This window comes from Mesorhizobium sp. P2_H9 (assembly GCF_056403215.1).
Window position 1 is genome coordinate 1 of the sequence record NZ_JBFUFX010000014.1, and the last position, 56,472, is coordinate 56,472.

Sequence of the window (56,472 nt, forward strand, 5' to 3'; positions counted from 1 at the left end):
GCCTTGCCGGCGCCGACATGATCATCGGCGTTGACCTCAACAACGACAAGAAAGCCTGGGGCGAAAAGTTCGGCATGACGCATTTCGTCAACCCGAAGGAGATCGACGGCGATGTCGTGCCGCACCTCGTCCACATGACCAAGCGCGGCGCCGACCAGATCGGCGGCGCCGACTACACATTCGACTGCACCGGCAGCACCAAGGTGATGCGCCAGGCGCTGGAGGCATCACATCGCGGCTGGGGCAAGTCGGTGGTCATCGGCGTTGCCGGCGCCGGCCAGGAGATCTCGACACGGCCGTTCCAGTTGGTCACCGGCCGCACCTGGATGGGCACTGCCTTCGGTGGGGCGCGCGGCCGCACCGACGTGCCAAAAATCGTCGACTGGTACATGCACGGCAAGATCGAGATCGACCCGATGATCACCCACACGCTGAAGCTCGAGGACATCAACAAGGGCTTTGATCTCATGCATGAGGGCAAGTCGATCCGAAGCGTGGTGGTTTACTGAGGAGAAAAGAGCCGCCGAGCGAAGGGCCAGCGACTGAAGTTGCACGGGTTCAACAAGGGAGGAAGAAAATGCCTGAGAAATTGCATCCGAAAATCGACAATGGACTGCCCAAGGAGAGCGCCAGCTTTGCCGGCGGCACGCTGGTCTGTGCCTGCACCAGCAAGCCGGTGAAGGTGAAGGTCAAGGGCCAGATCGCCCACAACCATGCCTGCGGCTGCACCAAATGCTGGAAGCCGGCAGGCGCGGTGTTCTCGGTCGTGGCCGTCGCCGGCACCGGCGACGTCACCGTCACCGAAAATGGCGACAAGCTCAAAGTGGTCGATCCCGGCGCGCTGATCCTTCGCCACGCCTGCACCGGCTGCGGCGTCCACATGCACGGACCGGTCGAGCGCGACCATCCGTTCAAGGGCCTCACCTTCATCCACCCCGAGCGCTTCCAGGAAGACGGCTGGTCACCGCCTGGCTTCACCGCTTTCGTCTCCTCGATCATCGAATCCGGTGTCGACCCAAAGCGCATGGACGGCATTCGTGCGCAGTTGAAGTCAATTGGCATCGAGCCCTATGACTGCCTCAATCCCGGCCTGATGGACTACATCGCGACATGGACGGCGAAGAAGTCCGGCGCCTTGCCGGCCTGAAGATCTGAAAAGAAGCGTTCATGGGGCCGGAGAACGATCCGGCCCCATATTCATTGGAAGCAAGATGCCCGCACCATCAATTCTCGTCGATGCAGACGCCTGCCCGGTCAAGGCCGAGGTCGAAAAGGTCGCCGAGCGCCATGGCGTCGTCGTCACCTACGTCTCCAATGGCGGCCTGCGCCCGTCGCGCGATCCGATGATCCGCAACGTCGTGGTGTCCAAGGGAGCCGACGCCGCCGACGACTGGATCGTCGAGAATGCGAAACCCAACGATATCGTGGTGACAGCCGACATCCCGCTCGCCGCCCGCTCGGTGGCACTCGGCGCCCATGTGCTCGGTCCCACAGGCCGTCCCTTCACCTCGGAAACGATCGGCATGGCGGTGGCGATGCGCGACCTCAAGCAGCATCTGCGCGAGACCGGCGAAAGCAAGGGCTACAATGCCAGCTTTGCGCCGCAGGATCGTTCGCGCTTTCTCGGCGAACTCGACCGTATCTTGCGGCGGGCGCTGAAATCCGCCACACCGGGATAGAAACGGCACTCGAGGCCGCGCCATGGCGACAGACATCCCAATCACGAACCCGCTGCACCGGCACAAGCAATTCCTGGTGTCGGCCTGCGTCGGCATCCCGGCGCTGGTTATCGCGCTGATCTCGGGGGTACCACTTGCCTATTCGATTTCGATCGGCGCCAATGTGTTCTTCGCCGTCTTCATCGCGCTCGTCATCGCCAAGATGCCGCTGCTTTCCGGCCGCTATCTCAGCAAGAACGCACGTGAGATCGACCTGCCCGTGCTGGGCATCTTTGCCATCACCCTTGGCGTTGTCGCCATTGCCGTCGTCTTGCTGTTCCTGCTGATCAACCACAAAGACCGCGACCCCACCGAGCTCGGCTTCGCCATGCTGTCGATCCCGCTCGGCTGGTTCACCATCCATGCCATGGCCGCACTTCACTATGCGCATGTCTACTGGATGGACGGCGACGCGATCGATTCCGAAACCAAGAAGAAGATTCCAGTCGGCGGCCTCGAGTTTCCCGGCAGCAAACGGCCGGAGGGCTGGGATTTCCTCTACTTCGCCACGGTCATCGGCATGACCGCGCAGACCGCCGACACTGCTATAACCACCTCGCATATGCGCCGCGTCGTGCTTGTCCACTCGATCCTGTCGTTCTTCTTCAACACGGTCATCGTCGCTGCCGTGGTCAACCTCGCCGTCAGTCTCGGCAGTTCGTAATAAATCCGTGCCCGTAATAAATCCGTGATCAGGTGAAACATCGCTATGGCTGGCGACGTATTGGGAGGAGAACGTTGATCGCAGAGGCCGCGCCGAAATCGCGCGGCCGGGAGGCAGAGAAAAAAGATGGAAACGGTTGCCAGGAGCCAATCCGCTACCGAAGCAGACGCCGCCCCGCCCAGGGATGAAACGTTGATCTACCGGCAGTCGCGCTGGACGCGGCTGACGCACTGGCTGTGGGCGATCTCGCTGTTCTTCATGCTGCTTTCCGGCCTGCAGATCTTCAATGCCCGCCCGCAGCTCTACATCGGCAAGCAGTCGGGCTTCGAATACAACAACACCGTCTTCGCCATCGGCGCCGAAAACACCACCACAGGCACGCGCGGCTACACCGAAATCTTCGGGCACCGCTTCGACACCACAGGCGTGCTCGGCTGGTCGGGACCGGCTGGCCAGGAGACTGCGCGCGGCTTTCCGTCCTGGGCGACGATACCGTCCTACTACGACCTCGGCACCGCCCGCGTGGTGCATTTCTTCTTTGCATGGATACTCACCACGACGCTCATCGTCTGGCTGGTCGCCAGCGCGATCAACGGTCATCTGCGCCGCGATCTCGCGCCGCGCCTGGACGATCTCAAGCGGTTGCCGCAGGACATCATCGACCACGCCAAGCTGAGGTTCCACCATACGCGCGAATACAACACGCTGCAGAAAATGGCCTATGGCGGCGTCCTGTTCGTGCTCTTGCCGCTGATGATCATCACCGGCCTTGCCATGTCGCCAAGCATGAATTCGGTGCTCCCATTCCTCAACGAATTGCTGGGCGGCCGGCAGACGGCGCGCACCATCCATTTCACGGTGATGCTGCTGCTCATCGGCTTCTTCGTCATCCACATCCTGATGATCCTCGCCGCCGGGCCGATCAACGAATTGCGCTCCATCATCACCGGCTGGTACCGCACCGATCCTCCCTCGCATGACGACAAACCCGCCGAGAGGAGCGCCTGACATGGCAAAGTTCCAGATCAGCCGCAGAAAGTTCCTGACCTCGGCCAGCCTTGGCGTGTCCGGCATCATGCTGTCGGGCTGCGATGCCTTCGACAGCCAACTCGGCATGGGCGACGGCCTGCGCAGTTTCCTCGAAAACGCCAACGGCCTGACCTATCGCGCACAACGGTTGCTCGCCGGCCGCGATGCGCTGGCGCCGGAATTCGCCGAGGCCGACATCCGCCAGCCGCAGCGGCCGAACGGCGTCACCGCGCCGGACGACGATGTCTACAAGGGCCTGCTCGCCAACAATTTCGCCGATTGGCGACTGGAGGTGACCGGCCTGGTCGAAAAGCCGCTGTCGCTCAGCCGCGAGCAGCTTCAGAACATGCCGAGCCGCACGCAGATCACTCGTCACGACTGCGTCGAAGGCTGGAGCTGCATCGCCAAATGGACCGGCACGCCGCTGTCGCTGGTGCTCGACCAGGCGGTGGTCAAGCCGCAGGCGCGCTACGTCATGTTCCATTGCCTCGACACGATCGACCGCAGCCTGTCCGGTGACGTCAAATATTACGGCACGATCGACCTGATCGATGCCCGCCATCCGCAGACGATCCTTGCCTATGGGTTGAACGGCAAGCCGCTGCCGGTCGAGAACGGCGCGCCGCTGCGTGTGCGTGTCGAACGCCAGCTCGGCTACAAGATGCCGAAATACCTCTACAAAATCGAACTGGTCGACGGTTTCGCCAATGTCGGCGGCGGCCGCGGCGGCTATTGGGAAGACAATGGCTATGACTGGTACGGCGGGATTTGATAAAATGGATCCGTATAGGGTCCGTCGAGATTTAGGTCAGGCCGAGTCGAAGATGGTGGCTTCCGAGAACCGGAGCGCAGCGTACTTGAAGTACGTGAGCACCGGAAGCGCAGGAAGCCGCCATCTGCAGGCCGGCATCACCTGAATATCGATGGACCCTAGGCGACCTTGTCGAGCAGCGGTTTCAGCGCCGAGTGGATCTCCGGCGAAGCGTGCTTGATCAGCGTCAGCAGCGCGCGCTCGTTCTCGTACAATGGCCGATCGCTGCCGATGCGCTCGGCCAGCCATTTCGCCTCGCTGGCGTCGATCGTTTCGGCACGGCGGGCAAGCGCCTCTGTAGCCCTGTTCTTCGATTCCCACTCGGCCTCGATATTATCAGGCGACCGGTAGGCTTCCATGATCCCGGCGAGCCCGCCTGACACCATGCGGCCGAAGAAGCCGCCGATCTCCGGATCGGCCTGCTCGAAAAAGGCGTCACGGCGCAGCGCCACCTCGCGCGTCGGCGCTTCGTAGCCGGCCGAACACATGACGAAATTGGCGATCGCCTTGACGAACAGGTCGTTCCAGGACGGATCGTTGCTGGCCGCCGCGGTCTGCTCGTTGATCTTGAATAGCACCTCGGCCTCGGCGCGGGTGATGGCGATGTTGCCGTCGCCGCCATGGGCGTAGAGGATGCGGCGCAGCAATTCGACCTCGGTCTCGGCAATCAGCCCGGGAATCAGGCTGCCGCCAAGCATCAGCGGTCCCTTGCCGTCGATCACCGCATCGGAAACCTGTTGCAGCGCATAGGCGGAAAGCCGGCTCGGCGAGGATTTCGCTTGCTCCAGCACATGCACCAGCAGTTCGAGCTCTGTCCGGCTGTCGACCATGCCGTCGCGCGAGATCGCCCGGACCAGCCAGTCGGCATTATCCCCGGAAATATAGCCCGCCGGCTTTTCCTGATGGACGATATAGTCGCCAATGGCCTCGACAAAGAACACCGGCCATTCCTGGCACTTGTCCTTGGCCGTCGCATCGAGCGCAAACAGCGCTTCGGCTTCGCCGCGTGTCACCACGCCGTCGCCGAACACCTCGCGGCGCAGCATGACCACGTCCTCGGCCGTGATGCGGCCTTTCGAGGTCAGCCCCGCCACCGGTGCGGTCATGATGAGTTCGCCCATTTTCGGTCCCCGTCCGCTGCCGGCTGCTGCCGGTCGCCAAGCGTCATCTCCTACCCTTGTACCAGCAGTGTCTTGAAAAACCGGCAAACGGCGTGGTTAGCGAAGCCTTGTCGGCCAATGCATGTCGCCAACCGGTTTTGGGAGAACGACATGCATCAAAACAAAGATCCGAAGCGCGGTGCGCTTTAAATGTCGCTGGCAGGTGACAAGGTGTCGTTCACGGGCTATGGATGGCGAGTCGAGGACTTTTGCGAGTCCTACCTGTTTGCGGGAGAGAGCAGCGAAAGCTGCCGCCGAAGGGGAAATCGCCCGAAATCTCTCAGGCAAAAGAACCGTAGACGGGAAAGACACTCTGGAAAGTCGGGGCTTGCCCCCGCGCCGAAGGTGTAAGCGCTGCCGACAGAGTTACGGGGCGCGAGTCTCTCAGGCTTCAGACAGAGGGGCACGGACTGGTCGCCATCAGCGGCCGATTGCGTGCGACTCTGGAGATGACATGACGGGCGACCCAAAACACCTTCCCCTTGAGGATATTCACACCGCCGCCGGTGCGCGCTTTGGCGCCTTCGCCGGCTGGTCGATGCCACTGACCTATCCGGCCGGCGTGATGAAGGAGCATCTTCACACACGCGAGCATGCCGGCCTGTTCGACATCTCTCACATGAAGCTGTTCGAGATCAGTGGCCCGGGCGCTGTCGCCCTGCTCAACCGCGCCTGCCCTCTGGATGCCGGCGCGCTCGAAATCTCGCAGTCCAAACTGTCCTTTTTCCTCAATGAAGCCGGCGGCATTCTGGACGATTTGATCGTCACCAGGCTCGGCGACGAGCGCTTCATGGTGGTCGCCAATGCCGGCAACGCCGAAGCCGACGAAAAGCACCTGCGCGCGCTTGCCAAGGATTTCGAGGTCAAGGTCGACGCGCTCGACCGTGTCTTCCTGGCGATACAGGGTCCGGCAGCCTGGGCTGCCTTGTCCCGCGCGGGCATCGAGACCGGCTCGCTGCTGTTCATGCATGGCATCGAGCCGAAGAAAAACTGGTTCATGAGCCGCTCCGGCTATACCGGCGAAGATGGGTTCGAGATCGGCCTGCCGGAAGCGGACGCGCGGATCCTGGCTGCCAAGCTGCTCGAGGACGAACGCGTGCTGTGGATCGGCCTTGCCGCCCGCGATTCGCTTCGGCTTGAAGCCGGGCTCTGCCTGCACGGCCAGGACATCACGCCGGAGACCGACCCGGCCAGTGCGGCCCTGATGTGGGCAATCCCCAAGGATATCCGTGCCACTGGATCCTTCATTGGCGCTGATGTCTTACGCAAGACCGCACAAGGCCCGTGGTGGAAACGCGTGGGCTTGAAGCCTGAAGGCCGCCAGCCTGTGCGTGCCGGCTGTGCCCTGTTCGATGCCGACGGCAATGCCGCCGGCCATGTCACCTCCGGCGGATTCGGCCCGTCAGTTGGCCATCCCGTCGCCATGGGCTACGTCCCGACAGCTCTGGCCAAGCCGGGCACGAAACTGTTCGCCGACGTTCGCGGGACGAAAATCCCGATCGATATCAACCCCTTGCCCTTCACTCCTCATCGCTACCGCAAAGGATAATCCCGATGGCAAAAACCTATTTCACCGAAGATCACGAATGGCTCCGTGTCGAGGGTGGCATCGCCACCGTCGGCATCACCGACTATGCGCAGGAGCAGCTCGGCGATCTCGTTTTCGTCGAATTGCCGGAACTGGGCAAAAAACTGGCTAAGGGCGACACCGCGGTGGTGGTCGAATCCGTCAAGGCGGCGTCCGACGTCTATGCGCCGGTCGACGGCGAGATCACCGAGGCCAACGGCACGCTCTCGTCCGACCCATCGCTGGTCAATTCAGCGGCGACCGGCGACGGCTGGCTGTGGAAGATGAAGCTCGCCAATGAAAGCCAGCTCGAGGGCCTCATGGATGAGGCCGCCTACCAGGCCCATATCGGCTGATATCAGGATCATAAGAAACATGAGCGCAGCACTCACTCCCTTTTCGGCCCGCCATATCGGTCCTGATGTCAACGATGTCAGAGCCATGCTTGCGGTGATCGGCGTTCCCTCAGTCGAGACGCTGATCAGCCAGGCCGTGCCGAGATCGATCCGCCTCGACGTACCGCTGACCCTGCCCGCACCGGCCAGCGAAGCCGAAGCGCTGGCAGAACTGTCGGCGACCATGGCAAGGAACACGGTGCTGAAGAGCTTCATCGGCGCCGGCTATCACGGCGTGCATGTGCCGCCGGTCATCCAGCGCAATTTGTTCGAGAATCCGGCCTGGTATACGGCCTACACGCCCTATCAGGCCGAAATCAGCCAGGGCCGGTTGGAAATGCTGTTCAACTTCCAGACCCTGGTCACAGAGCTGACCGGCCTGCCGGTGGCATCGGCCTCGCTGCTCGACGAAGCAACGGCCGTTGCCGAAGCTGTCGGCATTGCGCTGCGCCATCATCGCGACAAGCGCACCAAGGTGGCGCTGGCCGGCACGCCGCATCCGCAGACGCTGGACGTGGTGCGCACCCGCGCCGAGCCGCTCGGCATCGAGATCGACGGCGAGACGATCGACGACAACACCGCCGCCCTGCTCGTCTCCTGGCCGGACACTTTTGGCGTCTATGGCGACCACAAGGCGGCGATCGAAAAGGCCCGCGCCACAGGCGCCATCGTCGTCTTCATTGCCGATCCGCTCGGCCTGACGCTGACCGACGCGCCGGCAAAGCTGGGCGCCGATATCGCTGTCGGCCCGATGCAGCGCTTTGGCGTGCCGATGGGCTTTGGCGGCCCGCACGCCGCCTATTGCGCCGTCTCCGACAAATTGACCCGGCTGATGCCGGGCCGCCTCGTTGGCCAGTCCACCGACAGCAAGGGCCGTCCCGGCTATCGGCTGGCGCTGCAGACGCGCGAGCAGCACATCCGCCGCGACAAGGCGACCTCCAACATCTGCACCGCGCAGGCGCTGCTTGCCAACATGGCGACGGCCTATGCGATCTGGCACGGCCCGGCCGGACTGCAAGCGATTGCCGGCCGCATCCATGCGCTCGCCAGCCGCCTTGCAGCAGGCCTGAAGGCATCCGGTGTCTCCGTGCTCGGCTCTAGCCGCTTCGACACGGTGACGGCCGAGGTGAAGGGCAAGGCAGCTTCGATCGCTGCTGCCGCTGAAAAGGGCGGCCGGCTGCTGCGTGTCGTCGATGCCGACCGCATCAGCATCGCCTTCGACGAGACCTCGACGGAGGCCGACCTCAAGGCGATCGCCGCCCTGTTCGGCGTCAAGGCCGGCGACGCCGGCGCCAGCACCGTGCCCGGAAAACCGCGCGGCAAGGAGTTCCTCTCCCAGCCGGTCTTCCACGACAACCACTCGGAAACCGAGATGATGCGCTTCCTGCGCCGTCTCGCCGACAAGGACCTGGCGCTCGACCGTGCCATGATCCCGCTGGGCTCCTGCACCATGAAGCTCAACGCCGCCGCCGAGATGATGCCGGTGAGCTGGCCGAGCGTCGCCAATCTGCACCCCTTCGCGCCGGCCAGCCATTCGGCCGGTTATCGCGCCATGATCGGCGAACTGGAAGGCTGGCTGTCGGAGATCACCGGCTTCGATGCGGTGACGCTGCAGCCCAATGCCGGCAGCCAGGGCGAATATGCCGGCCTGCTTGCCATTCGCGGCTATCACCGCTCGCGCGGTGAAGGCCATCGCACCGTCTGCCTGATCCCCTCCTCCGCGCATGGCACCAATCCGGCGAGCGCGGCGATGGCGGGCATGAGCGTTGTCGTTGTGCGCTGCCTGGAAGACGGCAACATCGACATGGACGATATGCGGGCCAAGGCCAACGAGCATTCCAATAACCTCGCAGCGCTGATGTTCACCTATCCCTCGACGCATGGCGTCTACGAGGAAGGCGCGCGCCACCTCTGCGCCCTCATCCACGAGCATGGCGGCCAGGTGTATTTCGATGGCGCCAACCTCAACGCCCTGGTCGCGCTGGCGCGCCCCGGCGACATCGGCGCCGATGTCTGCCACATGAACCTGCACAAGACCTTCTGCATTCCGCATGGCGGCGGTGGTCCTGGCGTCGGTCCGATCGGCGTCAAGGCGCATCTGCAGCCCTATCTGCCGGGTCACGTCACCGAAGGCTCAGGCCACGCCGTGTCGGCCGCACCGTTCGGCAGCGCCTCGATCCTGCCGATTACCTGGATGTACATTCGCATGATGGGCGCCTCCGGCCTGAAGCAGGCGACCGAGACCGCCATCATCTCTGCCAACTACGTGGCGACACGGCTCGCGCCGCACTTCCCGCTCCTCTACAAAGGCAGGCACGATCGCATCGCGCATGAATGCATCCTCGACACCCGCGTGCTCAAGGACAGCGCCGGCATCAGCGTCGACGACATCGCCAAGCGCCTGATCGACTACGGCTTCCACGCACCGACCATGTCGTTCCCGGTCGCCGGCACGCTGATGGTCGAACCGACCGAGTCGGAGCCCAAGCGCGAACTGGACCGTTTTTGCGAGGCGATGATTGCCATTGCCGGCGAGGCAGCCAAGGTGGCGAAGGGCGAGTGGCCGCTGGCCGACAACCCGCTGGTCAATGCGCCGCACACCGCCGCGGAAACGCTTGCCGGCACCTGGAGCCATCCCTATTCGCGGCTGGAAGCGGCCTACCCCGCCGGTGACGCCGACAGCGCGGCAAAATACTGGCCGCCGGTGTCGCGCATCGACAATGTCGCCGGCGACCGCAACCTCGTCTGCTCCTGCCCGCCGCTGTCGGAGTATCTGGGCGCCGCCGAGTAACCCTCTCGGGCGGCAATCAGGCAGAGCGCAGGGCCGGCTCGTCGGCCTTGCTGGCTTTGTTCTGGACGACGACGCGATTTCGCCCGGCGCGCTTGGCCGCATAAAGTGCAGTGTCGGCATCGGCCAGCACGACGTCGAGGCTGGCGCCGCCTGCCTCGCCAAAGCCGATGCCGCCGCTGACCGTGCTGCGCAACGGACCAAGCGAGGTGGCCACCACTTCCGTGCCGAAGCTGACGCTAATCTTGCTGGCAAGGTCGTAGGCCTTCTCTTCCGTCACCCGCGACATCACCAGCACGAATTCTTCGCCGCCCAGCCGAAAGGCATCGACGCCGGTCTTGCCATATTTCCGGATCACTGCGGCGAAGCGGCACAAAACCTGATCGCCGACCGGATGGCCGAAGACATCATTGGTCTTCTTGAAGTGATCGAGATCGAACATGACGACGGACATGAACGGACCGAAGACGCGCTCGCCGTAGAATGCGGTCAGCGCCCGCCGGTTCATCAGCCCGGTCAATGGATCGGTCATGGTCTCGGCCTTCAATTCGATCTGCGCCTGCAAATGATGCAGCGAGAGCGTCAAGGCGCCGAGCCCGGTCATGCAGGCAACCGCGACGACTGAGTTCAAGCGTTCGGCCCAATTGTCCGGCGCAACGCCGAGTACCCACTGCCCCTTGACGACAAGCATCGCGCCGCAAAGTCCGAACGACAGCCCGCAGACGCCACTCAGGAACGAAACGACCAGCAGAATTCGGCGCTCCTGACCGCCGCCCTTGATCCAGAACATCGCCCCGATCACCACAAGCAGCGCCGTTACAGCAGCGTAGGTGACGACGAAGCCGACACCGTCGAGGCCGAGATAAGTCACGCCCGCGCACACCGCCATCGCAAGCAACGTCGGCATAACAGCACGTCTGTACTCATGCACGCCGAGATATTGCATGGCCGCCAGGCAGATGGTCAGAAAACCCAGGCTGAGCAACGCCAAGACGATCTGGCAAAGCCACGGGCTCGGATCCCTGGTGTATTGCCAGAACAAGATCACATGCGCGACCAGCACGAGGATGCCGCACGCCACGCTCAGCACAAAGCGCCCGCGCGGCGCAGTCAGCCAGATCGCAAACATGGTGACGCTGAGGCATATGCCAGACAGCGCAGCTGCAAGCAGGAGCGAACTGAAATCCAACATGTGTGAGCAGCAGCCTCTTGGGGAAGATAGTCGGGTGCGCTGCATTCTAGGGCAGCTACAGGCTGCAAATGCGTAATTTCGGTCGGCCGTCCGACGCTACCTTCCGACAAGGTTTACAAAGCGTCGCTGTCTCGTCTTGCGGGAGAAGCCGCGCACGACGAGCGACGTTTCAGCCCTTGTTCAGCAGCGCCAGATTGGCATTGACCACCGTTGGGTCGGTCATGCCGGCCCTGGCCTCCAGAAGCAGCGCCTTGGCCTTCTTGCGGTTGCCGCGCAACAATTGCGAATAGCCCATATTGTTGATGATCTGCGGCTTGCGCCCGGCGACCTTCAAAAGCTGATCGTAGGCGCGGTCGGCAAAGTCGAAGCGGCCGAGTTCGTCATAGGAAGCGGCAAGCCCCATCCAGGCCTCGGCATTGTCGGCCTTCAGTTCCACCGCCTTGCGGAAATGCTTTTCGGCAAGACCGTAATTCGCCTCGCGAAATTGCACCTTGCCCTCCGTCAGGTCGGACGAACTGACGTCCTTTGCCTGTGGTGGGATGGCGGTGGTCTTGGTCGTATCGACGCCACTCGACGTGCAACCCGTGACCATCAAGACGGCCGCAATCGCGGCCATTGCCGTGAGAGATCTGTAACGCATGCCCCTGCCTCAATCGCCCGATTTGCCGGGTCGTTCTTCAGGAAGCAGACTACAACAGGGCGATTAACCTTCGGTGCTGAAATGCGCCTAAAATTTAGTTTCGCGCAAAGATCCTGTTAACCAGGCCGCCCCGTCAATGCGCCGTCATTTTGACGATAACCGGAATGACGGCAATCATCAGCACCACCGGCAGGATGCAAACCACCACCGGCACCGACATTTTGGCCGGCAAAGCGTGCGCCTTCTCCTCCGCCAACGACATGCGCTTGTGGCGCATTTCGTCGGAGAAGACGCGCAGCGCTCCTGACAGGCTGGTGCCGAGTTCCTTCGACTGCTGCAGGAGCGTCGCGAACGAACGCACCTCGTCCAGGCTGAGGCGGTCGGCAAGCGCCTTCAGCGCGTCGTCGAGGCTGCGCCCTGCTCTGAGCTCCAGCGATACCAGCTGCAGGTTCTGGCTCAGCGCCGGATAGGTCTTGGCGAGTTCCTTCGAGACGCGTTCGATTCCGGCTTCCATGCTCATGCCGGCATCGGAACAGACGATCATCAAATCCATGAAGTCGGGAAAGCCGTTGCGGTATTCGCGCATCTTTTCCCGCACCTTCTGGCTCAGCACCAGGCCGGGCAGGAAATAGCCGGCCGCTCCCGACAGGATGATGAAGGTCCAGCGGCTGGTCGCGGTCGCGTCGGCGCTGGCCATCCATTGGTTGACCAGAAACGCACCGATCGCGCCGCCGACAAAGGCAGCGAAACGGACCAGGAAGAACATGCCGACCGCGCGCGGTTCCATGTAGCCGGCCTGAATGAGTTTCATGCGCAGCCGGGCGACATTTTCCGGATCGCTCTTGGCATAGAAGTCCTGCGCCCGCTTCACCGCCTTTTCGCGCACCGCGTTGGAATTCTTCTTCGGTGTCGGTTCGGCCCGTTCAACCACCTTGTTGTCCTCGACCTTGAGTCGGCGCTTGAGGTCGTTGCGGTCGCCTTTCGCCACGACCAGCGGCCACGCCACCGCGCCGCCGCCCAACGCCAGCAACATCACGGCCACGGGCATCATCGAGGTCGGCGCCAGCGAAGCCAGGAACTGGATGATCTGTTCCATGTCAGAACCTGAAGTTCGACATTTTGAACATGATGACGTTGCCCAGCATCAGCCAGGAGATCGAACCGCCAAGCAGGTACCAGGTCTTCGGTATATCCCAGACATCGCGATAGAATTGCGGCATCAACACCATGATGCCGGTAAACAGCAGCGCCGGCACGGCGGTCAGGATATAGGCCGACATGCGGCCTTCTGACGAAATGGCGCGCACCTTTCGCCGCAGCTTGCCGCGTTCGCGGATCGTCGTCGACAGCCCGTCGAGGATTTCACGCAGATTGCCGCCCGAACTGGTCTGGATCGACACGGCAGTGATGAACAGCGGCAGATCCTCATGGCCGACCCGGTCGAACAGCGAATTCAACGCCGAAACCAGATCCGAGCCATACGTCACCTCGTCGGCGATGACGCCGAACTCGGTGCCGATCGGATCGGGCATTTCGCGCGACACCATGGCAATTGCCACCGGCACCGGATGGCCGGCCTTGAGGCCGCGCGTGATCAATTCCAGCGCTTCCGGCAACTGCAAGCCGAACCGCTTCAGCCGTTTGCCGCGCATGGAACGCATTGCCATCACCGGCAGCAGCGGCACCAGGACGACCAGCAACAGAAGCCCGAGCAGCAGCGGCAGGCCGTACCAGAGTGCGGCAAACGTCATCGCCAACGCCACGCCCGAAGTGATCATCAGGAATTTCGGCAACGGCATGGTCATACCCGACTGCGTGCGCAGCGCGCGGAAGCGGTCGGGTGAAAACAGCGACGTGCCGGCTTCCAGGCCCCGCTCCTTGCGCAGCTGGATCAGCACCTGTTCCTGGCTGATCTTGTTTTCCTGCAGCTTCATGCGCCGGTTGATGGCGGTGCGCTTGTCGCTGCGCCCTGCATAGAGCAGATAGCAGCCCTCGGCGATCATGATGCCGGTGAGTGCTGCCGCCGCGTAGACGACGTAGATAGCGCTGAAATTCTGGAACACCGCCTACTCCTGCGGCCGGCCAGGTTCGAAATATTTTCCCGGGAATTCGATGCCCATGGCGCGCAAATCCTCAAGGAAGCGCGGACGGATGCCGGTCGCCTCGTAATAGCCGAGGATCTTGCCGTCGGCTTCCATGCCGGTGCGCACGAAGCGGAAGATCTCCTGCATCTGGATGACGTCCCCTTCCATGCCGGTCACCTCGGCGACGCTGGTCACCTTGCGCTTGCCGTCGGACAGGCGGGTCAGCTGCACGATGAGGTCGATTGCGCTGGCGATCTGGCTGCGGATCGACTGCACCGTCATCGGCATGCCGGTCATGCCGAGCATCTGTTCCAGGCGCGAAATGCAATCGCGCGGCGTGTTGGCGTGGATGGTCGCCATCGAGCCTTCATGGCCGGTGTTCATCGCCTGCAGCATGTCGAAGGCTTCCTCGCCGCGGCACTCGCCGAGGATGACGCGGTCCGGACGCATGCGCAGCGCGTTCTTGACCAGGTCGCGCTGCCTCAACTCGCCATGGCCTTCGATGTTGGCGGGACGTGTTTCCATGCGGGCGACATGCGGCTGCTGCAATTGCAGCTCCGCCGCATCCTCGATGGTGATCAAGCGTTCGTCTTCCGGAATGAAGGCCGACAACGCATTCAGCATCGTCGTCTTGCCGGTGCCGGTACCGCCGGAGATGATGGTCGTCTTGCGGGCATGCACGGCCGCGGCCAGCACTTCGGCCATGTTCTGGGTGATAGCGCCGAACTCGACCAGCTTGTGCAGGCCGAGCTTGTTCTTGGAAAACTTGCGGATCGACACCAGCGGCCCGTCGACGCCGACCGGCCGAATGGCGGCGTTGAAGCGCGAGCCGTCCAGCATGCGCGCATCGACCATCGGCTGCGATTCATCGACGCGCCGGCCTACAGCAGCAACGATTTTGTTTATGATTCGAAGCAGATGCGCCTCATCCTTGAAGGGGATGTGGACCTGCTGCAGCTTGCCGCGTTTTTCGACAAAGCAATTCTGGTGGCCGTTGATCAGAATGTCGTTGATCTCGGGATCCTTCAGCAGCGGCTCCAGCGGACCGAGGCCGACCATCTCGTCGACGATGTCGTCAACCAGCGCGTCAAGCTCGATGGTGTTGATCGCCATCCGCTCCTGGCGCGCCTTTTCGGAGACGAATTCATGAACCTGACGGCGCATCTCGTCCTTGGGCAGCCGTTCCAGCGCGACCAGGTTGATTTCCTCGAGCAGCATCCGATGGATACGAACGCGCGCGTCACCCACCTTGTTGCCGCCCTTGGCCGGCGTGGCCTCGGGCTTGGCCGGCAAGGCCTTGCGGGTCGTCGGAATGACAACGGCGTGGTGCGCGACCGGCGCGACATCGGCCGGCCTTTGCGGGCGCGTGTCGCGATTCTGCAGTGTGGAAAAGCGGCTGGTCATCCGGCCTTCCTTTTCAGCAATCCCTTGCCGATACTGAACAGCGAGCGCGATTTCTCGGGCGTCGCGACCGCTTCCTCCGGCAGGATGATTTTCTTGAGATCGTTGACGACATTGGCGTTCGGGTCGATCTCGTGCAGCGGGACGCCGCGATCGACGGCTTCGCGCACCAGCCGATAGTTGTTGGAGATGCCGCCGACGAAATGCTCGCCGAGGATTTCCTGCACATCCGCATGCTTGATGCCGTTGTCGAACATCTTTTGTTCGAAACGGTTGACGATGACGTTCGGCTTCACTTCCTTGCCGGCCGTCTCGTAGACGGCCTGGATGAGGCGCTGCGTGTGGCGCAGGCACGGCACCGTCATTTCGGCGACGATGTAGAGCTTGTTGGAGCCGAGCAGCACCGTCTCCGTCCACGGAAACCAGGTGCGCGGCATGTCGATGACGACGTTGTCGAAATAGGCCGAGACGAGATCTAGCATGCGCACCACGACATCGGTCTTGAAGGAGCGCATTTCCGACGGCCGCGTCGGCGCCGCCAGCACGCAGAGCCCGCTCGCATGCTTGGACAGCATCACGTCGAGCAGCTGCCGGTCGAGGCGCTCGGGCTGGTTCTCGATTTCGGTGATGTCGAAGCGCGGTTCAAGGTCGAGATATTCGGCGCAGGCGCCCTGCTGGAAATTGAGATCGACCACGCAGGTCGACGCGCCGCGCGTCACCGAATGGTGCAGCTGAAAGGCGGTCTGCAGCGCCAGCGTCGTGGTGCCGACACCGCCGGCAGCCGGCATGAAGGTGTAGATCTGCGACTCGGTGTTTTCCTCGCGGCCCGGCCCTTGCAGCGCGCGGATGACGGAGCGCACCAGATCGGCGGTGGTGATCGGCTTCACCAGGAAATCGGCGACCTTTAGCTGGACCAGGATGCGCACCGCCGCGGCGTTGAATTCCTGGGTGACGACAACGACCGGAACGCGGCCTTCCAGACGGCGCATGATGCGCTGCAGCGACTCGACCTCTTCGAGCTTTGCCGCATCCATGTCGACGATGAGGGCGCCGAAATCGGCCTCCTGGACCTCGCCGCGAAGCTCGGTGACATTTTTCTCGACCGTCGAAAGCTGGATGACCTCCGAGGCGGCGAACGCCGTGCGCGTGTCCTGCAGGAAAGCCCTGTCACTGGATACGAGCAGGATATTCTTGGTCTTGATGCCGCTTGCCATTGTTTTTCAGCCTGTCAGGTCATTCGCCAATAAAATTCAAGCGCCAGATCAATCGGTTGTGGTCGCCTGTGCAGCCTGGGTGCCGCCCGCCTGACCGGCGGCCCCGGCTGCCGCGGAGCTGCGTTGGGCCGGAACCAGAAGCTTCGTGTTCTGGACCCCGTATTTCCACGGATCGACCATCTGCATGACCGTATTGGCGGCCTGCGCGTTGCCGGCGCCTATCGTCGGCCCTTCGCTGCGCACATAGTCGTCACTGGTGCAGCCGCTGGAAATGCCAGCGAGCAACAGGGTGATGCATAGTCCTGGAACCAGGCGCATGGCTTCAATCCTTCGGCAGGTCGAGGAAATGCCCGACCGTGGTGACTGCGGTCGGCTGTGCCGTGCTGCCGCCGGCCATTGCCAACGCACGGTTGGCGTCGGACGCCTTCACTTCCTCGGTGTTGTTGAGAAAGTAGTCGGCATTGCTGGCCGGCTGCGTGCCGTCGGTCGGCTCTGCGAGCTTTTTCGACGGGTCGACCGGCTTGACCAGATACGGCGTGACGATGATCACCAGGTCGGTCTCGCGCCGCTGATAGGCCTTGGAGGAAAACAGCGACCCAAGCACCGGCAGTTTGCCAAGGCCGGGAATGCGCGAGGTCGTGATATCGTTCTGCGACTGCAGCAGGCCGGCAATCATGAAGCTCTGTCCGTTCTTCAGGTCGACCGAAGTCTTGGCGCGGCGCACGATGAAGCCCGGCACCGAGATGTTGCCGATGTTGTAGGAAGCCGACGCGTCGATCGAGGACACTTCCGGCGCGATGTCCAGGCTGACCAGCCCGTCCTTGAGCACGGTCGGCGTGAAATCCAGGCTGACGCCATACTTCTTGTAGCTGACGGAGATCTTGCCATTGTCCTCGGAGACCGGGATCGGGAACTCGCCGCCGGCGAGGAAGCTTGCCGTTTGGCCCGAACGGGCGATCAGGTTCGGTTCGGCCAGCCGCCGGGCGAGCCCGTGGTCTTCCAATGCCTTGATGGCGATGTCGATCGAAACGCCATTCGACAACAGCCGGCCGATGATCTCGCCCGACCCTGCCGGCGCGATCTCCCCGGGAGCCAGCGTGACGTCACGCCCGCCGATGCCGTAGGCAAAATTGGCGCTGTACTTTGCACCGAGTTCCTGGCCGGCCTGGCGGTTGATCTCGACAAAGCGGACATTGAGCTGAACCTGCTGCGACGACGAGATGTTGACCGAGTTGATCACATCCTCTTTGCCGGAAAAGCGCGTGGCGATCTGGTTCGCCTTCTCGGCGGCGACCGCATCGTCCGCCTCGCCCGACAGCACGACGCGGCCATTGGCGGAACCAACCTTGATGTTGGCGTCCGGAACGCTGGCACGAATGGTGCTTGCCAACTGGTCGGTATCAAGGGTCACCTCGATGTCGACAGTACCAACCAGCTGCTTGTTTTCATTGAACAGCGCGACACCGGTGGTGCCGAGATTGTTGCCGAGCACATAAAAGGACTTGTCGGTCAGCGGATTGACGTTGGCGATCTCCGGATCGCCGATGACGATCTGGTAGAAGGCGGCACTGGTCACGATCGTCTTCGGCTTGCCCTTGGCCACCTTGATCGACGCGTTCTTGGTCGACGAGACGTAGACGATGTCATTGTCCGCTCTGGCCGGCGCACTGAGGCCCAGCGTTCCCGCCGCGGCCAGGCAAGCCGCCATCGCCAGCGCCCGCACAAGGCGCAGCCGTTTTGTCATCCGATATGCATTTGGCGCCAACATTGTCCCGTCCCTCGCCCAGTCCCCACTGGCTGCTTATTTCTGGTCCCGCGTAGGAACCTGGTATTCCTCGGCCTGCGTGCCGCGCGTCACGATGATCGTCTTGAACTTCGGCTTCTCCGGCTCCTTGGTCAGGGCATCGAACAGCGAGCCGGCCGAGGCCTTGACGCTGGATGCGACGGAGCCGCCGAAGGATGAGATGGTGGTGACGCCGTTCTTGCCGTCACCGGCTTCGCTGGAAGAGCGAAGCGAGAAGGACAAGGTGCCGACGGTGCGGGCAAGGGCAACCTTCTGCGCGCCCTCGGTCGTCACCTCGATGGTCACCGAATTGGCGATCTGCGGCGCGGTCTGGCGCTCGTCGGCGCCCTGCCCGACGCTCAGCACCTTGGCGTCGGACACGACGATTTCGGACGTGACGGTCGAACCCGACGCGCCTTGCGCGTTCTTGGCAACTTCCTGGATTTCGCCCGCATCGCGCGTCAGCACGACGTCGACACGGTCGCCCGGCGTCACGAAGCCGCCGACACCGGCAATCTCGTCGGTGCGGATGGTTACCGCCCGCATTCCCGGCGACAGCATGTTGGAAAGCGTTGCGCGGCCATTCGGCCCCGACAGTTTGGAGAGCAGCACCGGTTCGTTGATCTCGATCGGCGACAGCACCACGCGGTTGCCGTCGGCAAGCAAGGCATCGACGGTGGTGAAGGCCCCTTGCGGGACGGAATCCTGCGACCACGGGATTTCGCTGAGCTGTGCCCGGTCGAGTTGCATCCCGTAACGCAGCGGCGCGTTCGCCACCACGATGGTCTTGAACTCGATCTTGGGTGCTTCCGGTACCGAGATTGACGCCGTTTTCTCTCCGAGATCGGCCTTGGCCTGGCTCTTGACCCAGAAATCTGCGGCAAAAATCGAGATCGCCCCGAAAACGGCGGCGATGCCGATCATGGTTATGGCCTTGCCCCTCACACCGATACCCCTGAAACCCTTGGTCTTTTGTTTGTTGCAGCCGACGCTAGGCCGCATAGTTAAAGAAACAGGAATTGTGGCCGGCTCAATTCGACCTATTTCCGCCGGCTTGGTTATCGAATGGTTTTAGGCTAAGACGTTCCAATCCCCCGAACGGAACAGGAACCCTCGTTCGCCCGCAAAAAGCGTGGCAGTATCGAAGGTGATTCGCAGCATCGGAATCTATGGCCAGCATGGACGACAACAACGATCTTTTCGGTAGCCTGGACAAGCAGCCGCAACCGGTTCGCGCCGCGCCACGCGCGGCCGATCCGATTGTCCAGGCGGCCAAGCGCCCGGCAGCAACCCGCGACGGCAGCGAGGGCTACAGTGCCGCCGACATCGAGGTGCTGGAGGGGCTGGAGCCGGTGCGGCGCCGGCCCGGCATGTATATTGGCGGCACCGACGACAAGGCGATGCACCATCTGTTCGCCGAGGTCATCGACAACTCGATGGACGAGGCGGTCGCCGGCCATGCGACCTTCATCGACGTCGAGCTTACCGCCGACGGCTACCTGGCCGTCACCGACAATGGCCGCGGCATTCCGGTCGATCCGCACCCGAAATTCAAGAAGCCGGCGCTCGAAGTCATCATGACGACGCTGCATTCGGGCGGCAAGTTCGATAGCAAGGTCTATGAGACTTCGGGTGGCCTGCACGGCGTCGGCGTTTCCGTCGTCAACGCGCTGTCGGATCATCTCGAGGTCGAGGTTGCCCGTGGCCGCCAGCTCTATCGCCAGCGCTTTTCGCGCGGTGTTCCGGTGACCGGGCTGGAACAGCTCGGTGAGGTCCACAACCGGCGCGGCACAAAGATCCGTTTCCATCCCGACGAGCAGATCTTTGGCAAGGGTGCGGCGTTCGAGCCGGCGCGGCTCTACCGCATGACGCGCTCAAAAGCCTATCTGTTCGGCGGCGTCGAGATCCGCTGGACCTGCGATCCCTCGCTGATCAAGGACAAGGACACGACGCCGGCGAAAGCCGAGTTCCATTTTCCAGGCGGCCTGAAGGACTATCTGAAGGCGTCGCTTGGCGACGACTTTCAGGTCACCCGTGAAATCTTTGCCGGCAAGAGCGAGAAGCAGGGCGGCCACGGTTCGCTTGAATGGGCGGTGACCTGGTTCGGTGGCGACGGGTTCATCAATTCCTACTGCAACACCATCCCGACCGGCGAAGGCGGTACGCACGAGGCCGGCTTCCGCAACGTCTTGACGCGCGGGCTTCGCGCCTATGCCGAACTGGTCGGCAACAAACGCGCCTCGATCGTTACCTCGGAAGACGTCATGATCTCGGCGGCGGGCATGCTGTCGGTGTTCATCCGCGAACCGGAATTCGTTGGCCAGACCAAGGACAGGCTGGCGACGATCGAGGCGATCCGCATTGTCGAGACCGCGATCCGCGACCCGTTCGACCATTGGCTGGCCGACAATCCGCAGGAAGCCTCGAAGCTGCTCGAATGGGTGATCGCGCGCGCCGACGAACGGGTGCGCCGGCGCCAGGAAAAAGAAGTGTCGCGCAAGAGCGCGGTGCGCAAGCTCAGGCTGCCCGGCAAGCTCGCCGACTGCACGCAGAACGCCGCCGCCGGCGCCGAACTGTTCATCGTCGAAGGTGACTCGGCCGGCGGCTCGGCCAAGCAGGCGCGCGACCGTGCCAGCCAGGCGGTGTTGCCGCTGCGCGGAAAAATCCTCAACGTCGCCAGTGCCGGCAATGACAAGCTGGCCGCCAACCAGCAGATCTCGGACCTGATCCAGGCGCTTGGCTGCGGCACGCGGTCAAAGTACCGCGACGAGGATTTGCGCTACGACAGGGTCATCATCATGACGGACGCCGACGTCGACGGCGCCCACATCGCCTCGCTTTTGATCACCTTCTTCTACCAGGAGATGCCGAGCCTGGTGCGTGGCGGCCATCTCTTTTTGGCAGTGCCGCCGCTCTATTCGATCCGGCAGGGCGGCAAGGTTGCCTACGCCCGTGACGACGCCCACAAGGACGAGCTCCTGCGCACCGAGTTCACCGGCCGCGCCAAGGTCGAAATCGGCCGCTTCAAGGGCCTGGGCGAAATGATGGCCGCGCAGCTCAAGGAAACCACAATGGACCCGAGGAAACGCACATTGCTCAGGGTCGATGTGAACGAAATCGATTCAGCCACCAAGGACAGGGTCGATGAGCTGATGGGCACCAAGCCGGAAGCCCGCTTCCGCTTCATCCAGGAACGCGCCGAATTCGCCGCAACGGAAGTGCTGGATATCTAAGAGTTCACCGTTCTAGTTTGCCGTTCTAGGAGACGAGCATGTGACCTGGGCGCGGCTGAACGAGCATATCGGCACGAGCTTCGCCGCGCTGACCCAACCGACGCGCTCGGACTGGATTTTTGCCCTGCGCACGGTCTCGGCCGGCCTGATCGCGCTTCTCGCAGCCTACGCGCTAAAACTCGACCACCCGCAATGGGCGATGATGACGGTGTTCATCGTCGCCCAGCCGGTTGCTGGCATGGTGCTGGCGAAAGGCTTTTACCGGCTGCTCGGCACGCTGGCCGGCGGTCTGGCTGCAATCGGCATCACCACCGTCTTCGGCACCGGTCCCTGGCTGCTGGTCACCGCGCTGGCAGTCTGGATCGGTCTCTGTACCCTGGTCTCGTCGCTGCTGCGCAATCCGGAAGCCTATGGCGCGGCGCTTGCCGGCTATACCGCGATGATCATCGGCCTGCCGGCCTTCGGGCAGCCGCATTTCGTCGTCGATCTTGCCGTGGCGCGCTGCGCCGAAATCGTGCTCGGCATCGCCTGCGCCGGCCTGACCAGCCGGCTGATCCTGCCGAAACTGGCGGCCAACGCCATCATCGCCAGGCTGAAGCGCAGCATCCTCGACCTTGCCGTCTATGCCGGCGGCGCCTTCTCCGGCGGCGATACGGCAATGCTTGCCGGCCTGCACCGAAAGCTGATCGCCGATGCCCAGACGCTCGGCGAGATGCGCACCTATGCACGACTGGAAGCGCCGAGCTTCGCCACCCGCGCCCATCCGGTCAGGCGCACCATCGGCCAGCTTCTGTCGGCGCTGTCGGCGGCGCGCGCGCTGCATGCCCACGCCGCGCCGAAAAACGCCGCCCTCATTCCGGTGCGCACCGACCTGCAGACCCTGGTCGGCGAACTGGCAGCCAAACCGGGCGCTTTGGACGACACCGCGCCCTGGGTGGCGCGGCTCGATACGATCGCCGCCAAGGCCCGGCAAACGCCGGACATGTCATCCGTGCAAGACGGCGACAGGCTGGGCACGGTCACCCGTCTCACCATTGCCGCCGATTTCGCTGAAGCCCTGAAGCAGGTGCTGCGCGGCCTGGATGCGCTACGCGCTCCCGCCTCCCGCCCGGCGCGCGACCGCAAGCAGCCGGCTCTGGTGGTACATCGCGACTACCATGCGGCCTGGCGCAACGCCGTGCGCGCAGCACTTGCCACGCTGCTGGTCGCCGCCTTCTGGCTGACGACGAAATGGTCCGAAGCGGCAGGCACGGTCATCCTTGTCGCCGTCGTCTCCAGCCTGTTTGCCGCGCGCCCCGATCCGGTGCAGTCGGCCTGGGGCTTTTTCAAGGGAACGTTGCTGGCCCTGCCCTTCGCCTTTCTCGTCGGTCAGGTCGCCCTTCCCGCTCTGCCCGGCTTCGGCTGGTTCGCGCTCCTTGTGGTGCCGATCCTGGTGCCGGCGGCACTCGCAATGGCCAATCCGCGCTACGTCGGCGTCGCCACCGCCTTCGCCATCAATTTCCTGGCGTTCCTCAGCCCGCATCAGGCGATGACCTATGATCCATGGCCGTTCTTCGCTGGCTCTGCGTCGATCCTGGTCGGCATCCTTTTGGCGATCGGCGTCTTCCTCGTCGTGCTGCCCGCCGACCCCTGGGTCACCATCAACCGCATCGTGCGGGCCATGCGCGAAGATCTGGCGCGGCTTTGCCTGCATGAACGCGTGCCGAGACGCTCGGCCTTCGAAAGCCTCGCCTACGACCGGGTCAACCAGTTGATGCCTCTGACGCCGCGCGCCGGCAAGAAGGGCGACGCCATTCTTGACGGCAGCATAGCCGCCGTCACCGTCGGGCTTGAAATCCTGCGCCTGCGCAGCGCGCAGCAGAATCCCTCCACCCCACCCGAGACCGCGCTTTCGATCACCAATTTCCTGCGCGGACTGGCGCGCGAACTGCTTTTCCGGCGCCCGGGCGAACCGCAAACGGCGACCGTCGCTGTGGCCAGGCAATATGCAGCCGGCCTCACCGAGCGCAGCGACACCGCCGAGATGCTGCAGATCGCAGCCTCTCTGCGCATCATTGCCGCCGCGATCGAGGACTTTCCGGAGTTCTTCGCTAAGGACTAGGTCTAGGGTGTGTTGAGATTCAGGTCAGGCCGAGCCGAAAATGGCTGATACCGAGAACCGGAGCGGAGTGTACTTTTGGGTACGTGAGCACCGGAAGCGCAGGAAGCTGCCATTTGCAGGCCGGCCTCACCTGAATATCAGCACACCCTAAGCGGCGGCGATCGCCAGCGCATGTCCCCGCGCGTTTTCCCGCAGCGCGTCGAGATGGATCGACTTGACCAGCCCGGCGAGATCGCCCTCCGCCGATTGTCCGCCCAATTCCTTCAGCATCAGCCAGCTGACTTCCTGCACGCCGGCGACGCGTTTGCCATTGGCAACCTCACGCCAGATTTTTAGCGCGCGCACGATGACGGCGTGGGTGGCGCCGGCAAGGCCGGCGCTACGGAACAGCGCCTGCAGCGCCACATCGTGACCGCCGGCGAGCAGAGCCCTCACCCGTTGTTCGGATTGCTGGCTGAGCGCGACCAACGCCGAGCCGAAGAAATCGACCTTGCCATGCGCGATGGTGCGGATGATGAAGCTTGCGGTGAGATCGCCGCGCAGGCGCAGATGCTCGATGAGCGCAGCGTGTTCGGCCGCCTTGGTGCCTTCGATCAGCGTAACCGAAGCCTTGATGCAAGCGTCGCGCGTGACGCGTTCGGCTCTGGCCGCCCCCATCAGCGCCATCACCAGCGGCGAAGTTTTCAGCGTTTCGCCGAGTTTGACCAGCAGCATATGCCGGCAGTCGGCCGGCAGGCGCGCATCGGCGATCATCGCTTCGCGAACCGCAGGCACGTGGCCATGCCGTTCTGCCATGCGGCGAAAGCTGAGCGAGGCAATGTCGGCGCCGCTGTTGGTGAGAAGGGTGGCGCAGGCTTCCGGCTCGCCGATCTCGGCAATGGCCGCGGAAACCGACATCGAAACGACCGGCCGGTCGGCAATCAGCTTCTGCGTCGCCTTCTGGCCGCTGGCAACGCGATCGATCAGGTCGGCATCGGTAAGCAGCGGCGAACGCGCCAGCACCAGGGCCGCCACTTCCGGCTGGTCGGAGGCGAGCGCGCTGATGATCTGCAGCGGCGCGTGATGGCTCATCGACAGCGCTTCGGCGATTGCCTGCCGAACTTTTGACGACGCGTCGTCGAGCAGCAGCGTCAGCGCCGCTTCGGCGGCACAGCGGTCCTCGAACGGCAGGTCGGCGTTGATATAGGCGCGGGCCAGCGCGCTTGCCGCGGCAGCGCGCTCGGAAACCCTCGCCGTGTAGATCCATTTCAGGAAATGGGAAACTACCATGCCGTCCGCTACGCCCCTACGCCCGAGTCCGTTCTGGCCCGTGTAGACCGTAGGCAGAAATGGTTTACGAAGCGTTCACCATGTTTCTTAACCGGCTTGATGGACTGGCAGCCAACGCCTATCAAGCAAGCGGAAGCGGAGGAGATCGATCATGGCCGGGCTTTATCTCGAGGAGTTCGTCGTCGGCCATGTCTTCCAGCACACGCTGCGCAAGACCGTCACCGAAAGCGACAACATGCTGTTTTCGGTGATGACGCTGAACCCGCAGCCGCTGCACATCGATTTCGACTTCGCCGCCAAGAGCGAATGGGGCAAGCCCTTGGTCAATTCGCTGTTCACACTGGGCCTGATGATCGGCATTTCGGTCAACGACATCACCGTCGGCACCACCGTCGCCAATCTCGGCATGAAGGAGACGGTGTTTCCGCACCCGGTCTTCCACGGCGACACCATTCGCGTCGAGACCACGGTGATCTCGGTGCGCGACTCGAAGTCGAAGCCGGACCGCGGCATCGTCGAGTTCGAGCATCGCGCCTACAATCAAAGCGATGTGCTCGTCGCCAAATGCACGCGGCAGGCGATGATGATGAAGAAGGCAATCTAGTCCATGCGCTCGCTGCTCTTTGTTCCCGGCGATTCCGAAAGGAAGCTGGAAAAGGGTTTTGCCGCCGGCGCCGACGTGGTCATCGTCGACCTTGAGGATTCGGTGGCGCCACAGAACAAGTCCCTGGCGCGAGACATCGCGGCAAAGGTCATCGCCGAGCAACGGCTGCACTCGAAGTCCGCCATCTATGTCAGGGTCAACGATCTCTCGACCGGGTTGACCGACGACGATCTCGCCGCACTGGTAGCGGCCAAACCCGACGGCATCATGCTGCCGAAGTCGAACGGCGGCCAGGATGTACAGCATCTCTCGGCAAAGCTCCGGGTGTATGAAGCCGAAAACGGCCTACCGGACGGCGCGATAAGGATCCTGCCGATCATCACCGAGACCGCTGCCGGCGTGCTGGCGGCCGCGAGCTACGCCCAGGTCAGCGCGCGGCTTGTCGGCGTCACCTGGGGCGCGGAAGATCTGTCGGCGGCGCTCGGCGCCCGCACGGCGCGTGACGAACGCGGCCGCTACACCGACGTCTTTCGGCTTGCTCGCACCATGACCGTCCTAGCCGCCGGTGCTGCCGAGGTGGCGGCGATCGACACCGTCTTTCCGAACTTTCGCGACATGGTCGCCTTCGAGGCGGAATGCACTGAAGCCGAACGCGACGGCTTCACCGGCAAGATGGCGATCCACCCGGCGCAAGTGCCTGTCATCAACGCCGCCTTCACGCCCTCAGCCGAAGCGGTGCAACACTCGCTGGCGATCGTCGCGGCGTTCGAAGCGGCGGGAAACCCCGGCGTGGTCGGCATCGACGGCAAGATGGTCGACCGTCCGCATCTGCGGCTGGCCGAACGGCTTCTGGCACGAGCCAGAGCAGCCGGGGTTTTCGCTTAGTCTCGCGCCAGCACGATGATCCGGTCCTCCGGCACATAGGCCAACGCTTCCGACTTCAGCGGGTTGACGGTGACGCCGCCCAGCGCCCGCTGGTCGACCTCGCCGGCGCGGATTCGCCGGTAGCCTATGGCGATCTCGCCGCGCAAGCGCGCCGATTCGGCAATCGTCCAGAAGGTCAAAGGCTGGTCGATGGCGACATAGTCGGCAACGGGGCGCATGTAGATTTCGGAGCCCTTCTCGTCGAGCAGGTCATCGAAGATCGCGGCGAGGTACTGGTTCTCCGACGCCTGCGCCAGCATCAGGCTGACCAACCTGTTGCTGACGACGAAATCATCGGCCTTGGTCACCGCGGCAAGCTCCCGGTTGCGCACGTCGATCATCTCGCTGACGATGCTGATATGCTGGCCGGCATCGTCTGCGATCTTGCGCAGATGCAGCAGCGTCACCAGCGTGCGCGTATCGGCCGGCTGCGCTGCCATGGTTTCGCTGTAGCCGAGCACCAGCACATGGTCGTAGGAGGGCACGTCCAGGCTTGCCAGGGCTGTGCTGCTCGACGTGTCGGTGATGCGGCAGGAAACCGCCAGATTGTCGCCGACGACGGGCAGTCCGGCAACTTCCTGCTCGATGCCGGGCGCATCGGCGGCGATCGTCAGGATCGAGCCAGGCGCAACATAGCGCGACAGTTCATAGGTGATGATCGGACCGCGCCGGTTCCAGCCGAGGATCAGCGTGCGCTCCGGCTTCGCCTCGATGGGCCGCGGGCCAAGGATCGCCGCCGTGTTGGTCTCGATCCTGGCGCTTCCCAGTTTTATCGCGGCATCGTCCTCGGCGATGATGATGGCGCGCATGTCCTTGCCGATCACCAGGTCCGAAGGCGGGTTGAGGTTGACGCGCCCCTTTTGGTCGCAAAGCCCGATCAGTGCGCAGTGCTCATACGCCATCACCGCTTCGCCAAAAGTTTTGCCGACAAGGTCCGGCTGCTCGGTCGTGTAGATTTCACAGCCGTCGAAATCGAGCAGCTCCGAATAGACGCCGCTGAGACCCGACTGCCGGCTGGAATGCACGACGATGCGCGAGATCAGCTGGTCGGCCAGAACGAGCTGCACCTCGGCTCCGCCGACGACGCGGGCAACCTCGGCGTTCTTGCCATCGCGGATCTCGGCGGCGATGTTGTAGGGGACGGTGCGCCGGTCCGGATCGTTGACCAGCGCCAGCACCGTCTTGATGACCTGCGAATCCGGATCGTCGCCGTTCGGCGACAGCACGATGATCGACCGCGAGCTCTGCGGATTGACGATGGCCAGGTCGTAGAGATCGGTCGGGTCGCCGCTGCGGCAGACGATGCGCGTATTGCCAAGCTTGCCAACCTTGGCTGCGATCTCGTCCTCCATCTCGACCTTGTCCATATTGGCCATGACGACGATGCGCGGACGCCGGCGGCTGGCATTGGCAATGACGAGTTCGGAGATGACGTCGAAGATCGACGGCGACCAGTTGAGGATTATGGTGTGATCAGTTTCCAGCACCCGCGAACGGCCCTTGCGCAATTCATCGAGCTTGCTGTCGACGCCGGCGCTAAGCACGCCGATGAGAGCCGACACGACGAAGATGCCGGCAAGCGTGACCAACAGCATGACCAGGCGGAAGGCCCAGCCGGTGTCGCCGCCCATCGTGCCGGAATCGAGCGTGCGCATCAGCGATTCCCAGAACGCTTCGACGAAGTTCAGCGGCTCGCCGCCTTCCGGCGCGATGCGGGTTACCGCCAGGAAAGCCGCGGCGGCGATGATGATCAGCAGGGAAAGGACGGCAAGCCAGCCGATCAGTGCGATCGGGCCGGCCGCCATGCTCTTGTCGAACCCGTAGCGCAGCCGGGTTCCCAGCGAGTCTCGTTTCTTCATGTCGTCGGTGCCCCGCACTTATCCCCAAGGTCGATGCGCCAACCCCAACGCATCGCCGAAGCCGCTCTCTTAGCCTGTGTTCAAATAAAGAGGAATCGCTTTCGCGTGTCAGCCCGCCCAAGGCCCTGCGTAATCGGCATAGAGCTTTGCCGGATCGGGTCGTGGACGCTCCGGCGCCGGCCCCTGATAGGAGCCGATATGAACGAAGCCGACGACGCGCTCATGTGGCGCCAGCCCCAGGATCGCCCTGCCCTCGGCCACGTCGGAATACCAGTTGCTGATCATGTTGGTGCCGTAGCCCAGCGCATTGGCCGATATCATCAGGTTCATCGCCGCCATGCCGCCCGACAGGAACATTTCCCATTGCGGGATTTTCGGGTTCTCTTTCGGCACCGACACCACGCCGATCACCAGCGGCGCGCGTGAAAAGCGCGTCAGTTCCTGGTTGCGGCGGTTCTCGGACAACGGTCCTTCGCGCTGTTCGGCAAGGGCGGCGAGCTTCTTGCCGATCTCGATGCGCGCCTCGCCGCGATAGACGATGAAGCGCCAGGGCTCGAGCCGGCCGTGATCGGGCACCCGCGTGGCGGCGGCGATCATCGTTGCGATATCCGCGTCGCTGGGCGCCGGCTCCTTCAGATCCGGGATCGGCGCGGAATTGCGGGTCAGCAGAAAGTCGATGATCGGCGACGCCATGGGCGCTAGTCTCCTAAAAACACTCAATTTTGGGCTGAAGCACGCCATTGGAACATCGGGCGGCTCGGGCATTGGCGTGGGTAGCGCCGGACGAAAGAGCCTCTAGCAGAAGCGGATCAGACTCTTAAGCCTTGAAATTGCCACCGCCTTGGGCTTCAACGCAAGGCATGTTTGAGGGGACATTGCGTCTTTTCCTGATTTGGCTCGGCGCCGCACTGTTCCTGGTGCCGGCTTCGCTCGCCGTCGCGCAGAACGCCGACGGTCTCAGCAACCTGAAACTTCCCGGCATTTCGAGCTATGCAACCCCGAAAAGCGAAACGCCGCTGGCTTCGGCCGGCAGCGGCGCGATCACGCTGTCGGCGCAACTGACCGACAAGGGCGCCGACATCACGCGCGGCATCGTCTGGCGTGTCTTCAAGCCTGAATCTGCCAGCGACGGCAAGCTGCCTATGGTTGCCTCCGCCCATGGCGGCACCGCCGTGTTCCAGCTCGAGCCCGGCAGCTATCTCGTCCACGCCTCGTACGGCCGGGCCGGCGCCACCAAGCGCATCACCGTCGGCAAGGAAGCCAAGCGCGAGAGCCTGGTGCTCGATGCCGGCGGCCTCAAGCTCGACGCCGTGCTGTCGGGCGGGGTGCGTATACCGCCGAAAAAGCTGCGCTTCTCGATCTACGAAAGTCGCACCGAAGCCAATGGCGACCACGCGCTGATCATCCCCGATGTCGAGCCGAACAGCGTCGTCCGGCTCAATGCCGGAACCTACCACGTCGTCTCGAACTATGGCTCGGTGAATGCGGTCATCCGCTCAGACATCCGGGTCGAGGCCGGCAAGCTCACCGAAGCCACCGTCGAGCATCATGCGGCCGAGATGACCATGAAGCTGGTGCGCGAGACCGGTGGCGAGGCGATTGCCGACACCTCCTGGTCTTTGCTCAACGAATCCGGCGATCCGATCCAGGAAACCGTTGGCGCCTTCGCCTCGATGGTGCTGGCCGAGGGCGACTACACCATCATCGCCAAGAATCGCGACCGCATCTACCAGAAGGATTTCACGGTCGTGGCCGGGCAGAACCAGGAAATCGAGGTTCTGGCGACCGACGCCTCTGCGATCGATCCCGAGGAAGGTGCCGACTAGGTAGTGGACTCACAAACGCGAAGCCGGATGGCCGCGAGCTTGACGAAAGCAAGGAAGTTAGCGGCCTAAAAACGGACGTCCGGCGCAACAAGTCTCTCGACCCGGATCAATGGTTGTTGGGCACCGGTTGGAGTGGCTCCGATCAGTCATTCGTGGTATATTTTACCATCTCGAAACCGTGGCGCGTACCGCGGCTTGCCCTTGGGAGATGCCAAATGCGCATGCCCTTGCTCTTCATTTCACTGCTGCTTGTACACTTCCCGTTTGTATCGCATGCCGCCGCAATTCACGACGCCGCCGTGAAGGGAGATGTCGCGGCGATTACGGCTGCGCTCGACGCCGGTGCCGGCGTTAATGAGAGCGACAGGCAAGGGACACCACTCTATCTTGCGGTCAGAGGCGGGCATCTTGCGGCGGCAAAACTGCTCATCGAACGCGGTGCCGACGTCAATGCCGCCACGACGCCGGCTTTGGGTCCTGCCCTCATGCCGGCCTTGGCAAAAAGCAACATCGAATTGATCAAGCTGCTGCTGGACGGCGGCGCAAATCCTAATGCGCAGCGCGGCCGCGAGGCCGCCCTCCACATCGCAGTCAGATCCGGTTGCCTCGATTGTGTGAAGGCACTGGTCAAGGCCGGCGCCRACGTGAATGCGAAGACAAAGGACGGCAAGACACCGCTCCACATGGCAAAATTCACGAGGCAACGCGAAGTTGCCGACTATCTCTTGTCGCACGGCGTCGTCATGCCAACGCCAGCCCCTATCTTGATGAAGCTGGCTTCTGCCGATGTCGAGAAAGGCCGAACCTACTTCACACATGTGTGCCACGGTTGCCACAATGCCGAGCCACAGGGAGGGATCAAAACGGGACCGAACTTGTGGGGCGTCGTCGGCCGCGACAAGGCATCCATGCCAAATATGCGTTACTCCGACACCTTGCTGGGCTTGGAGGGTGTATGGACATACGAGGACCTGAACAAATATCTGCTTGAGCCCATGCTAACCACGCCGGGCGTTTACATGGAGGTGCCTGGCGTCCCGGACGAGACCGAACGGGTCAACCTGATCGCCTACTTGCGTACACTCAGCGACAAACCGCTCCCGCTGCCCTAGCAACTATTGAGCAAAGGGGCGAGATTGGTCGAAACGTTGATCGACTGATCGTCGTTTACGAGTACACGCCCTAGTTAGCGCTTCTCAAGCTGCCTTGCGCAGGCGTCGGGGCAGGAAGTGGACGCGGCCCTGCGCCACAGCCGGTGCCAGATCGAAGACGCCGCGATGCAGACGGTCGAGCAACGTCTTGCGGTCGCGCAACGGCTCCAGTTCGCTCCAGCACAGCACATCGCCGATGCGCACGTCGATCGGCTTGCCGGACAGCCGCGCGAACTCATGGATGAGGAGCGAAATGCGCAGCGTCAGCGAGGCCTTGCCGACGAATTTCGCCACCCTTCCGTCGCGCTCGGCCAGGTTCATSGGGCCGCTCACCAGGTGGAACAGCCKSCCGTTCTGSCCGGAAAAATGCATCGGSAYSRCCGAYGCCTTGGCRTCCTGSACGAGGCGSGCCGGAAACATCTTCCACGGCAGGTCGCGCGCCCGGCCAAACCCCTTTGGTGCCGTGGCGACCCCGCCGGCCGGAAACACCACGATGGTGACCCCCTCCTTCAGCAGCCGCACCGCCTCATGGCGCACCGCCATGTTGTTCTTCAGCGCGTCCTTGGTCTCGGAAAAGTCGATCGGCAGCGAATAGGGCTCCATTTCGCGGATCTTGAGCAGATCCTTGTGGATCATCACCCGGAACGGCCGCCCCAGTTGCTCGGCCAGCGACAGTACGGCAATGCCGTCGCCGATGCCGAACGGATGGTTGGCGACGATCACCAGCGGCGTGTCGGGCAGGTTTGCCGGCGGCCATTGATCGGCGGTGCGTATCCGGACGTCGATCAACTCCAGCATCCGGCTGAACACGGCCTCGCCGGTCGGAACCACCTGGCGGCGCCAGAAATCGTAGAGCGCCGCGAAGCGATCGCGGCCCGACAGGCCTTCGATCGAATGAATGACCCAGCGCGTCAGCGCCGGCTGGCGCGGATTGGCATAGGACAGCTCGGGAAATGGTTTTTCGCGCAATTTCAGCTTGAGCATCATGGCTCGTTACAAGGTTGGCGTGACAGGCATGAAAATGGCGGTGGATCGCTCCACCGCCATTTCGTCGAAAATCAAAGACTTATGCCGCGCGTTTGCGCCTGCGATCCGGCGTCAGCGCCTCTTCGGTAAGCATCGCCACCGCCTGGCCGAGGCCCAGCGATTCCTGGTCGCGCGATCCGAGGCGACGGATGTTGACCGTCTGCTCCTCCGCCTCGCGCTTGCCGCAGACGAGGATGACCGGAACCTTGGCCAATGAGTGCTCACGCACCTTATAATTGATCTTCTCGTTGCGCAGATCGGCTTCGGCCAGCAGCCCGGCCGCCTTCAATTGCGCGACGACCTTCAACGCATAGTCGTCGGCGTCGGAGGTGATCGTCGCCACCACCACCTGCAGCGGCGCGAACCACAACGGGAAATGGCCGGMATRGTTCTCGATCAGGATGCCGAGAAARCGCTCCATCGAGCCGCAGATGGCGCGATGCACCATCACCGGCTGCTTCTTCTCCGAATCCGAGCCGATGTAGAAGGCGCCRAAGCGYTCCGGCAGGTTGAAGTCGACCTGCGTGGTGCCGCAYTGCCAKTCGCGGCCGATGGCGTCCTTCAGCACATATTCGAATTTCGGCCCGTAGAAGGCGCCCTCGCCCGGATTGATCGAGGTCTTGATGCGATTGCCCGACCGCGAACGGATCGTCTCCAGCACACTGCCCATGATCGCCTCGGCATGGTCCCACGCCTCGTCGGTGCCGACGCGCTTGTCCGGCCGTGTCGACAGCTTGACGCTGATCTCATCGAAACCGAAATCGGCATAGGTCGACAGGATCAGATCGTTGATGCGCAGGCATTCCGACGCCAGCTGCTCCTCGGTGCAGAAGATATGCGCATCGTCCTGCGTGAAGCCGCGCACGCGCATCAGCCCATGCAGCGCGCCCGAAGGTTCATAGCGATGGACATTACCAAATTCCGCAAGCTTTACGGGCAGATCGCGGTAGGATTTCAACCCATGCTTGAATATCTGCACGTGGCCGGGGCAGTTCATCGGCTTCAGTGCAAAGACCCGGTCGTCGTCGGTATCGTCGCCGGCAACCGTTACCTTGAACATGGCGTCGCGATACCAGCCCCAGTGGCCTGACGTCTCCCACAGGCTCTTGTCGAGCACCTGCGGCGCGTTGACCTCCTGATAGCCTTGCTCGTCGAGGCGGCGACGCATGTAGTTGACCAAGTTCTGGAACATCTTCCAGCCCTTGGCGTGCCAGAAGACGACGCCAGGCCCCTCTTCCTGGAAATGGAACAGGTCCATCTCGCGGCCGAGCTTGCGATGGTCGCGCTTCTCGGCCTCCTCCAGCATCGTCTGGTAGGCATCGAGCTGCGCCTGGTCGGCCCAGGCGGTGCCGTAGATGCGCGTCAGCATCGGGTTGTTGGAGTCGCCACGCCAATAGGCGCCGGCCACCTTCATCAGCTTGAAGGCGTTACCGATCTGCCCGGTCGAGGCCATGTGGGGGCCGCGGCAGAGATCGAACCAGTCGCCCTGCGCGTAAATCTTGAGGTCCTGGTCCTCGGGAATGGCGTCGATCAGTTCCAGCTTGTAGCGCTCACCCTTGTCGGCAAACACTTTTTTCGCCTGCTCGCGCGACCAGACCTGCTTGGTGAACGGCTTGTTGCGCGCGATGATCTCGCGCATCTTCTTCTCGATCACCGGAAAATCGTCGGGCGCGAACGGCTCGTTGCGGGCGAAGTCGTAGTAGAAGCCGTTCTCGATCACCGGCCCGATGGTCACCTGCGTTCCCGGCCATAACTCCTGCACGGCCTCGGCCAGCACGTGTGCTGCGTCATGGCGGATCAGCTCCAGCGCGCGCGGGTCCTCGCGGGTGACGATCTCGACCTTGCCGGACTTGCCAAGCGGGTCCGAGAGATCGCGCACCCCGCCATCGATACTGTAGGCGACGGCCTTCTTGGCCAGCGACTTCGAGATCGATTCGGCGAGGCCAGCACCGGTCATCGCCGCGTCGTAGTCGCGCACGGAGCCATCGGGAAATGTCAGGGAAACGGAATTCAGCATAGATATCTCCTATCCAGTCCCGCAAACGAGCGCGGGTGGTTAAAATGCCGAATGCATCCGGCAGCGGCAGCCTTTTAGGGGCAGATTCTGCCGCCGTAAAGCCAGCTTGAACCTTGGCCATTCATTTGATGAGTTGCGGCAGGTCTTTCAGGAACGCCGCACGCGCTCGCAGCATCCAGGATCAGCGTGCGTTCGACGTCCCTGAGCGGCGCGGATTGGGCACGCATCGGAAAACCCAGCAGCCACGCCAGCAGGAACAGGACCACGGCGAAAATGAAGGGAAGACGGTCGACCTGACGCATTTGGCAATTGCTCCTGAGGGGGTGTCAGGAGGGCTTAGCGACGTCTCTTGTCTCGATTTTGTCTCAATTGCGCAGTCTTCGTGCAGGCTGGCGTTAACCCTACCAGATCGTAAATCGGCAGGCTGGCGCGGGCCAGCACAATCAGCCTTGCGCCTCGCCGCGCTTCTTTCCGATCCGCCAATACCGCCACGGCGTGAACCAGACATAGCGGTCGGCCAGCGCCTCGGGGACACGGTCGATGCCGTGCGTGCCGAAGGGTCCGCAGCGCAGCACGCGGAAAAGCCCCATCCAGCCGCCGGCCCACAGCCCGTGGCGGGCAATTGCCTCATGCGCATATTCCGAACAGGTCGGCAGATGCCGGCAGGAATTGCCGACAAAACCCGACAGCGTCAGCTGGTAAAGCCGGACAAACGACGTGCCGAGGATGCGGCCGGGAGTCTTGCGCCAGGGGCCAGGCCAGTTGCGCCCACGGTGCAGTGGCCTGGTCTCATGCGCATGCCGATCTTGGTCGCGCACCGCAGTCTCCGCATCGCGTTTCTCCGTGGATAGATGTGGACTTCGGCCGCAGAACGCAATCCCTTTCCACTCACCGCTTTGTTGGCCGTCTCAGGGTCTTGAGCGGCGAAAAGGATACCGGTCCTCCGAAGGCGACCAGCGAGCCGCGCTGGCCGGTCTTTCCTCGCGGCGCGTGGCGTGCTGCGGCCTCTCGCCATACCACTGAAACGTTGCGATCCGCATGACATCGCCAAAAATTTCCAGGAACTGGATCATGGTCGTGTCTCCTTTGACGCCGATTAGACCGCCACTGGCCTTCGCCTTCAAACGAGTATAATTTCGAGCTTGGATAACTTGAGATTATGCGAATGAAGCGCGGCCGCCTTCCGCTGACAGCGTTGAGAAGCTTCGAAGCCGCCGGGCGACAGCTGAGTTTCAGCCGCGCTGCGGAAGAGCTTTTCGTTTCGCAAGCGGCAATCAGCCGTCAAATCAGGGAGCTGGAGGCCCTGATCGGCAAGCCGCTGTTCGAGCGGCTTCATCGCAAAGTTGAATTGACCGAAACGGGGCAAACCCTGCTCAGTCAGTTGACCACAAGCTTCGACGATATCGACCGTCGACTATCGCAGATCGTCAGCAAGCCTGCACAGAGCCCGTTGCGGGTCAGTGTCGAGCCATCCTTTGCAGGCGAGTTCCTGATACAGCGTCTCAATTCGTTCCGGGAAAACTATCCTCAGATCGACATTTCGGTCGATGCAGATTCTCGACTGGTAGAGTTTCGCGGCAACGAAGCAGAGCTTGCAATTCGCTACGGAGCCAGTGCCCGCTCCTGGCCACGCACGCAAGCAAGGCATCTCGTTGACGTGCGGGTGACGCCAGTCCTGGCATCCAGCCTGCTCGCATCAGGGGCTCCGCTGGCAACGCCTGCCGACCTGCAGCACCATACGCTGCTGCATGACTACAATCGTGATGGCTGGGCGAGATGGTTTCAGGCGATGGACCTTCCGGACCTCGCACAGCAGAGAGGGCCGTTGTTTACCGATGCGGCGCTTGCCATGCAGGCGGCGAAGCTCGGGCATGGCGTCGCCTTGGGCGATCGCATATTGAACGGCGCCGACCTCCGGGCCGGTCTCCTCGTGCGTCCTTTCAAGATGGACGTGCCATTTGGCGCGTACTGGCTGGTTGCGCCTGACTTCCAGCATCTCAGCTGGGCAGCAAAAGTCTTTTCAGATTGGCTTGTCGAAGAACTGAAGGCCGGCCCGGAGACAAGCGAATCCTAAGCAGCCTCTTCGGCGCGCTTCTTCTCGATCTGGCCGATGGCGTCGACCACGGCGTCGAAGGTCAGCATGGTCGAGGCATGGCGCGCCTTGTAGTCGCGCACCGGCTCCAGGTACTTCAGGTCGGCGAAGCGGCCTTCCGGCGGTGCGCCATTTTCCTTCAGCATCTTCAGCATCGTGTCGCGCACAGCGCGCAATTCGTCGGCACTGGCGCCAACGACATGTTGCGCCATGATCGAGGATGACGCCTGGCCAAGCGCACAGGCCTTCACATCATGGGCGAAATCGGTGACGACGCCATCATCCATCTTCAGGTCGATCGTCACGGTCGAGCCGCACAGTTTGGAATGCGCCTTTGCTGTCGCATCCGGATGATCGAGCCGACCGATGCGCGCGATGTTTCCGGCAAAACCCAGAATTTTCGCATTGTAGACGTCGTCAATCATAATTTTCCAATCCGTCGCCGCCCAGCGAACAGCGATTGCCGCTGATGTGGCTTTCATTCGCTCGGCACGACCATATATAATGGTGGCAGCCGGGCATCGACAAGACAATCACAAGCCCTTGTCTTTGCTCAATTCAGTTCACGCCGCTTGCGGGCTGGAAACCGGGCGGGTTTCCAACACCCGAAAGGTCGTGGTCCGTTCAACTCGTTCCTCCTGAGAGAGGAACTACGGGAGACGCCTTTAATGGATGCCGTCATCAAGAAGATCATGCCCCCCTCCGACTATCTGGAGAAGCCGGTCACCGACAGGCCGAGCGAGGCCGAGGTCGAGGCAGCCGTGCGTGTGCTGCTGCGCTGGACCGGCGACAATCCGGAGCGCGAGGGCCTGATCGACACGCCGAAGCGCGTCACCAAGGCATTCCTCGAAATGTTCAACGGCTACGACATGTGCCCCGCCGAGGAGCTCGGCCGCACCTTCGAGGAAGTCGCCGGCTATGACGATCTGGTCATCGTCAAGGACATCAAGTTCCACTCGCACTGCGAGCACCACATGGTGCCGATCATCGGCAAGGCGCATGTCGGCTATCTCCCCGACGGCAAGGTGGTCGGCCTGTCCAAGATCGCGCGCGTCGTCGACATCTTTGCCCATCGCCTGCAGACCCAGGAAGCGATGACGGCGCAGATCGCCGGCGTCATCCAGGACGTGCTCAACCCGCGCGGCGTTGCCGTTATGATCGAGGCTGAGCATATGTGCATGGCCATGCGCGGTATCCGCAAGCAGGGTTCCACCACGCTGACCTCGACCTTCACCGGCGTCTTCAAGGACACCCCCGAGGAGCAGGTCCGCTTCGTCACCATGGTGCGCGGCTAACCGTCTGCCGACACCTGCCAAAGGCGTAGGCTTAGTCGAAAATGGTGGTTTCCGTGGTCCGGAGCTGAGCGTATTTGAATACGTGAGCACCGGAAGCGCAGGATGCAGCCATTTTGCGGGCCCGGCCTCCCCTGAATATCTTTGGATCGGACAAGGACCGGTAATGTCGGCACTGCAATTTCCCGAAGCTTCGGCAGACAAGAAAGCGCTGGAGGAAGGCGTCGTCCTTTCGCCGCGCTTCGATGCGGCCGGTCTCGTCACCGTGGTCGTCACCGATGCCGAGGACGGCATGCTGCTGATGGTGGCGCACATGAATGCAGAAGCGCTGGCGCTGACGCTGGAAACAGGCATTGCCCATTACTGGTCGCGCTCGCGCAACGCGCTGTGGAAGAAGGGCGAAACCTCGGGCAATTTCCAAAACGTTGTCGAGATGCGCACCGACTGCGACCAGGACGCCCTATGGCTTCGCGTTAAAGTGTTGGGCCACGACGCAACCTGTCATACCGGCCGTCGTTCATGCTTCTATCGGACGGTGGGGCTGATCGACGGCAAGGGGACGCTTGCCGACGACGGCAGCAAACCGCTGTTCGATGCGGAAAAGACGTATCGGAAGCCTTTGTGAACCATTCGACAGTCTGGGATCACCCATGTTCACTATTCTAAAACGTCCTTCCACTACAAAGGACCTGGGACAAGGGAGATTGTGATGCTCGAGTGGGCGTCATTGCGCAACAGACCAGACGTTCGGGAAGCCAACGGCCTCTCTTCGTCAGGCGGCGCGTCCGAGGCAAAACCTGCGAAGAAAACCGGGATTTCGCTGGCCCTGGGCGGCGGCTGCGCCCGCGGCTGGGCCCATATCGGCGTGCTGCGCGCGCTCGACGAAGCCGGCATCGAAGTGTCGATGATCGCCGGCACCTCGATCGGCGCGCTGGTCGGCGGCTGCTACCTCGCCGGGAAGCTCGACGAGCTGGAAGAATTCGCCAGGAGCCTGACCAAGCGCCGCATCTTTGGCCTTCTCGATCTCAATTTGCGCGGCAACGGCCTATTCGGCGGCATGAAGCTCGACGCGCGGCTGCGCGAACATGTGGCCGGCATTCGCTTTGAAGACCTGTCGAAACCGTTCGTCTGCGTCGCCTCCGAAATCCGCACCGGCCATGAGATCTGGCTGTCCAATGGCTCGCTGATCACTGCCATGCGCGCTTCCTATGCGCTGCCGGGCGTGTTCGAGCCGGTGACCTGCAACGGTCGCGTGCTGGTCGACGGCGCGCTGGTCAATCCGGTGCCGGTCTCGGTCTGTCGCGCCCACGAACAGCCGCTCGTTGTCGCCGTCAACCTTCACTACGATCTGTTCGGTCGCGCCGCTGTCATCAAGCACAGCGCCGGCGAACTGGTTATCGAAAGGGATGCGCCAAGACCCGGCCAGGTCGACGCCGAGCGTCAGTCGCGTGAAGCACGGCTCGGCATCACCGGCGTCATGGTCGAAGCCTTCAACATCATCCAGGACCGCATTTCGCGCGCGCGCCTGGCTGGCGACCCCCCTGACATGTCGCTGCAGCCGAAGCTCAGCCATATCGGCCTGACCGAATTCCACCGCGCCGAAGAAGCGATCAGCATCGGCTATCAGGCAACGATGGCGCAGGTCGGCGAACTGACCCGGTTGCAGACAGTTCTGGCCTGACCAATCGCGGGGGCGGCACTCAGGCAGTTGCCGCGTCGGTGATGCGAAACTGCACCGTGCGGTTGCCGTTCCAGTAGTTGCCCGACAGCGACCCGGCGACATGCACAGTCTTGCCCCTGTTCTTGAACAGGAATTCGCCGAGTGCCGTATCGACGGCGCGAAAGGCGATCGCCTGGATGCGGCCGCCGCTTTCCGATTGCAGCTCGACGCGGATGTGATTGGTGCCGACCGGCCGCGCGTCGGCCAGCCGGTGGCGCGGCAGCGCAAACACCGGCGCGACATGGCCGGCGCCGAACGGGCCAGCCTTTTCCAGTGCATCAAGCAGGCCGAGTGTTGCGCCTTCAGCGGCGAGCGCGCCGTCGATCGCCAGGCTTTCCTCGCCCTGCAGCCGGAACACGTCGGCGGCAGCGCGTTCCTCGAAGAAGGCCCTCAGCACACCCAACTTTGCCCGCTCGACGGTGAGGCCGGCCGCCATGGCATGACCGCCGCCCTTGACGATCAGCCCGGCATCGGCCGCCTCGCGCACCAATCGGCCTAGGTCAAAGCCGGACACCGAACGCCCTGATCCGGTGCCGATGCCATTGGGGTTGAAGGCGATGGCGAAGGCAGGCCGGCGGGCATGGTCCTTGAGCCGCGAGGCAAGCAGGCCGACGATGCCCGGGTGCCAGGTGGTGCTGGCGGTGACGACGATGGCCGGGCCATTGCCGCCGGCAAGCTCGGCGTCGGCCTCGGCGCGCGCTTGCGCCAGCATCTCCAGTTCCATCTGCTGCCGCTCCTGATTGAGTCGGTCGAGCGTCTCGGCGATGGTGCGGGCTTCGACAGGATCGTCGGTGGCCAGCAACCGGCTGCCGAGTGCGGCATCGCCGATGCGGCCGCCGGCATTGATGCGCGGGCCGATCAGATAGGCCAGATGAAACGTGCTGATCGGCTCGCCGATGCGCGACACCCGCGCCAGTGCGGCCAGCCCTTCGTTCTTCTGCTGGCGCGCCATCTGCAGTCCCTTGACCACGAAGGCGCGGTTGACCCCGGTCAGCGGCACCACGTCGCAAACGGTGGCCAGCGCCGCCAGATCGAGCAGCGAAAGCAGGTCCGGCGGCGCTGCATCCGGCAAGCGGCTGCGCAGAACCTTGGCCGTCTGCACCAGAGTGAGGAAGACGACGCCGGCGGCGCAAAGATGGCCCTGGCCTGAAAGGTCGTCCTGGCGATTGGGATTGACGACGGCGACCGCCTCCGGCAGCGGGCCGCCGACCTGGTGATGGTCGAGCACCACGACATCGGCGCCGGCCACTTTTGCCGCATCGATGGAAACGGCGCTGTTGGTGCCGCAGTCGACGGTGACGATCAGCGTTGCGCCGCGCGAGACGAGCTCGCGCATGGCTTCCGGATTGGGACCGTAGCCTTCGAAAATCCGGTCCGGAATGTAGATTTCCGAAGGCACCGAGAAATGGCTGAGGAACCGCTTGAGCAATGCCGACGAGGCCGCGCCGTCGACATCGTAGTCGCCGAAGATCGCCACCTTTTCCCTGGTCACGATCGCCTGGGCGATACGGGCCGCTGCCTTGTCCATATCGGTCAGCGAGGCCGGGTTCGGCAACAGATCGCGGATCGTCGGATCGAGGAAGCGTTCCGTCTCGGCGGCGGTCACGCCGCGCCCGGCAAGCACGCGCGCGACGATGTCGGGAACACCATGGCCTTGCGCGATGGCCAGCGCCGCCATGTCCTGCCGTTCGGTCAGCCGGTGTTCCCAGGAAACACCTGTCGCCGACTGCCTCACATTGAGGAAGAGGCGTTTTTCGCCGGTCATGCGATCTGCCAGCCCGTGTGTGGCCGCACGATAGTGCATGTCGCCCAAAAGCGTGCAGCGGTTTTGCGGACAACGACATGCATCCTGAGGCAGGCAAAGCCAAGCGGTTCGCGGTGATGCGCCTTCCCGGAAGATTTCAAGAAAAACTACGCTTTCCGCTTTTCAGCTTCGCGCCGCAACCATTCGTCGGCTGCGTCGCCCATCGTCTTTTCCGCGCCATCCCTAAGCCAGGCCATGAAAGGTCGATCGAATTTGAACGCACCGCCGCACTCCTTGATGAAAAAGCGCCGCACGTTCTGGGTGTTGCGATAGGATTTTGTGATGGCGGTCGTGCGCGAAATCGCAGCCGCGTGCCAGTCGAACGATTTCATCTTCATGTCCTTGCGGCCGGATGCAGCCACAGGGCTAGCAACTGCACTGTTGCTGCGCAAGAACCAACAGCTTGCTGGGAGCGGCTAGAACTTATCCAGATCCTGGTGCCGCGCCTTGATCTCGCGCACGGTGCGCGATGACGAGCGCAGCACGATGGTGTGGGTGGTGATGGTATCGCGGCCGAACCTGACGCCGTTGAGCAGATTGCCGTCGGTGACCCCGGTCGCCGCAAACAGCACGTCGCCGCGCGCCATGTCTTGGGCCCGGTAGACCCGCTTCGGATCGGTGATGCCCATCTTTGCCGCGCGCGCCAGCTTCTCCGGCGTGTCGAGGATCAGGCGGCCCTGCATCTGGCCGCCGGTGCAGCGCAAGGCTGCTGCCGCCAGCACGCCTTCCGGTGCGCCGCCAGTGCCGAGATAGATATCGATGCCGGTCTCCTCGGGATCGGTGGTGTGGATGACGCCGGCGACATCGCCGTCGCCGATCAGCCGGATCGCTGCACCCGTCGCCCGCACCGCTTCGATCAGCCTGCCGTGGCGCGGCCGGTCGAGGATGCAGGCGGTGATCTCAGAGACCGCAACGCCCTTGGCCTTGGCCAGGTTGGCGATGTTCTCAGTCGGCGAGGCGTCGATGTCGATGACGCCATCGGCATAGCCCGGACCGATGGCGATCTTTTCCATATAGACGTCGGGCGCAAACAGCAGGCTGCCCTTCTCGGCAATGGCGATGACGGCCAGCGCATTGGGCAGGTTCTTGGCGCAGATCGTCGTGCCTTCGAGCGGATCGAGCGCGATATCGACCGACGGACCGATGCCGCTGCCGACCTCTTCGCCGATATAGAGCATCGGCGCTTCGTCGCGCTCGCCCTCGCCGATTACCACCGTGCCCTTGATGGCGAGCCGGTTGAGCTCCTGGCGCATGGCATCGACGGCGGCCTGGTCGGCGGCCTTTTCGTCGCCGCGTCCACGCAATCTGGCGGCCGCGACCGCGGCGCGTTCGGTGACCCGCACCAGTTCCATGGTGAGGATCCGGTCAAGACCGGCGACAATGTTCTGGGCCACATTCATCGGGGGAAGATCCTGGTTGGCACACCGCCTCCCGCCAGAGGCGCGCTTCTTGTGTCAAAGCTCCATGACAACAGCAAGACTTGCGCAAGGCGTTTTTTGAAAGCGCTGCAATATCAATCGATTAAAAGGGAGAGATGACTGGTTTTACCCGGCCCGCTCGATGCGGATGACCTGCGGCTTGTCGGTCAAATGACCGTCCTTGGTGATGCCGTCGACAGCCTTGCGCACCGCAGCTTCCGTGGTCTCATGGGTGACCAGGATCACCGTCTTTTGCGCATCCGTCTCGCCGTTGACGGCGTGCTGAACGATCGATTCCAGCGAAATGTCGTTGTCGGCCATGCGCTTGGCGATCGCCGCAAAAACGCCGATGCGGTCATGCACGGTCAGCCGGATGAAATAGCCTCCGGCATGGCTGCGCATCTGCGCCTTTTTGTATGGGCGCAATTCCTTGGCCGGCAGGCCGAACACCGGACCGTGCTGAAAGCCCGGACGGCTCTTGGCAATGTCGGCGATGTCGCCGACCACCGCCGACGCGGTGGCGTTGCCGCCAGCGCCGGGACCCGAGAGCAGCAGTTCGCCCAGAATGTCGGTTTCGATGGCGACAGCATTGGTGACGCCATGCACCTGCGCAATGACAGACGCTGTCGGCACCATGGTCGGGTGCACGCGCTGTTCGATGCCGCTTTCGGTGCGCTGGGCGACGCCCAACAACTTGATCCGGTAGCCGAGATCGGCAGCCGCTCGAATATCGGCCTGGCTGATGTTGGAGATGCCTTCCATGTAGATGTCATTGGCGGCGATCCTGGTGCCGAAGGCCAGGCTGGTCAGGATCGACAGCTTGTGCGCGGTGTCGTGGCCCTCGATGTCGAAGGTCGGATCGGCTTCCGCATAGCCCAGCCGCTGTGCGTCCTTCAGGCAGGCGTCGAACGAGATGCCTTCAGCCTCCATGCGGGTCAGGATGTAGTTGCAGGTGCCGTTGAGGATGCCGAACACGCGGGTGACCGAATTGCCGGCCATCGCCTCGCGCATCGTCTTGATAACCGGGATGCCGCCGGCAACCGCCGCTTCGTAGTTGAGCAGCACGCCCTTCTTTTCGGCGATCTCGGCCAGTGCCACGCCATGCTTGGCGAGCAGCGCCTTGTTGGCGGTGACGACATGGCGGCCGGCTTCAAGTGCCGCCTTCACCGCCGATCGCGCCGGCCCCTCGTCGCCGCCGATCAGTTCGACGAAGACGTCGATGTCGGCGGTCTGCGCCATCTTGATCGGATCGTCAAACCACTTGGCCGCGCTGAGATCGACGCCGCGGTCGCGCTTCGCATCGCGGGCCGAAACGGCGGTGACGACCACATCGCGTCCGCACTGGCGGGTCAACTCCGCCGCCTTGTCGCGCAGCACGCGCGCCACCGAGGCGCCAACGGTGCCGAGACCGGCAATTCCAACACGCAACGCTTCAGCCATGTCCGGCGACGCCCCTCAAAAATTCTGTCGATGTGATATCAGCCAACTCAACGATGCGCGGCGAGCGGCACAACATTGTTGGGCTGCTTGGCGCTGGACGCCAGGAAGCGCTTGATGTTGCGCGCCGCCTGCCGGATCCGGTGCTCGTTCTCGACCAGCGCGATGCGCACATGGTCGTCGCCATGCTCGCCGAAGCCCACGCCCGGCGCCACCGCCACGTCGGCGTGCTCGATCAGAAGCTTGGAGAACTCCAGCGAACCGAGATGCTTGAACGGCTCCGGGATCGGCGCCCAGGCAAACATTGACGCCGCCGGTGCCGGAATGGTCCAGCCGGCGCGGCCAAAGGCATCGACCATCACGTCGCGGCGCTTGTGATAGATGTCGCGCACCTCGGCGATATCGGCGCCATCGCCATTGAGCGCGTGCGCGGCCGCCACCTGGATCGGCGTGAACGCGCCGTAGTCAAGATAGGATTTGACCCGCGTCAGTGCCGAGATCAGCCGCTCATTGCCAACGGCAAAGCCCATGCGCCAGCCGGGCATGGAAAAAGTCTTCGACATCGAGGTGAACTCGACGCAGACGTCGATGGCGCCCGGCACCTGCAGCACCGAGGGCGGCGGATTGCCGTCGAAGTAGATTTCCGAATAGGCAAGGTCCGACAGGATGATGATGTCGTTCTTCTTGGCGAAGGCGACCACATCCTTGTAGAAATCGAGCGAGGCAACCAGCGCCGTCGGGTTCGACGGATAGTTGAGGATCAGCGCCAAAGGCTTGGGGATCGAATGGCGAACGCCGCGTTCCAGCGCCGGGATGAAGCCGTCATCCGGTTCGACCTGCAGCGAGCGGATGACGCCCCCCGACATGATGAAGCCGAAGGCGTGGATCGGATAGGTCGGGTTGGGGCACAGGATCACGTCGCCCGGCGCGGTGATCGCCTGCGCCATGTTGGCAAAGCCTTCCTTCGAACCCAGCGTCGCCACAACTTGCGTGTCGGGATTGAGCTTCACGCCGAAGCGGCGGGCATAGTAATTGGCCTGGGCGCGACGCAGCCCCGGAATGCCGCGCGACGACGAATAGCGGTGCGTGCGTGGATCGCGAACCACCTCGCACAATTTGTCGACGATGGCTTTTGGCGTCGGCAGGTCCGGATTGCCCATGCCAAGGTCGATGATGTCGGCGCCGCGCGAGCGGGCGCTGGCCTTCAGCCGATTGACCTGCTCGAAGACGTAGGGCGGAAGCCGGCGGACCTTGTGAAATTCTTCCATGTCAGTTCCAGACGATTAACGGGGCGAAAGGTAGTTTCGGCGCGCGATATAACCCTATTTGCAGGTAGGGTCGAGGGCGGGGTCGCATTTGGCTTCGATCTGCTTCAGCGTTTCGTCGCCGTGATTCTTCGCCAGCGAGTTCAGCGCCGCCGGGCTCGTGCCCTGGACCTTGCCGCCCTTGCCCAATTGCGCCTGCTGGCTGGCCTTCAGTTGGGCGAGCTTGGCGTTGCGCTCTTCAGGGGTGAGTTGCTGCGCCGCCACCTGCGGCGGGATGTTCAAATTCGGATAGGAGCCGGTGTCCTTCGGGCCGTCAACGCCGGCGACCGTTGTCGCGCTGCCTGTGTCGCTGCTGGCGCAGCCACCGGCGACCAGCAAGGCTCCACCTGTGGTCACCAGCATCACCGCGGCAGCGATGCGGCAAAAACAACCGGTCCGCGAAAAAACAGTCTCGCCAATATTAATCGTCATATTGTTTTCCTGGCAGCCGGGGTAGAGCATGTTGGACCCGGTCAGATGTCCCATGTTAATATGTCAAGAAAACGCCCCGGGAGGAACCCCGCGAACCATGTCCAAAACACCCGATTCGGGCAAAGCGGAAGATGGCGGACCCTCGACCGTCGAGCAATATCTGGTGAAGGACCCGGAACGCTTCGCCCTGAACATGGCGCGCATGATCGAACAGGCGGGAAAAGCGGCCTCCGCCTGGGCCGAGCCGCGCGAAAAAGGTGAGGTGCGCGACCACGTCGCCGAGCCCGTCGTCGACATGGTCAAAACCTTCTCCAAGCTCAGCGAATACTGGCTTGCCGATCCGCAGCGCGCGCTGGAAGCGCAGACGCGGCTTTTCGGCGGCTACATGACCGTCTGGGGAAACGCAATCCAGCGCGTCAGCCCGAATGCCGAAGCGCCGGACGATGCGGTCAAGCCCGAACGCGGCGACAAGCGCTTCCAGGACCCGGAATGGGGCCGCAACGCTTTCTTCGATTTCCTCAAGCAGGCCTATCTCGTCACCTCGCGCTGGGCGGCCGACCTGGTCGAGCACGCAGAAGGCCTCGACGAGCACACCCGCCACAAGGCCAGCTTCTACGTCAAGCAGGTGTCCAACGCCATCTCGCCGTCGAACTTCATCCTGACCAATCCGGAGCTGTTTCGCGAAACGGTCGCCTCGAACGGCGAAAACCTGGTGCGCGGCATGAAGATGCTGGCCGAGGACATCGCCGCCGGCAAGGGTGACCTCAAGCTGCGGCAGGCCGACTACTCGCCCTTCGAGATCGGCAAGAACGTCGCGACGTCGCCCGGCAAGGTGGTCGGCCGCAGCGATGTCGCCGAGATCATCCAGTATGATCCGACGACCGAAACCGTGCTCAAGCGTCCGCTGCTGATCTGCCCGCCGTGGATCAACAAATACTACATCCTCGATCTCAACCCGCAGAAATCCTTCATCCGCTGGGCAATCGAGCAGGGCCATACAGTCTTCGTCATTTCCTGGATCAATCCCGATGAGCGCCACGGCGCCAAAGGCTGGGAGGCCTATATCCGCGAGGGCCTTCAATACGGCCTCGACATGGTCGAGAAGGCTACCGGCGAGAAGGACGTGAACGCCATCGGCTATTGTGTCGGCGGCACGCTTCTGGCGGCCGCACTCGCACTGCTGGCGCAGGAGGGAGACAACCGCATCAAATCGGCGACCTTCTTCACCACGCAGGTCGACTTCACCCATGCCGGCGACCTGAAAGTGTTCGTCGACGAAGACCAGGTGGCGGCTGTCGAGAAATCGATGAACGAAAAGGGTTATCTCGACGGCACCAAGATGGCGACCGCCTTCAACATGCTGCGCTCGGGCGACCTGATCTGGCCCTATGTCATCAACAACTACATGCGCGGCAAGGATCCCCTGCCCTTCGACCTGCTCTACTGGAACGCCGATTCCACCCGCATGGCGGCGGCCAACCATTCCTTCTACCTGCGCAACTGCTATCTCGAGAACAATCTGACGCGCGGCGTGATGGAACTGGCAGGCCATGTTGTCTCGCTCGCCGACGTAACCATCCCGGTTTACAACCTGGCGTCGAAGGAAGATCACATCGCACCGGCGCTTTCAGTGTTTCTCGGCTCGAAGTATTTCGGCGGCGACGTCGAATATGTGATGGCCGGTTCGGGCCATATTGCCGGCGTCGTCAACCCGCCGGCAGCCAAGAAATACCAGTACTGGACCGGCGGCAAACCGGTGGGCGATTTTGCCCAGTGGTTTGCCAACGCGGTGGAGCACCCCGGCTCCTGGTGGACGCACTGGCAGCACTGGATCGAGACCCAGGACGACACACGCGTGCCTGCCCGTAAACCCGGCAAGCATATGAAAACCTTGGGCGATGCGCCGGGAACCTACGTCAAGGTGCGTGTGTAACGGACTGTAACGTCTGGTGAGTTGACGGGCCGGTAAAAGAGGGCGAAATGGTGGCGTCAACCATCAAGCGGCCTCAATTCGCCTCTAGCCACCGAATAAGTTGAAGGCTTGCAGATTTGACACAGGTCTCGTTTCCGGTTTGGGAACATGGGTTATTGGGACGAGGCGTCTAGACGCCGGGCCAACAACCTACCGGCCGGTCACCGAGGGGGAATTTTGTTTTGAAATCAGCAGGTTGGCGTCTCGCACGAAGGGAAAGCCGTAGCATTGCGGCAGCGCTTTTCTCCGTGCTCCTGGCCTCCTGCACCTCTGCCGGCGACCCCACAATGTCTGTCGGCATGCCCGGCTACAACGCCACCTCGGCTGACATGAAAGCGGCCTCCACCGCGGCGCCGGCAATAGCAACTGATTCGTCCGTGCAGGTGACGTCAGCCTCGTCGGAGGCGGCATCGACCGTGATGAGCGAGGGAGACACACCTTTGCCTGAAAAGGTCGCCTATGTGCCGGTGACCAAGCCCGGAGCGGCCTTCCCCATCAACGTGCCTGCCGGTGCCGACACCATCGCCGGCCAAACGCCGCAGCCGCTGGTGCAGCCGGCGCAGACCGCCGAAGAGACCGACGCGGTGGCGCAGAAGATCGCTGCCGCCAATGCCAGCGCCATTGCGCCAAAGTCGGACGCCAACGCCGCCCCGGCGATGAACAACCCTGTCTATGTAACCGCTGGCGAGCCGCCACAGGCGCAGATCAATGCGCCGAAGAAAGGCTTCCTCGCATCGCTGTTCAGCACCACGCCTGCCTCGGCCGCGCCCTCGCCGCTGGTCAACACGCGCTCCGGCGAGCAGCCCGCTGTGGTTGCTCAAGCCAATGCGGCACCGGCAAAGCCGATCATCACGCTGGCCTCCGCCAGTTCGGCCGACAAGCCGGTGCAACTGGCTTCGATCGGTGACGAGACCGGCCACATCACCGGTAGCGATGCCTTGCCCGGCGTGCGCCAGACGGCTTTGTTCGAGATCAAGCGCAAATCCGGCCTCGACGACGAGAGCGACGTCGACCTGAACGAGGATGAAGGCTCGGGCGGCGCCTATCAGGTGGCATCCGCCGCCGGCCTCGCGCGGCTGGCGCCCAACGGCCTCCTGAAGCAGAACGAGAGCGTCGACGTCGCTTGCCTGAAGCCATCGCTGGTGCGCGTGCTGAAGACCATCGAAGGCCATTACGGCCGCAAGATGATCGTGACATCAGGCTATCGCGATCCGGCCCGCAACCGCCGCGCCAACGGCGCCAAGAATTCGCTGCACATGTATTGCGCCGCAGCCGACATCCAGGTTCCCGGCGTCTCGAAGTGGGAACTGGCGAGCTATCTGCGCACCATGCCCGGCCGCGGCGGCGTCGGCACCTACTGCCACACCGAATCCGTCCACGTCGATGTCGGCCCCGAGCGCGACTGGAATTGGCGCTGCCGCCGGCGCAGCTAGTAGCGACGGCTAGTTTCCTCGACATAAGCCGAGGCCTCCCCGACTTCGTCATCCTTGGGCGTAGCGACGCGAAGCGGAGCGCAGACCCAAGGATCCATGCCGGAACCTCAGCCGGAGAGCGCAACGGAACAGAATTCTGCACCGTTGCAACGCCTCGAAGTCACGGCATGGATTCCGGGGTCTGCGCCGCGTCGCTTCGCTCCTTGCTCCGCCCCAGAATGACGAATGCGAGGGGGCGTTCAGCTGATCTCCAAAGATGTGCGATCAAGCTAGACCAGAAAACTGTGCCTAGCTTACCGAAGGGGCGGCTCTTGCCCCTTTTCGAAAAAAGTTGCGGATGTTGGAGCTGATGGGTTGCCGGTTGCCAACAACGCAATTATAAGCCGCTTCGTCTGAGCGCGCCCATCGTCTAGCGGTTAGGACACCGCCCTTTCACGGCGGTAACAGGGGTTCGATTCCCCTTGGGCGTACCAGAAAAATCACTGAATCCGTCGCACGGCCACATCGCCGACGTTGTCGCGCTCGGCGATAGACTGCGCTCAGTCAAGAAATTCGATTTTCTTGAAAGACATCATTTCCCCCATGACATTGCCGCTGTCGTCGAATTGCTGTGCTTTCCCGACGGTGACAGTGACCCGCTTTCCCTTGTAGCGGCGCGGCATCGCCACCTGCTCGTTCCAGGGCTTGCATTGAGGCGCGACACAGAGGCCGACTTGCTCGGCCTTCTTGTTGTCGATGATCGTCAGATAGCAGTTGTCGCCACATTCGAAGCCGCGAATTCTGCCCGTGATCGTCTTGTCCTTGGCCAACGAAGGTGCCGCCTGCGCCAGCACGCACGCGGAGACGAAAAGGGCAAGAGCCAAGGGTGAGGACATTTGTTTCATCCAGGCAGCCTGACGCAAGCAGCTTAGGTGCGCAAGCGGTTCTGCGGATGAGCCAAAGCAGCCAATCACCCTTGGTCGTGGACTGCCGGTTGCTGGCCCGGATCATGATCACCGCCGGTTCAGCAGCGTCTGCCGTATGGACTCAATCGTTGAATGGAAGCACTCTGTCCCTGGGGAGAAGGGGGGCACATGGCCGGGAAAAAAGTGATCGCAGTCAAAGACTGGACTTGCGGAATGAGCGACGAGATCGGCCGTGTGGTGCTGACGATCAACCCGACCGAGGGTGAGCCGATCCTGGTTTTGATGACGATCTTCCAGGCAGCAAAAATGGCCCAGGAATTGCGGTCGCCGAAACCCGTTTCCTTCCTATCCCCTCAATGAGTCCAAGCCGGCGGCAGAACTATATTAGCAATCGCTTGCTTTTGGAAAAGAGCAGGATCATGCTCTGCCCCACGGCGTGAGGAGGCCACCAGGACAATGGTGGAAAGGGGTACGTCATGGAATCTGTTTGCTACGTCCAAAATGACATCTGTCTGTTGTCGCTCTTCGCCAGCATCACGATGGCGTTTCTCGTCATGGCACCGTTCGCAGCGACGCGCCTGCTGGTGTTGAGGATGCGCAAAGACGCTATCGGGAAATTTCAGCCGGCCTGATTTCCCTCATGAGGGAAGATTTCCGATGCGAGCAGTTCAATCGCTGGAGTAGGATTTTCCCATGACCCGCGATCAGATGCTCGCCCATCTCCGATCCGCCGACGCCGTCGCGCGCGAGGCGGCGACGCATGGGCATCATCCCTTCGGCGCCGTTCTGGTCGGACCCGACGACCGTATCCTCATGCGCCAAGGCAATCTCGACACGGTGCGCCATGCCGAGATCGAGCTCGCCCGCCGCGCCGCGGCAGCCTACCCGGCGGATTTCCTGTGGACCTGCACGTTGGTCTCGACCGGCGAGCCCTGTGCCATGTGCACCGGGACGCTCTACTGGGCGAATATCGGCCGGCTGGTCTATGGTTTCGAGGAGGCGAAGCTCCTGGAACTCACCGGGGATCACGCGGAGAATCCCACGATGAGCCTCTCCTCGCGCACCGTGCTCGGCTCCGGCCAGAAAAAGATCGAGGTCGTTGGCCCCGTCCCCGAGATCGAGGACGAGCTCCTCGCCCCGCACCGCGATTTCTGGAAGCGCTGACGCGGTGGTCTGAGAGCGCGGCCCGCTTGTTGCGCATGGTCCATTTCTCGCCGGGGTACATGCGTCAGAACGGCCCTGCCCGCCGCTGCCAGCAGCCAATCAGCCCTGGTCGTGCACCGCCTGCGGCCAGCGCAGCAAGGCGGCGTGGCCGCCTTCGGTGAGCGCATAGACCCCGCGCTCGGCCCTGGCGAACCATCCATAGACATTGTCGAGCAGTATGCTGGCGGCGCGAGGCGAAATCGTCTTGAGGTCGCGCGGGCGCTTCGGGCCGTCCGCCATCGCGGCGGCGCAGGCCAGCGCATCCTGTCGGTAGGCGGTCATGATCGGCGCGCGCGAGCCGCCACCGACCACCGGATCGCCACGCCGGCGCTGGTGCTCGTTCATCAGCCGGGAGCGTCGCTTGGGGTCGCGCCGTGGCGGCAGAGCGGCCGGGCTGAGCAACAATTCGACATGGCCGCTGTTGCTGACGGCCAGCAGCCCGAAGCCGAGCCGCCGGCACAAAGCGCGAAAGCGGCGATCGTGCTCACGGCCCTTGCCGGACATGCGCGCCGCCAGCCAGACCTCATCGCAGGCTGCCGCGCGATCGACGCCTTGCAGAACCAGTTCGAGGTTGAACTGCAGTTTGAGTTCGCAGATGACCAGCACTGGCGGTTCGCCGTCGCGCAATCCGACGATATCGCAGCCGCCGACTTCGCCTTTGACAGTGAATTCGAGGCTTTCGAGAAACCGCTTCACCGGGATGTAAAGAGATGTCTCCTGCATGCGGCAGGCATAACCGATTCGGACCGGGCTGGCACAGCATTGCCGAAAGGCCCGCCGGCTGGCGACACCGGTGCTTGGCGATCAGTCACGACGCGGCGTCGAAAACCACCTTCTGCGAAAGCCCGCCGCCGGGGCGGTTTTGCAATGTGATGGTTCCGCCATAGCGCTCGATGATTTCTCTGGCGATAGCCAGCCCCAGGCCGGCGCCGGGAACCGACTGCCGCCGACCCGGATCGACGCGAAAGAACGGCTCGAACGCCTTGTTCAGCAGTTCCGGCGGAATGCCGGGACCACGGTCGTCAATGGTAAGGACGGCCTGACCGTTGGTGGCCGACAGCGACAGACTGCAACCCTTGCCGTGCGTGGCGGCGTTGACGATCAGGTTGCGCAAGGCGCGGCGCAGGCCAAGCGCGCCAGCCCGCACCGAGACCTCGTCCAGATGGCCGATCGATATCGCATGCCCGAGTGACGTCATTTCGATTTCGAGATCGCGCATCAGCCCTTCCAGGGCAACCGGTTCGACTGCATCCTGGTCGACCTCCTCGCGCACCAGCCGGATGGCGCTGTCGGCGATGCGGTCGAGCTCGTCGAGGTCGTGAAGCCATTTTTCGCGATCCTCGTCGAGGAATTCGGCGCGCAGCCGCATGCGAGTCATCGGCGTCCGGAGATCGTGCCCGGCGGCGGCGACCAGCCGCATACGGCTTTCCATGGCCGTCTTCAGCCTGGCAGAAAGCTGGTTCAGGGCACGCGCCGTCGCCTTCACTTCCGCCGACCCATCTTCCGGCAGCGCTGCCAGGACGCCGTCCGACCCGATCTTGCTGACCGCGGCTTCGATCATTTCGAGCGGCCTGATGAGCACCGCGGTGAAATAGACCGAAACGGCGGTGGCGCCGAGCACGATCAGCGTGATCCAGCCCGCGAGCACGAACCAGACGTCTCTCGGCGGGCCGAAATCGGGGACGTCGACGATCATCCAGCGATTGTCGGGCAGAGCGACGGACGCAACCATGCCGGGCTTGTCGGCAGCGCGGCTGACGACGGCTGAAAGATCAAGGCCCATCTCGTGCATGATATGGTTGAGCACATGGCTGTGCCGCCGGTCCTCGACACCGTCTGCGGGATGATCGCTGAGATTGATCGGGGCGTCGGCCGCGCCTGCCACATGGCCCGGGACGAGTTGCACCATGAGCTGGATCTGGCGGGCGACCGGCCCCATGGTCAGTTCGGGGGATGGTCCGCCGAGCAATTTGATCGCGGCGATGGTCGCGAGGCCGACGACGCCGACGATCGAGACGAGCAGCAGGATGATCAGGCGCCGACGCAGCGAATTCATGCCTCGGCCTCCGCCGTCTCGACACGCGCGGTGAGCTGGTAGCCGCCATTGCGCACCGTCTTGAACAGAGGCCCTTCGCCCAGATCGCCGAACTTGCGGCGCAGCCGGCTCATCAGCACATCGACGGAACGGTCAAGCGGATCACGCTCACGGCCTTGCGTCAGATCGAGCAGCTGGTCGCGCGACAGAAGCCGGCCGGGACGGTCAAGGAAGACCTGCAGCAAATCGAATTCGGCGCCGGTGAGATCGACGAGCTCACCCTCGGCATCCGTCACCTTGCGGGTGTCGGGCTCCAGCCGGTAGCCGGCGAAGTGGTAGACGCGCACGCGCGGCGGGGCCGCCTCTTCCGGCGTCGAGCGTCGCAGCACCGCACGGATACGGGCGGTGAGCTCGCGCGGATTGAAAGGCTTGCCGAGATAGTCGTCGGCGCCAAGCTCCAGCCCGATGATACGGTCGACATCCTCCTTCAGCGCCGTCAGCAGGATCACCGGAATATGCGGCTTGCGGTCACGCAAGGCGCGGCAGATATCGAGCCCCGAACCGTCGGGCAGCATCACATCGAGCACGATCAGGTCGAACTGGCCCGAGCCAAGCTTCTGCTCGCATTCGCGCCGGTCCGCTGCCATCGAGACGCGAAAGCCCTGACCGTCGAGGTAGCGCCCGAGAAGCGTCCTGATCTCGCGGTCGTCGTCGACGACAAGGATATGGGATTGTGCCTGCATTTCTTCCGTCTACCTGTTCGCCTCCAATTATAGGGAGAGCCGACGACAAGCGGCATGGAAAATTGCAACCGAACGTTTCCGGCGGGCCAACAGAAACATTCGGAAACAAATCTCCTCTTTGTGGAAACCTTCGGCAACGCACCGAAGCAAAGCGGCAAAAGACGCCTCCTATCCTCCAGCCATCCGAAGCATGCAGGAAAGGATTTACGTCATGCGAAGCAGACTTTTTGCCCTCGGCCTCTTCTCCGCAGCAGTCATTCATCCAGCGCTTGCCGCGCAGTCCGACCCTGGCATGGCACACGGCGACGAACCACCTGCGATGGCGCAGCAGGACGGCGCCAACCAGGATCCGATGCCCTGGCCTGGCCGGCACCGGCCGATGCGTCACGGGCCGGAAGGCTTTGGCCCACAGCATTTTGGCGCGCAACGCATAGGGCCGCCACCGGAATTCATGCTCGCGGCCCGGCTTTCGGCGCTTGAGACCAGGGTTGGCGTGCGGGCCGAGCAGCTCGACGCCTGGCGCGACTACACCAGCGCGCTGCAGGCGATGCTGGCGCCGCCGAAGTCCGATCATGGTCCGGGTGGCACCGGAGGGCGCAGCCCCAGTGCCGAAAACCCCGGCAATGGTGAGCACGATTTCTTCGCCTTTCAGGAGCAACTGGCTGACGACGTTACGCAGCGAGCGGTCACTGCCGGCAGACTGAAGGAGGCGATTGCCGCACTGCGCGCCAAGCTGACGCCGGAGCAACTCGAAATCCTCGCTTCGGCGGAACGGCCGCACGGACCACCCCCCGGTCCATGGGGCAACCCGCCGGACGACGCAGCCGGCCGCGGAGGTCTGCCTGGCTATGACAGACAGCTCCCGCCTCCCCCGAATGGTGAGCAACTCTGACCGACTGCGCCGGCCGGCCCGCTGACCCACCCGTTCTCGGGCCGGCCGGACTCTTTTCTCCTGGAACGGCAGGCCGGTTCGCCTCGCCGCCATCGAACAACGGAACCACGACAATGTGGGAAGCCTTGATGATGCTGCGGCTGATCGCGTCGATGGGGCCGCCGTCCTTTCCTGCCGGCCATGCCACCCGCGCCACGCCGCTGGCCCTGCCGGCGGATACTCTGCAGGGCGCGATCCGGCTGAGCTTTTCCGCCTACCGTTTATCGCTTCCGATTTCCGCACGCTTGAGCACCAGAAATCATGACCAAAAAATTGCGTAAGAGCCATCTCCTCCTGGTAGCAGTGCTGGTCGCGGCCGGCGTCGTCGCCATGCTCAAGGCCTATGGCCGCGGCACGGCCGAACCAACCGCGCCGACGGCTGCGCCCGTTCAGGCCGCCACGCTGACCGTTTCCGTCGAGACAGTCCATTCCGAAGCCGTCACATCTTCCGTCAGCGCCACCGGCACGGTCGCCGCCTGGCGGGAAGCAACCATCGGCGCGGAAGAAAGCGGGCTGCGCCTGACCGACATTCTGGTTGCCGAAGGCGACCATGTGCGGGCGGGTGATGTCGTCGCTCGGCTCGACGCATCGCTGCTGAAGGCCCAGCTCGCCGAGCAGAAGGCCGCGGTGACGCAGGCCCAGGCGACACTGGACTCGGCAATTTCGTCTGCTGCCCGTGCCGACAAGCTGCTCGCCAGCAACGCAGTCAGCGCCGAGACCGCCGAGGAGAAGGCAACGGCGGTCAAGACCGGGCAGGCTGAGGTCGAGCAAGCGAATGCCGCGGCAGACCGACTGCAGGCCGAACTCGACCGGACCACGATCCGCGCGCCCTTCGACGGCACCGTCTCCAGTAAGCCGGCCGTCGCCGGCTCGATCGTCCAGGCCGGCACCGAGCTGATGAAGATCATCCGCGACGGCAGGCTGGAAGTCGGCGTTCTGGTTCCGGAAAAAGACCTGGCATCGATCTCGATCGGCCAGAAGGCGAGCGTCGTCGACGCTTCCGGCCGCACCTTCTCCGGCAGCGTTTCCTCGATCGCCGAAACGGTCAATTCGACCACGCGGCTTGCCACAGTCTACGTCTCGCTGGGCGAAGGCTCCGGCCTGAAGTCAGGCATGTTCGCCCGCGTCTCGATAGCCACCGCCGCATCGCAACAGCTGAGCGTCGCCGAAGCAGCCCTCGTCTGGCATGACGGCAAGCCGGCGGTCTTTGTCGTCGACGCTGCAGGCAAAGCCAATGCGCGGGCCGTCTCAACCGGCGCACGCCAGGGCGGCCGGGTCGCCGTCGAAAGCGGCCT

The 56,472-nt window shown here is 63.2% G+C and carries 54 protein-coding genes, 1 tRNA gene, 2 pseudogenes and 1 riboswitch (1 of these 58 only partly in view); of the genes and pseudogenes, 28 read left to right on the forward strand and 29 right to left on the reverse strand.

Features of this window, described 5'->3' with window-relative positions:
- The 6 genes from AC1DXN_RS24425 to AC1DXN_RS24450 form a co-directional block, all read left to right on the forward strand.
- Positions 1-509, forward strand: a 509-nt coding sequence (locus AC1DXN_RS24425) for a zinc-binding dehydrogenase (RefSeq protein ID WP_477421691.1), incomplete at its 5' end; no start/stop codon positions are given.
- Positions 510-577: 68 nt separating this feature from the next.
- Positions 578-1,147: an S-(hydroxymethyl)glutathione synthase gene (gfa, locus tag AC1DXN_RS24430; RefSeq protein ID WP_477269773.1), complete on the forward strand. Its 570-nt coding sequence runs from the start codon at positions 578-580 to the stop codon at positions 1,145-1,147.
- 64 nt (positions 1,148-1,211) lie between these two features.
- Positions 1,212-1,679: a YaiI/YqxD family protein gene (locus tag AC1DXN_RS24435; protein WP_477269775.1), complete on the forward strand. Its 468-nt coding sequence runs from the start codon at positions 1,212-1,214 to the stop codon at positions 1,677-1,679.
- Between the two features lie 22 nt (positions 1,680-1,701).
- Positions 1,702-2,382: a DUF1345 domain-containing protein gene (locus tag AC1DXN_RS24440; RefSeq protein ID WP_477269777.1), complete on the forward strand. Its 681-nt coding sequence runs from the start codon at positions 1,702-1,704 to the stop codon at positions 2,380-2,382.
- Between the two features lie 126 nt (positions 2,383-2,508).
- Positions 2,509-3,390: a cytochrome b/b6 domain-containing protein gene (locus AC1DXN_RS24445; RefSeq protein ID WP_477269779.1), complete on the forward strand. Its 882-nt coding sequence runs from the start codon at positions 2,509-2,511 to the stop codon at positions 3,388-3,390.
- 1 nt (position 3,391) lies between these two features.
- Positions 3,392-4,183 carry a molybdopterin-binding protein gene (locus AC1DXN_RS24450; protein ID WP_477269781.1) on the forward strand — a complete coding sequence of 264 codons (792 nt, stop codon included), beginning with the start codon at positions 3,392-3,394 and terminating at the stop codon, positions 4,181-4,183.
- Between the two features lie 158 nt (positions 4,184-4,341).
- Here the strand turns inward: AC1DXN_RS24450 and AC1DXN_RS24455 are convergent, their stop codons facing one another.
- Positions 4,342-5,343 carry a hypothetical protein gene (locus AC1DXN_RS24455; protein WP_477269783.1) on the reverse strand — a complete coding sequence of 334 codons (1,002 nt, stop codon included), beginning with the start codon at positions 5,341-5,343 and terminating at the stop codon, positions 4,342-4,344.
- A gap of 258 nt (positions 5,344-5,601) precedes the next feature.
- Positions 5,602-5,688: riboswitch (glycine riboswitch) on the forward strand.
- 148 nt (positions 5,689-5,836) lie between these two features.
- On the opposite strand from AC1DXN_RS24455, the gene gcvT reads away from it, so the two are divergent.
- Genes gcvT through gcvP form a run of 3 tightly spaced genes read left to right on the forward strand, consistent with a single transcriptional unit; the run spans position 5,837 to position 10,135 of the window.
- Complete coding sequence (gene gcvT / locus AC1DXN_RS24460; RefSeq protein ID WP_477269785.1) at positions 5,837-6,931, forward strand: glycine cleavage system aminomethyltransferase GcvT; 1,095 nt, start codon at positions 5,837-5,839, stop codon at positions 6,929-6,931.
- Positions 6,932-6,936: 5 nt separating this feature from the next.
- Entirely contained in the window at positions 6,937-7,305 is a 369-nt protein-coding gene (gene gcvH, locus AC1DXN_RS24465; protein ID WP_477247355.1) for a glycine cleavage system protein GcvH, read from the forward strand.
- A 19-nt stretch (positions 7,306-7,324) separates the two neighbouring features.
- Positions 7,325-10,135, forward strand: coding sequence for an aminomethyl-transferring glycine dehydrogenase (gcvP, locus tag AC1DXN_RS24470; protein WP_477269787.1), 2,811 nt, complete (start codon positions 7,325-7,327; stop codon positions 10,133-10,135).
- A 16-nt stretch (positions 10,136-10,151) separates the two neighbouring features.
- Here the strand turns inward: gcvP and AC1DXN_RS24475 are convergent, their stop codons facing one another.
- The 9 genes from AC1DXN_RS24475 to cpaB all read right to left on the reverse strand — a co-directional run bounded on the left by AC1DXN_RS24475 (position 10,152) and on the right by cpaB (position 19,370).
- A complete protein-coding gene (locus AC1DXN_RS24475) occupies positions 10,152-11,324 on the reverse strand; it encodes a GGDEF domain-containing protein (RefSeq protein WP_477269789.1) in 1,173 nt (390 codons plus the stop codon).
- Positions 11,325-11,493: 169 nt separating this feature from the next.
- Complete coding sequence (locus AC1DXN_RS24480; RefSeq protein WP_477269791.1) at positions 11,494-11,964, reverse strand: tetratricopeptide repeat protein; 471 nt, start codon at positions 11,962-11,964, stop codon at positions 11,494-11,496.
- Positions 11,965-12,097: 133 nt separating this feature from the next.
- Positions 12,098-13,060 carry a type II secretion system F family protein gene (locus AC1DXN_RS24485; protein ID WP_477269793.1) on the reverse strand — a complete coding sequence of 321 codons (963 nt, stop codon included), beginning with the start codon at positions 13,058-13,060 and terminating at the stop codon, positions 12,098-12,100.
- 1 nt (position 13,061) lies between these two features.
- Positions 13,062-14,027, reverse strand: a complete 966-nt coding sequence (locus AC1DXN_RS24490; RefSeq protein WP_477247365.1) for a type II secretion system F family protein — start codon at positions 14,025-14,027, stop codon at positions 13,062-13,064.
- A gap of 3 nt (positions 14,028-14,030) precedes the next feature.
- Positions 14,031-15,452, reverse strand: coding sequence for a CpaF family protein (locus AC1DXN_RS24495; protein WP_477247367.1), 1,422 nt, complete (start codon positions 15,450-15,452; stop codon positions 14,031-14,033).
- Positions 15,449-16,663, reverse strand: a complete 1,215-nt coding sequence (locus AC1DXN_RS24500) for a CpaE/TadZ family protein (protein ID WP_477247369.1) — start codon at positions 16,661-16,663, stop codon at positions 15,449-15,451. Before AC1DXN_RS24500 ends, AC1DXN_RS24495 begins: the two co-directional genes overlap by 4 nt.
- 48 nt (positions 16,664-16,711) lie before the next feature.
- A complete protein-coding gene (locus AC1DXN_RS24505; RefSeq protein ID WP_477247371.1) occupies positions 16,712-16,981 on the reverse strand; it encodes a hypothetical protein in 270 nt (89 codons plus the stop codon).
- A 4-nt stretch (positions 16,982-16,985) separates the two neighbouring features.
- Positions 16,986-18,407, reverse strand: a complete 1,422-nt coding sequence (locus AC1DXN_RS24510) for a type II and III secretion system protein family protein (protein ID WP_477269795.1) — start codon at positions 18,405-18,407, stop codon at positions 16,986-16,988.
- Positions 18,408-18,464: 57 nt separating this feature from the next.
- Complete coding sequence (gene cpaB / locus AC1DXN_RS24515; RefSeq protein WP_477269797.1) at positions 18,465-19,370, reverse strand: Flp pilus assembly protein CpaB; 906 nt, start codon at positions 19,368-19,370, stop codon at positions 18,465-18,467.
- 254 nt (positions 19,371-19,624) lie between these two features.
- On the opposite strand from cpaB, the gene parE reads away from it, so the two are divergent.
- Positions 19,625-21,679 (forward strand): DNA topoisomerase IV subunit B, encoded by a 2,055-nt coding sequence (gene parE, locus AC1DXN_RS24520; protein WP_477269799.1) that lies wholly within the window; start codon positions 19,625-19,627, stop codon positions 21,677-21,679.
- A gap of 40 nt (positions 21,680-21,719) precedes the next feature.
- Positions 21,720-23,780 (forward strand): FUSC family protein, encoded by a 2,061-nt coding sequence (locus AC1DXN_RS24525; RefSeq protein WP_477269801.1) that lies wholly within the window; start codon positions 21,720-21,722, stop codon positions 23,778-23,780.
- Between the two features lie 147 nt (positions 23,781-23,927).
- Here the strand turns inward: AC1DXN_RS24525 and AC1DXN_RS24530 are convergent, their stop codons facing one another.
- Positions 23,928-25,049, reverse strand: coding sequence for a DUF2336 domain-containing protein (locus AC1DXN_RS24530; protein ID WP_477247378.1), 1,122 nt, complete (start codon positions 25,047-25,049; stop codon positions 23,928-23,930).
- 112 nt (positions 25,050-25,161) lie between these two features.
- On the opposite strand from AC1DXN_RS24530, the pseudogene AC1DXN_RS24535 reads away from it, so the two are divergent.
- Together AC1DXN_RS24535 and AC1DXN_RS24540 are read left to right on the forward strand one after the other, a co-directional pair.
- Positions 25,162-25,653 (forward strand): annotated as a pseudogene (locus AC1DXN_RS24535) (MaoC family dehydratase); the annotation flags it as partial.
- Between the two features lie 3 nt (positions 25,654-25,656).
- Positions 25,657-26,538: an HpcH/HpaI aldolase/citrate lyase family protein gene (locus tag AC1DXN_RS24540; RefSeq protein ID WP_477269803.1), complete on the forward strand. Its 882-nt coding sequence runs from the start codon at positions 25,657-25,659 to the stop codon at positions 26,536-26,538.
- Here AC1DXN_RS24540 and AC1DXN_RS24545 read toward each other — a convergent pair.
- Together AC1DXN_RS24545 and AC1DXN_RS24550 are read right to left on the reverse strand one after the other, a co-directional pair.
- Complete coding sequence (locus AC1DXN_RS24545; protein WP_477269805.1) at positions 26,535-28,436, reverse strand: CASTOR/POLLUX-related putative ion channel; 1,902 nt, start codon at positions 28,434-28,436, stop codon at positions 26,535-26,537. The two genes, AC1DXN_RS24540 and AC1DXN_RS24545, sit on opposite strands and share 4 nt — an antisense overlap.
- A 108-nt stretch (positions 28,437-28,544) precedes the next feature.
- Positions 28,545-29,129, reverse strand: a complete 585-nt coding sequence (locus AC1DXN_RS24550; RefSeq protein WP_477269807.1) for a nitroreductase family protein — start codon at positions 29,127-29,129, stop codon at positions 28,545-28,547.
- Positions 29,130-29,296: 167 nt separating this feature from the next.
- Here AC1DXN_RS24550 and AC1DXN_RS24555 point away from each other — a divergent pair, with 167 nt between their 5' ends.
- Both AC1DXN_RS24555 and AC1DXN_RS24560 read left to right on the forward strand, forming a co-directional pair.
- On the forward strand, positions 29,297-30,262 hold the full coding sequence (locus AC1DXN_RS24555; RefSeq protein WP_477247385.1) for a hypothetical protein: 966 nt from the start codon (positions 29,297-29,299) through the stop codon (positions 30,260-30,262).
- A 215-nt stretch (positions 30,263-30,477) separates the two neighbouring features.
- The gene (locus AC1DXN_RS24560) at positions 30,478-31,374 is read left to right on the forward strand and encodes an ankyrin repeat domain-containing protein (RefSeq protein ID WP_477421693.1); all 897 of its coding nucleotides are present in this window, start codon (positions 30,478-30,480) and stop codon (positions 31,372-31,374) included.
- A gap of 84 nt (positions 31,375-31,458) precedes the next feature.
- Here the strand turns inward: AC1DXN_RS24560 and AC1DXN_RS24565 are convergent, their stop codons facing one another.
- From AC1DXN_RS24565 to AC1DXN_RS24585, 5 genes and pseudogenes are all read right to left on the reverse strand, one after another.
- On the reverse strand, positions 31,459-32,397 hold the full coding sequence (locus AC1DXN_RS24565) for a lysophospholipid acyltransferase family protein (protein WP_477421704.1): 939 nt from the start codon (positions 32,395-32,397) through the stop codon (positions 31,459-31,461).
- Positions 32,398-32,479: 82 nt separating this feature from the next.
- Entirely contained in the window at positions 32,480-34,456 is a 1,977-nt protein-coding gene (gene thrS, locus AC1DXN_RS24570) for a threonine--tRNA ligase (RefSeq protein ID WP_477421695.1), read from the reverse strand.
- A gap of 164 nt (positions 34,457-34,620) precedes the next feature.
- Positions 34,621-34,758: pseudogene (locus AC1DXN_RS24575) on the reverse strand (class D beta-lactamase); the annotation flags it as partial.
- A gap of 141 nt (positions 34,759-34,899) precedes the next feature.
- Positions 34,900-35,274, reverse strand: coding sequence for a membrane protein insertion efficiency factor YidD (gene yidD / locus AC1DXN_RS24580; RefSeq protein ID WP_477269815.1), 375 nt, complete (start codon positions 35,272-35,274; stop codon positions 34,900-34,902).
- Positions 35,275-35,364: 90 nt separating this feature from the next.
- The gene (locus tag AC1DXN_RS24585) at positions 35,365-35,529 is read right to left on the reverse strand and encodes a hypothetical protein (RefSeq protein WP_477269817.1); all 165 of its coding nucleotides are present in this window, start codon (positions 35,527-35,529) and stop codon (positions 35,365-35,367) included.
- Between the two features lie 92 nt (positions 35,530-35,621).
- On the opposite strand from AC1DXN_RS24585, the gene AC1DXN_RS24590 reads away from it, so the two are divergent.
- The gene (locus AC1DXN_RS24590; RefSeq protein ID WP_477269819.1) at positions 35,622-36,530 is read left to right on the forward strand and encodes a LysR substrate-binding domain-containing protein; all 909 of its coding nucleotides are present in this window, start codon (positions 35,622-35,624) and stop codon (positions 36,528-36,530) included.
- Here AC1DXN_RS24590 and AC1DXN_RS24595 read toward each other — a convergent pair.
- The gene (locus tag AC1DXN_RS24595) at positions 36,527-36,973 is read right to left on the reverse strand and encodes an iron-sulfur cluster assembly scaffold protein (protein WP_477269821.1); all 447 of its coding nucleotides are present in this window, start codon (positions 36,971-36,973) and stop codon (positions 36,527-36,529) included. The genes AC1DXN_RS24590 and AC1DXN_RS24595 overlap by 4 nt on opposite strands.
- 243 nt (positions 36,974-37,216) lie before the next feature.
- Here AC1DXN_RS24595 and folE point away from each other — a divergent pair, with 243 nt between their 5' ends.
- The 3 genes from folE (at position 37,217) to AC1DXN_RS24610 (ending at position 39,521) form a co-directional block, all read left to right on the forward strand.
- Complete coding sequence (folE, locus tag AC1DXN_RS24600) at positions 37,217-37,843, forward strand: GTP cyclohydrolase I FolE (protein ID WP_455861560.1); 627 nt, start codon at positions 37,217-37,219, stop codon at positions 37,841-37,843.
- 163 nt (positions 37,844-38,006) lie between these two features.
- The gene (gene hisI / locus AC1DXN_RS24605; RefSeq protein ID WP_477270005.1) at positions 38,007-38,465 is read left to right on the forward strand and encodes a phosphoribosyl-AMP cyclohydrolase; all 459 of its coding nucleotides are present in this window, start codon (positions 38,007-38,009) and stop codon (positions 38,463-38,465) included.
- An 84-nt stretch (positions 38,466-38,549) separates the two neighbouring features.
- A complete protein-coding gene (locus AC1DXN_RS24610) occupies positions 38,550-39,521 on the forward strand; it encodes a patatin family protein (RefSeq protein ID WP_477247404.1) in 972 nt (323 codons plus the stop codon).
- Between the two features lie 19 nt (positions 39,522-39,540).
- Here AC1DXN_RS24610 and recJ read toward each other — a convergent pair whose 3' ends face one another.
- The 6 genes from recJ to AC1DXN_RS24640 form a co-directional block, all read right to left on the reverse strand.
- Positions 39,541-41,325 (reverse strand): single-stranded-DNA-specific exonuclease RecJ, encoded by a 1,785-nt coding sequence (gene recJ / locus AC1DXN_RS24615; protein WP_477269823.1) that lies wholly within the window; start codon positions 41,323-41,325, stop codon positions 39,541-39,543.
- Positions 41,326-41,471: 146 nt separating this feature from the next.
- Positions 41,472-41,756 (reverse strand): DUF6434 domain-containing protein, encoded by a 285-nt coding sequence (locus AC1DXN_RS24620; protein WP_477269825.1) that lies wholly within the window; start codon positions 41,754-41,756, stop codon positions 41,472-41,474.
- 24 nt (positions 41,757-41,780) lie between these two features.
- Positions 41,781-42,764: a class II fructose-bisphosphatase gene (gene glpX / locus AC1DXN_RS24625; RefSeq protein WP_477247410.1), complete on the reverse strand. Its 984-nt coding sequence runs from the start codon at positions 42,762-42,764 to the stop codon at positions 41,781-41,783.
- Between the two features lie 144 nt (positions 42,765-42,908).
- Complete coding sequence (locus AC1DXN_RS24630; protein ID WP_477269827.1) at positions 42,909-44,222, reverse strand: homoserine dehydrogenase; 1,314 nt, start codon at positions 44,220-44,222, stop codon at positions 42,909-42,911.
- 47 nt (positions 44,223-44,269) lie between these two features.
- On the reverse strand, positions 44,270-45,487 hold the full coding sequence (locus AC1DXN_RS24635) for an LL-diaminopimelate aminotransferase (protein ID WP_477269829.1): 1,218 nt from the start codon (positions 45,485-45,487) through the stop codon (positions 44,270-44,272).
- A 54-nt stretch (positions 45,488-45,541) separates the two neighbouring features.
- On the reverse strand, positions 45,542-46,009 hold the full coding sequence (locus AC1DXN_RS24640) for a hypothetical protein (protein WP_477269831.1): 468 nt from the start codon (positions 46,007-46,009) through the stop codon (positions 45,542-45,544).
- A gap of 43 nt (positions 46,010-46,052) precedes the next feature.
- Here AC1DXN_RS24640 and phaC point away from each other — a divergent pair, with 43 nt between their 5' ends.
- The 3 genes from phaC (at position 46,053) to AC1DXN_RS24655 (ending at position 49,833) form a co-directional block, all read left to right on the forward strand.
- Positions 46,053-47,888 carry a class I poly(R)-hydroxyalkanoic acid synthase gene (gene phaC / locus AC1DXN_RS24645; RefSeq protein ID WP_477269833.1) on the forward strand — a complete coding sequence of 612 codons (1,836 nt, stop codon included), beginning with the start codon at positions 46,053-46,055 and terminating at the stop codon, positions 47,886-47,888.
- Between the two features lie 326 nt (positions 47,889-48,214).
- Positions 48,215-49,360: a YcbK family protein gene (locus AC1DXN_RS24650; RefSeq protein ID WP_477269835.1), complete on the forward strand. Its 1,146-nt coding sequence runs from the start codon at positions 48,215-48,217 to the stop codon at positions 49,358-49,360.
- Positions 49,361-49,758: 398 nt separating this feature from the next.
- A tRNA-Glu gene (locus tag AC1DXN_RS24655) sits at positions 49,759-49,833 on the forward strand.
- 66 nt (positions 49,834-49,899) lie between these two features.
- Here AC1DXN_RS24655 and AC1DXN_RS24660 read toward each other — a convergent pair.
- Complete coding sequence (locus AC1DXN_RS24660) at positions 49,900-50,169, reverse strand: hypothetical protein (RefSeq protein ID WP_477269837.1); 270 nt, start codon at positions 50,167-50,169, stop codon at positions 49,900-49,902.
- A 309-nt stretch (positions 50,170-50,478) separates the two neighbouring features.
- Between AC1DXN_RS24660 and AC1DXN_RS24665 the strand changes: the two genes are divergently transcribed.
- From AC1DXN_RS24665 to AC1DXN_RS24675, 3 genes are all read left to right on the forward strand, one after another.
- A complete protein-coding gene (locus AC1DXN_RS24665; RefSeq protein WP_477324463.1) occupies positions 50,479-50,625 on the forward strand; it encodes a hypothetical protein in 147 nt (48 codons plus the stop codon).
- A gap of 116 nt (positions 50,626-50,741) precedes the next feature.
- A complete protein-coding gene (locus tag AC1DXN_RS24670; protein WP_477247426.1) occupies positions 50,742-50,897 on the forward strand; it encodes a hypothetical protein in 156 nt (51 codons plus the stop codon).
- A gap of 61 nt (positions 50,898-50,958) precedes the next feature.
- Positions 50,959-51,429, forward strand: coding sequence for a nucleoside deaminase (locus AC1DXN_RS24675; protein ID WP_477269841.1), 471 nt, complete (start codon positions 50,959-50,961; stop codon positions 51,427-51,429).
- Positions 51,430-51,528: 99 nt separating this feature from the next.
- Here AC1DXN_RS24675 and AC1DXN_RS24680 read toward each other — a convergent pair whose 3' ends face one another.
- From AC1DXN_RS24680 to AC1DXN_RS24690, 3 genes are all read right to left on the reverse strand, one after another.
- Complete coding sequence (locus AC1DXN_RS24680) at positions 51,529-52,191, reverse strand: DUF2161 domain-containing phosphodiesterase (protein ID WP_477269843.1); 663 nt, start codon at positions 52,189-52,191, stop codon at positions 51,529-51,531.
- An 85-nt stretch (positions 52,192-52,276) separates the two neighbouring features.
- Positions 52,277-53,524, reverse strand: a complete 1,248-nt coding sequence (locus tag AC1DXN_RS24685; RefSeq protein WP_477269845.1) for an ATP-binding protein — start codon at positions 53,522-53,524, stop codon at positions 52,277-52,279.
- Positions 53,521-54,246: a response regulator gene (locus tag AC1DXN_RS24690; RefSeq protein WP_477269847.1), complete on the reverse strand. Its 726-nt coding sequence runs from the start codon at positions 54,244-54,246 to the stop codon at positions 53,521-53,523. The genes AC1DXN_RS24685 and AC1DXN_RS24690 overlap by 4 nt, the downstream gene beginning before the upstream one ends.
- A 211-nt stretch (positions 54,247-54,457) precedes the next feature.
- Here AC1DXN_RS24690 and AC1DXN_RS24695 point away from each other — a divergent pair, with 211 nt between their 5' ends.
- From AC1DXN_RS24695 to AC1DXN_RS24705, 3 genes are all read left to right on the forward strand, one after another.
- Positions 54,458-55,138 (forward strand): hypothetical protein, encoded by a 681-nt coding sequence (locus AC1DXN_RS24695; protein ID WP_477269849.1) that lies wholly within the window; start codon positions 54,458-54,460, stop codon positions 55,136-55,138.
- A gap of 128 nt (positions 55,139-55,266) precedes the next feature.
- Complete coding sequence (locus AC1DXN_RS24700; RefSeq protein WP_477247442.1) at positions 55,267-55,458, forward strand: hypothetical protein; 192 nt, start codon at positions 55,267-55,269, stop codon at positions 55,456-55,458.
- Positions 55,439-56,472 carry the 5' portion of an efflux RND transporter periplasmic adaptor subunit gene (locus tag AC1DXN_RS24705; RefSeq protein ID WP_477269851.1) on the forward strand. It continues 124 nt past the right edge of the window, so the window shows 1,034 of its 1,158 coding nt (coding positions 1-1,034); its start codon is at positions 55,439-55,441; its stop codon lies beyond the right edge, outside the window. The genes AC1DXN_RS24700 and AC1DXN_RS24705 overlap by 20 nt, the downstream gene beginning before the upstream one ends.

Coding starts and splice junctions, on each gene's coding strand:
- AC1DXN_RS24445 (WP_477269779.1), top strand. CDS start 2,509: ATGGAAACGGTTGCCAGGAGCCAATCCGCTACCGAAGCAGACGCCGCC.
- AC1DXN_RS24435 (WP_477269775.1), top strand. CDS start 1,212: ATGCCCGCACCATCAATTCTCGTCGATGCAGACGCCTGCCCGGTCAAG.
- AC1DXN_RS24540 (WP_477269803.1), top strand. CDS start 25,657: ATGCGCTCGCTGCTCTTTGTTCCCGGCGATTCCGAAAGGAAGCTGGAA.
- AC1DXN_RS24640 (WP_477269831.1), bottom strand. CDS start 46,009: ATGGGACATCTGACCGGGTCCAACATGCTCTACCCCGGCTGCCAGGAA.
- AC1DXN_RS24440 (WP_477269777.1), top strand. CDS start 1,702: ATGGCGACAGACATCCCAATCACGAACCCGCTGCACCGGCACAAGCAA.
- AC1DXN_RS24690 (WP_477269847.1), bottom strand. CDS start 54,246: ATGCAGGCACAATCCCATATCCTTGTCGTCGACGACGACCGCGAGATC.
- AC1DXN_RS24595 (WP_477269821.1), bottom strand. CDS start 36,973: ATGATTGACGACGTCTACAATGCGAAAATTCTGGGTTTTGCCGGAAAC.
- AC1DXN_RS24480 (WP_477269791.1), bottom strand. CDS start 11,964: ATGCGTTACAGATCTCTCACGGCAATGGCCGCGATTGCGGCCGTCTTG.
- AC1DXN_RS24700 (WP_477247442.1), top strand. CDS start 55,267: ATGATGCTGCGGCTGATCGCGTCGATGGGGCCGCCGTCCTTTCCTGCC.
- AC1DXN_RS24455 (WP_477269783.1), bottom strand. CDS start 5,343: ATGGGCGAACTCATCATGACCGCACCGGTGGCGGGGCTGACCTCGAAA.
- AC1DXN_RS24670 (WP_477247426.1), top strand. CDS start 50,742: ATGGAATCTGTTTGCTACGTCCAAAATGACATCTGTCTGTTGTCGCTC.
- gfa (WP_477269773.1), top strand. CDS start 578: ATGCCTGAGAAATTGCATCCGAAAATCGACAATGGACTGCCCAAGGAG.
- gcvT (WP_477269785.1), top strand. CDS start 5,837: ATGACGGGCGACCCAAAACACCTTCCCCTTGAGGATATTCACACCGCC.
- AC1DXN_RS24510 (WP_477269795.1), bottom strand. CDS start 18,407: ATGACAAAACGGCTGCGCCTTGTGCGGGCGCTGGCGATGGCGGCTTGC.
- AC1DXN_RS24585 (WP_477269817.1), bottom strand. CDS start 35,529: ATGATCCAGTTCCTGGAAATTTTTGGCGATGTCATGCGGATCGCAACG.
- AC1DXN_RS24610 (WP_477247404.1), top strand. CDS start 38,550: ATGCTCGAGTGGGCGTCATTGCGCAACAGACCAGACGTTCGGGAAGCC.
- AC1DXN_RS24630 (WP_477269827.1), bottom strand. CDS start 44,222: ATGGCTGAAGCGTTGCGTGTTGGAATTGCCGGTCTCGGCACCGTTGGC.
- AC1DXN_RS24675 (WP_477269841.1), top strand. CDS start 50,959: ATGACCCGCGATCAGATGCTCGCCCATCTCCGATCCGCCGACGCCGTC.
- AC1DXN_RS24695 (WP_477269849.1), top strand. CDS start 54,458: ATGCGAAGCAGACTTTTTGCCCTCGGCCTCTTCTCCGCAGCAGTCATT.
- AC1DXN_RS24680 (WP_477269843.1), bottom strand. CDS start 52,191: ATGCAGGAGACATCTCTTTACATCCCGGTGAAGCGGTTTCTCGAAAGC.
- AC1DXN_RS24685 (WP_477269845.1), bottom strand. CDS start 53,524: ATGAATTCGCTGCGTCGGCGCCTGATCATCCTGCTGCTCGTCTCGATC.
- AC1DXN_RS24500 (WP_477247369.1), bottom strand. CDS start 16,663: ATGGCAAGCGGCATCAAGACCAAGAATATCCTGCTCGTATCCAGTGAC.
- AC1DXN_RS24650 (WP_477269835.1), top strand. CDS start 48,215: ATGTCTGTCGGCATGCCCGGCTACAACGCCACCTCGGCTGACATGAAA.
- gcvP (WP_477269787.1), top strand. CDS start 7,325: ATGAGCGCAGCACTCACTCCCTTTTCGGCCCGCCATATCGGTCCTGAT.
- AC1DXN_RS24555 (WP_477247385.1), top strand. CDS start 29,297: ATGTTTGAGGGGACATTGCGTCTTTTCCTGATTTGGCTCGGCGCCGCA.
- hisI (WP_477270005.1), top strand. CDS start 38,007: ATGTCGGCACTGCAATTTCCCGAAGCTTCGGCAGACAAGAAAGCGCTG.
- gcvH (WP_477247355.1), top strand. CDS start 6,937: ATGGCAAAAACCTATTTCACCGAAGATCACGAATGGCTCCGTGTCGAG.
- AC1DXN_RS24505 (WP_477247371.1), bottom strand. CDS start 16,981: ATGCGCCTGGTTCCAGGACTATGCATCACCCTGTTGCTCGCTGGCATT.
- glpX (WP_477247410.1), bottom strand. CDS start 42,764: ATGAATGTGGCCCAGAACATTGTCGCCGGTCTTGACCGGATCCTCACC.
- AC1DXN_RS24450 (WP_477269781.1), top strand. CDS start 3,392: ATGGCAAAGTTCCAGATCAGCCGCAGAAAGTTCCTGACCTCGGCCAGC.
- AC1DXN_RS24495 (WP_477247367.1), bottom strand. CDS start 15,452: ATGACCAGCCGCTTTTCCACACTGCAGAATCGCGACACGCGCCCGCAA.
- AC1DXN_RS24665 (WP_477324463.1), top strand. CDS start 50,479: ATGAGCGACGAGATCGGCCGTGTGGTGCTGACGATCAACCCGACCGAG.
- folE (WP_455861560.1), top strand. CDS start 37,217: ATGGATGCCGTCATCAAGAAGATCATGCCCCCCTCCGACTATCTGGAG.
- cpaB (WP_477269797.1), bottom strand. CDS start 19,370: ATGATCGGCATCGCCGCCGTTTTCGGGGCGATCTCGATTTTTGCCGCA.
- AC1DXN_RS24530 (WP_477247378.1), bottom strand. CDS start 25,049: ATGGTAGTTTCCCATTTCCTGAAATGGATCTACACGGCGAGGGTTTCC.
- AC1DXN_RS24545 (WP_477269805.1), bottom strand. CDS start 28,436: ATGAAGAAACGAGACTCGCTGGGAACCCGGCTGCGCTACGGGTTCGAC.
- phaC (WP_477269833.1), top strand. CDS start 46,053: ATGTCCAAAACACCCGATTCGGGCAAAGCGGAAGATGGCGGACCCTCG.
- AC1DXN_RS24475 (WP_477269789.1), bottom strand. CDS start 11,324: ATGTTGGATTTCAGTTCGCTCCTGCTTGCAGCTGCGCTGTCTGGCATA.
- parE (WP_477269799.1), top strand. CDS start 19,625: ATGGACGACAACAACGATCTTTTCGGTAGCCTGGACAAGCAGCCGCAA.
- recJ (WP_477269823.1), bottom strand. CDS start 41,325: ATGACCGGCGAAAAACGCCTCTTCCTCAATGTGAGGCAGTCGGCGACA.
- AC1DXN_RS24550 (WP_477269807.1), bottom strand. CDS start 29,129: ATGGCGTCGCCGATCATCGACTTTCTGCTGACCCGCAATTCCGCGCCG.
- AC1DXN_RS24590 (WP_477269819.1), top strand. CDS start 35,622: ATGAAGCGCGGCCGCCTTCCGCTGACAGCGTTGAGAAGCTTCGAAGCC.
- AC1DXN_RS24635 (WP_477269829.1), bottom strand. CDS start 45,487: ATGGAAGAATTTCACAAGGTCCGCCGGCTTCCGCCCTACGTCTTCGAG.
- AC1DXN_RS24485 (WP_477269793.1), bottom strand. CDS start 13,060: ATGGAACAGATCATCCAGTTCCTGGCTTCGCTGGCGCCGACCTCGATG.